Genomic DNA, 42177 nt, shown 5'->3' with positions numbered 1-42177 from the left:
CACCCGCGCGGAACCGAAGACGAACTTCGCGCCCGACTCACCGATCCGATCATGGACCGATTACCCGGCCAAGGCTGCGTGACGAGCCACTAGCTGCCCCCAGCCCGCCCCGTGCCACACTGCTTGTAGGCCCCGCCACGCATCCCCCGTCGTGGTGGGGCCTTTCACTCGTAGCCGACGCCGTCGCGGTCGAGGTGCGGGCCGTAGCCGGGCTCACCACGGTGGACGGGCGCAGCACCGGTGGCACGCGCGGCGGCGCAGTTCCGGTAATAGACGCTACCGCCCTCACCGCTACTGCTGCCGCTGCCGCTTCCTCCGCTGCTACCGCTGGCGGGCTTGGCAGTGACAGTCTCCGTCACAGTGGGCGCCGGCTCAGGCGTGGGAGTGGCGGCCGCCGTCGCGGTGACCGTCACGGTGGGCTGGGGGCTGGCTGCCGCGGGCTTCGCGTCGTCTTTGCGTTGGCTGCCGCTGCTGCCGATACCGGCGCCAAGGATGAAGGCGAGGCCGAGCGCGGGCCCCACGTACCGTTTCCGCGCCCACTTCGGTGCGGGCCGGGCCGGTGCAGTGTACAGGTTGGTCATGACGTTCCTCTGGGTGATCGTCGGAGCGCCGACCGTAGCGGGCGAGCAAAGAGAATGCGCGCCTCTGGAGGAGGAGTCACCGGTTCGTGGCAGTCAGCCGACTTCGCCCCGCTCCTTCATAGTTGAGGACGGGGCGGTCATACAGCGCGGCGGGTCTCTTAATGACCGTGAGTGGTCGCCGGAGGCATGCTGGTTCCGGGCTCCACCGAACTCGGGTGCAAAGCGGGATGTGAGGACGCGGTGCGCGGTGGCAGACAGGGGTGGCGACGGAGGCGGATGTCCCAGGCCTGCGTTCGGTTACTGCGGTGCGGCTGGCAGGCTTGGGGGACACCGAGATCGTCGATCAACTTGGAGAGCGCGAAGGGATGCAGCGGCTGACCGGCCCGCCGGCCGGGAAACAGCCAGGGCTCAAGAATGCCCAGAAGCCTGGGCCTTCCGCGCTTGCTGGAGAGTAGATGACCCTCCCGAGGGTTACTTCACGTCGACGTAGTCTGCCGCGGAGGCGACCGCCGGGGTGGTGGACGTGCCTGCGAAGGAGTAACGGAAGTAGCCGTCCGCCGTGGCCTTCGTCGTCGTCCTCAGGTTGCCCTTGCTGTCCGTCGTGACGGTCTTGAGGGTCTTGTAGGTGCTGGTGCCCTTCTTCTTGAACTGGAGCTTAACCGGCTGCTTGGCGTAACCCCCGTACTTGTAGGTCTCCCAGTTGGCGCGGGTCAGGGCGCCCGTGACGGTGATCGTCTTGTTCTTCTTCACCGGTTCCGGCGAGGCGTTGACCGTCAGCTTGGAGTTGCGCAGGACCTTCGCCTTGGCGGCGGAATCCTTGGTTATGTAGTCACCGTCGTTGGCCAGGGCGTGGGCTCTCACGGTCCAGGTCCCGGCCGTGGTGTTGTCCTGGGGGTGGATGCGCGGATTCATTTTCAGCGTGTAGGTGCAGGTGGTCGTGGTGAAGCTCTGGCGCACGCACTTGCCCGCGATGTTGTCGGGCATCACGAGACCGTAGTAGTCGCCGTTCGGGAGGGGCGTGTGCCACATGACCGGGAAGGAGTTTCCGACCTCGATGCCCGAGTCGTCCGTGGCGGTCACCGCGATGGTGAACGTCTTTACGTCCGTGGTCCCCAGGACGATGTCCTTCCCTCCGTTGACGACCACCTTCGTGATCTTGATGTCGCCCGAGAAGTCATCCGCCTGGGCGGCCGCCGGAATCGTGAGCGCGGACAGGGCGAGGGCCCCGGCGAAGCCTGCCACGGTGGTGCGGTGATGCATGAAGGCGTATCCCCCATGTTCCAGCGCCTCAGGAACGCCCCGAGGCGGAGCCGAGAGTTGATGGCCTTCGTCGACCAGGACCAGGGCAAGGCGGGTGCTCAGGTCGGGCATGTGGCGGAGCAGCAGATCCAGCTTTTCGCTGGTGACCACCAGGACGTCGGTGTAGTCCAGCAGTTGGGTTTCGTAGCGGACGTACTCGGTCCCTCCGAAGAGAGCGGAGACCCTCAGGCCGACGAGCTCCAGGCTCTCGGCCAGGTACCGTTCAACCCGGGCGGCCAGGGCCCGGGTCGGCACGACGTAGACGGCCAGGCGCGGTTCGTCCCACCAGGAGCGGGCCGCGCGCGGGCGGGGCGTCGGTCTTGTCGGCCCTGATGGCCGGACGGCGGCCCTCTGGGCGTGTGTCTGAGCTGTTTGGCGGTGCGTCTCTCGTCCTTTCGTGTGGTGGGCTTGGCGGGTGGGAAGCCGGCGGGATGGCACCGGTCGACGATCAACGAACTGGTCGATGGGATCGCAGGTGAGCCTGCGACCGCTGCATGAAGGTAGGTCACTGTGATCGACAGGCGGGACGTGCTGCGGGCAGGCGTGTTGGGCACCGTTGGTGGGGCGCTGGGGCTTCAGGTATCGGAGAGTGCGGCTGCGGTAGCTGAAGCCGCAGGGCAAGTTGGCCGTCGGGACTGGGAGCGGTTGGCTGATGCTCTGTCCCCTGGGGCCACCCTCTACCGGCCGGGTGGCTCTGTATACCCGTCGCTGGCCTTGCCGTTCAACCACAGGTACGCCGGAATTCGGCCTGCCGGCATCGTTGCCTGCGCGACTACCGGGGACGTGTGTGCAGCGATCCGCTGGGCTCGCGCGGCAGGGCTGCACGCCGTACCGCGCTCCGGGCTGGGACACAACTACGCCGGGTATTCGACCACCACGGGCCTGCTGCTGAATATGGCCCGTATGAGGAGCATCGTCTCCACCCCGATGCCGGGCGGTGCCCGCCGTCGGGTCTACGGGCCGATGAAGGTCGTACACGACGCCGGTACCGTCACCGTAGGGGCCGGGGTCACCAATGGCGACCTGCATCCGCTGTTGGAGGACCACGGCATGTTCGTGCCGACCGGCCGTTGCCCCAGCGTCGGGGTCGCGGGGCTGGTGCTGGGCGGCGGTATCGGCTTCAGCGACAAGATGTTCGGCCTGACCTGCGACCGGCTCGTTGCCACGACCGTCGTGCTCGCCGACGGACGCGCGGTCAAGGCCAGCAAGGACTCGCACCCCGACCTGTTCTGGGCCTGCCGCGGCGGAGCTGGCAACAACTTCGGTGTCAACACCTCGTTCACCTTCCGGTACGAGCAGTTCGAGGGCACCGTGGGGTTCTACCAGCTCCGCTGGAGCCTGGACTCCGTACTGCCAGTGATCGCCGCCGCGCAGCACATCGCCCAGGACACCGTGAACGACAAGCGCTTCCATCTGCGTCTGGGCATCGGGACCAACGGGATGACCAGGACACAGATCCATGCGAACGCCAACGTCAACGCCATCGGCCAGTACTACGGCACTGTCCAGGAACTGCGTGCCATCCTCGCCCCGCTACTCGAGATCGGCACGGCTGAGGAACGCACCCGCAACAGCACGTCCGTCCGTCAGGTCACCCCCGGTCAGGCGAGCGTACTGCTGAGCGCCACCACACCAGTCGAACGCTTCGCCACCAAATCGGCGATCCTGAACTCCCGCACACTCCTGACCGATCAACAGGTCAGCGCGGCAGCCAAGCGCCTGCTGGACTGGCCTGGCAGCGGCAACGAGGACGGAGCCGGGTTCGCAATGTTCGCCCTCGGCGGTGAGATCAACCAGGTACCACCGAACGCGACCGCGTTCGTACACCGAAACGACCTCTTCGTCTTCGCCGCCGAGACCTCGTGGGCAGACTCCGACCTCCCCGGCGTCGCCGAAGCCAATCTCCACTGGATCAAGCAGTTCTACGACGACATCTTCCCGGACAAGTCACCCGAACAGGCGTACCAAAACTTTCCCGACCCGACACTGAAGAACTGGCGGCAGGCCTACTACGGCACGAACTACCCCCGCCTGGTCCACGTGAAGCGGAAGTATGACCCAACCGGCTTCTTCCACTACCCGCAAGCGATCGGCACGCATTGAGCCGAATCGGCCAGGTTTCCTATCGGATGGGGTTTTGACTTCCTCCCCGGGCTGAAGCTCGGGGATTCCCCTATGAGGGGGTTCGGCCGGTCGCCCGGATTACAGGTTCCTGCTTCACGGACCGGCTGGTGCCAGGGTCTCCACAGGCTGAGACCGCATGTCCTGCGGCCTTGATGTTCTTCGCGGCGTTCACGTCGGCATGGTCGCGGTGTCCGCAGCCTCGGGCTTTGCACCGGAAGACCGCTTGGCTCTCGCGGTTTCCTTCGGTGACGAAGCCGCAGGCGGAGCAGCGCTGCGACGTGTACGCGGTACGTAGTTCATCCACGCCCCGCGCCGCCGATATTCCCGACGCTGCTCCAGGGCCGTGTTCCACACCGACCGGCAGATATCGCCGAACTCCTCACACATCTCCCCTTGTTCAGGCGAGAGATCGAGCAGGTAGCGTCGACCGGACAACATGAGTGCACCCCCCTTCAACTGGTGCGATCAACCTAGTGCACACCACTGACAACGCAGAGAACTCCGCCGCTGCGCGGCCCCGCGCCAAGGATGAGCTAACCCCGACCTGAAGAACGGGGCTAGCGCTGAAGAGATCCGGTCAGTCATCTTGGTCATGGGGACGCCTTGTGGGCGTGAAAGCATGTGGGCTGGTGCCCCGACGGACCTCGGTCACTCCTTCCGATGAATCCACGTCCGGGCGAGTTCCGCGACCCAAGTGGCCGCCGCGTCGGGAGCGGGCGGGGGTGCGCCGACGACCACGAGTTCTGTGACGCCCGCTGCAGCAAGGGCGGGCAGGTGCTCAGGTGTGCCGTCGCTGGACGCGACGGCAACCGCGAGTTCGTCGAAGGCGCGACCGTGGCGGGCGCACTCGTCGGCGAGGGTGGCGACGCGCGAGCTGACGTCGGCTGCCGGGATGTTGAAGCCGTACCAGCCGTCGGCGAGCGTGACCGCGCGGCGCAGGGCGGCGTCGCTGTTGCCGCCGACCACGACCGGGAGTCGGCCGCCGCGCAGCGGCTTCGGGTTGACCCGGATCGCGTCGAAGCGGGTGAACTCCCCCGCGAAGGAGGCTGGATCCTCGGTCCAGAGGGTGCGCATCGCGGCGAGGTACTCATCGCTGCGCCGCCCGCGCCTGGTGAAGGGGACTCCGAGCGCTGCGAACTCCTCGGCCGACCAGCCGACACCGACACCGAGGGTGAACCGTCCGGCTGAGAGCACGTCGAGTGTGGCGGCCTGTTTGGCGACCACGAGCGGGTTGTGCTCAGGCAGTAGGAGCACGCCGGTGGCGAGCTCGATCCGGCTGGTGACCGCTGCTGCGAAGCTCAGGGCGAGCAGCGGATCCAGCCAGTCCGCGTCTGCGGGCACGGGGATCCGGCCGTCGGTGGAGTAGGGGTACGGGGAGACGGGCGCGTCCACGAGCACCACGTGCTCGCCGCACCACAGCCTGGCGAAGCCGTGTATCTCCGCGGCTGTGGCCACCGCCCGGATGACTTCCGGACGGGCACCGTCACCGATGCCGAGCGCGTGCAACCCCACCCGCATCCGCCACCTCCTGGCGTCACCCTAGGGCGTAATGTGCTCGCCGACCGGCTACGCCCCACCGGAAGCACTCCCGTAAAACCGCGCCCGCGCCTCCTTGACCGCATCGAGAGCGGCACCCCACCCCGCACCATCGACGTTGAGCGGCGGACCCAACAGGGAGATCAGCTCTCCCTCCACCGAGAGCGGATGGGGGTGCTCGACCCAGGTAAGCGCGAGGTGCTCGTGCATCCACTCGGTGAGACGCTGCTCGTCCTCCGGCACGAGGACCACCCGGTCGGTCCACACCGTCCGGTAGTCCTCGGTGGGCATGAGTAGCCCCGCCAGCGTCCGGCGCAGCGTCGAACTACCGGAGCGCCTCAGGTGGTTCGAGCTGATACGGCTCCGCAGATGGGTGGCCTTGCCGAGATAGAGCAGCCGGCGCCCGGGATCCGCGGAGTTCTCGGGCCCGGCGAACGACGGCAGAACGTTCGGCGGCGCCCACCAGGCATACAGCCCCGAGGTCTTCGGTAGCGCAGCCGCCGCCTCGGACAACGTGCGCGGTGACGTGAACAAGGCTGCGATGGCCCGTTGCACGGCCGTCTCCTCCGACATGACCGCAGAATAGGGGCCCTGCTGAACACACACCTCAAAGTCCGCTGGATTCGTTCCGCCGAGACGATGCGCGCGCTCCTCGCGAAGTCCGAGCGGTGCTTACCGGAACGCGACTCACGCCTCCACCCGGGCTCAAATCAGTGTCCGCCCCTGCCCCGGCTACCCCGCCCCCGACCGCGAGTACATCCACTGTCATCGCGAGCAGGTATTCAAGCACGCCAGCACAGGCTGAGTGGGACGAGTTAAGCACCGCAAGCCCTTGGCCGGCCCTTGCAGGATCGGCCGGTGTGCCAGGAACCGTAGGCATCGGAGGCGGTGCCCTGTCCTGCCCCTCCGTCCCCACCACCAGAACGGAGACCTCCCGGCGTCGGCGGGAAGGACGTGCGTGAACAAGCTACTCCGGCACGGGAGTACGCCTTCCGGCGCCGGGATGCTCCGGGAGCAGAGCATTGGCGGAAGTAACCTCGCGCCATGCCGATGACCTGGTACAGCGAGCACACTGGGGTGACTTAGAAGAGCAGGACTGGGGAGTGGAGTTCACCGGGTTGGCGTTGAGGGTAAGCAGGCCGATCGGTAGTACCGGCGCCAGTTCCTCCGGGACGATCTTGGTGGGATCGAGAAGGTCGATGCCCTGGAACGTCTGGTCGGGGGTGTCGGGGAAGGTCTGGATGCTCAGTTCCAACTGGGGGAACGCGCCTGCCTCGATCGCGTCCGCCAGGTCCCGGCGGTGGAAGTCCGGGTCCAGACCGCTGCGACAGCCGCCGCGGACCACTTCGCCCCGTGATGTGGCCGCCGCCCGCCCTTGTCGTACGAACGTTCTTAAGGTCTGGTAAGTCGCTGCAGGGTGCCAATCGCGAGGAGTCCTGAGCCGATGAGTGCCGTATCGCGGCGAACCGAGCCGCAACGACGAGACCGCATCCTGGCCGTGACACTGGACACCATCGAGGAGCGGGGGCTGAGCGGCGCGACGTACCGCACCATCGCCGCGGCAGCCGACGTGCCTCTCGGGTCGATGACCTACCATTTCCCGAACCGGGACGATCTGATCTTCATCGCGTTCGAGCGCTTCGCGAACGATCTCTTCTCACCGCTCGACGAGTCCATGGGAGATCTCGAACCTGGCGAGGACCCTCTTGAGCGCCTCGTCCAGATGATCGTCGCGGACTCCCGCGACCGCAGGCGCGACATGGTACTGCTGGCCGAGCTGTATGTTCTGGCGATCCGCGACGAACGCTACGCCGAACTGATGCGGCAGTGGATGCGACGTGCCAAGGACGCCATCTCCCGCCACATCCACGGCGTCAGCGGTCACGTCATCGACGCCGTGCAGGAAGGCATCGGCCTGCAACGGTACTTCCTGCCACAGGAGTTCACCGAGGACGTCGTCCGCCGCACCCTCCACGACCTCATCCCCAAAGCACACAGGGCCCGCACACCTTGAACCAGACACCCGCGTTCCGGCGTTGTGGCTTGCCAATGGTCAGCCCGCAGGAGGAAACGATATGACCATCACCCGTAACGTGCCCGGCCTGCCCTTCACCCTCTCGCCGTCGTCCGGCGAGGCGTGGACCACCGACGAGGCGACCGCCACGCTGACAGCCGCAGCGGCCGCTCACAGCGACATCTTCATCGACCCGGGAGCGGACTCTCAGCTCAACGCCGAGTCCATGCTCAACGCCGCGACCTTGCTCGGCGTCCCCCCGGAGGGTGACTTCCAGTTCAGCGCACGCGTCACCGTCAACTTCGAGTCCACCTTCGACGCCGGCGTACTGCTCTTGTGGATCGATGACCGCAACTGGGGCAAGCTCTGCTTCGAATTCTCTCCCGACCGCGAGCCCATGATCGTATCCGTGGTCGCCCGCGGCGTCGCGGATGACGCCAACGCCTTCGCTGTCGACGGCCGGACGGTGTGGCTGCGCGTCTCCCGAATCGATCACGCCTTCGCCTACCACGCATCCCTCGACGGCAAGACCTGGCGGATGATCCGCTTCTTCACCCTCGACGACACATCCACGCCCGCCTCCATCGGCTTCGAGGCACAATCGCCGACCGGTGACGGCTGTGTAGTCACCTTCGACGACATCCACTTCACCCGCGAGCGTCTGCACGAACTGCGCGATGGCTCGTGACTCAGGGCCCGTTGGCGGGCCCAATTAGTCGTGATTCCGCCGCAAGGAGTCTCGTCACGGTGTTACCAGACAGGCGTGCCAGGTATTTGCTCGCGCCGAGCAGGCAAGCGTCCTACGCTCGGCACATGACCAGGCCCCTCGTCGCCGTCCTCAGCGGAGCAGGCATCTCCACCGAGCCTTGCAGGCCGGGCCCAACACGGTTTTCGGCGGCCGCGTGCGCGCGAGGGGCGGGGTGCCGAGCGTTGCGCCCGGCTCCCCGCCCCGTCGTCCGTTCGCATCAGGACGTCAGTGCACGTCCCTACCTCAGTGATCGTCCGTCCTTCCCGCCATCCGGCTCGCGTCCGGTGTCCACTTCTGGGCGGCCTTGCCGTTCAGGTCCCACACCACCTTCCCGGCGCGGACCGTCAGTTCGGTGGACAGCTTCCGGTTGCCGTCGAGGCGGTAGCCGAAGCTGTCCACGAACCCGAACTTGCCCTTCTCAAGGGTGAACACCGCGAGGTCGGCCGGCGCGCCCACCGAGAGGTTGCCCAGGTCGGGCCGGTCGATCGCCTGAGCGGGCGCCCAGGTCGAGGCGTTGACGACGTCCTTCAGCGACATGCCCAGCGTCAGGAACTTCGACATGATGTTGGACTGGTCCTTCATGCCGGCGTTCATGCTGGTGATGTGCAGGTCGGTGGAGATCGTGTCGGGGGTGAAGCCCTCCTTCATCCCCGGGACGGCGACGTCCCACGCGAAGCTGCCGCCGCCGTGGCCCACGTCGAACAGCACGCCACGGTCACGGCCCTTCTGCATGCCCGGGTTGAGCTTGCCGTCCTGGCCCAGCTCGCCGCGCAGCCCGGAGTAGGCGTGGGAGTAGATGTCGCCGGGGCGGAGCTTCTCGGTGAGCAGCGTCTTCAGCGGGCGCTCCGGGCGGTTGGCGCCGAAGTCGACCATCACCGGAATGCCGGCCTCGTCGCCCGCCTTGACGGAGTTCTCTACGGCCGTCCACTCCGGGCCCTCGTAGTGCGCGGTCTTGATGCCGACGATCGCGTCCGGGTACTCCTTGGCCTTCGCCGCGGCCGGCCCCGGGTCCATGTCGTTGAGGTTCTGCTCGTACTTGCCGCCCGCCATGCCCTCGCCGACGATGTTGAGGAAGGCGAGCACGCGGGTCTGGGAGCGGTCGATGACGTTCTTCTTGAACAGGTCGAAGCTGCGCGCGCCCGATGAGCCGGCGTCCACCGCGGTGGTGACGCCGGAGCGGAAGGTGAAGCCGTCGGGTGCCACGCCGGACCAGCCGTTCTTGTAGGCGTCTTCCGGGCCGGGGAAGAGGTGGGCGTGCAGGTCGATGAGGCCTGGGGTGACGTACTTCCCGGACGCGTCGACGGTCTTCTTCGCGGCCGAGGCGTCGATCCGGTCCGCAATCTTGGCGATCTTCCCGTTCTTGACGGCGACGTCGCGTACGGCGTCGAGGTGGTTCTTCGGGTCGATGACATGGCCGCGCTGGACCACCAGGTCGTATGCCTCGGCGGCGTCCGTGCCGGAGGCGGCGGGTGCGCTGCCCGGGGCGAAGGCGCCGATGGTGGCGCCCAGGGCCAGGGTGAGGGTCGCCGGCAGGATCCCCCGGCGGATTCGGTCTCTGGCGTGCATCCGGACTCCAATCTCAGATGACGGCGGCTCTCAGATGACGGCGATGCAGTCGATCTCGACGAGCGAGTTGCCGGGGATGCCCGCGGCGGCGGCGGCGATGGTGGTGGTGGTGGTGGTGGTGGTGGTGGTGGTGGTGGTGGTGGTGCGCACGCCGGGCTCGCGACCGAAGCGGCCGCGGAAGACCTCGTTCATGCCGTCGTAGTCGTCCAGCGAGTTGAGGTAGACGTTGACCTTCAGCACCTTGTCCATGGAGGAGCCGACGGACTCCAGGTAGCGCTGCACCTCGCTGAGGACATGGTCGGTGTGGGCGCGGATGTCGCCCTCGAAGTGCGCCCCGATGCCGGAGATGAAGACCATGCCTGCGTACGTGACGATCGGGCTGAACAGCGGGTTCTCCGGCGGTTTGCCGCCGCCCGGGTAGTGGACCTCCTTGTGGGGCCGGCGGCTGCGCCGGTTGTCGTCGGCCGCCGCGGTGCCGGCGCCCGCCACGGCCGGGACCGCGGCGATGGCGGCCACGGCTGGGGCCTTGCGGATGAAGTCCCGTCGGTTCGAGGACACGGCTCCTCCAGTGCTGGTGCGGGCGTGAGGCATTGTTCAGTGCATGACATGCAGGAATGCCGTCAGGACTTCCGGGTGGCGGTCCAGGACGCCCCGAGGTACTCGGCCATGCTGAGCTCGCCGCTGATGCGGTCGCCGTCGAGCGTGCCGGTGAAGGTGAAGTCGAGTGAATCGCCGTGCTCCTCGCCGTAGAAGCTGCGGACGGTCACCTCTGCGCCGCTGACGGTGCCGGTCGCCGGCCGGCTGACGAAATCGCCGCTGTGGGTGCCGGTGAGCTTCGCGCCGTCCTGACTCAGCTTCAGTTGGTGCGTGGTGGATTTGCCGGCCGCGTACGTGATCTCCAGCGCCCAGGTGCCGCTCGCGTCGACGGTGGGCGGCTTGGGCGGCTCGGGCGCCGGCGGCGGGTTCTTGAGCAGCTTGACGACCTCGTCGGCGATGGTCTTGGCGTCGCCGGGCTCCAGCATGTACGGGGTGATGGACACGCCGGACTGCGCCGGGTCGCTGCTGCTTGCGGCGTTGATGGCGATGCGCGGCTCGCCGTTCCACAGGGTGTCCACGATGGTCCGGCCCTTGACTCCGAGTTTCTCGGCGTTCCACAGGATGGTCAGCGTCGGGGTCCGGTTGGAGAGCCCCTCCGGCTGCAGGATCTTCGTGCTCACGCCATCCACCACCGAGACCCGGCGGGCGATGTTCTTCAGCCACGAGGTCCACGTCGCGTACTCGGCGTCGTGGTCGCGCTGCACCCACATCTCCACGGCGGCGAGCATCCCCATCGCCTCCTCCTTGCCCACCTTGAACCCGCGGGCCCAGCCGTGGTGTGGCGCGCTGTGCACCCAGGCGGCCCGCACCAGGTCCTCGCGGCCCAGTAGCATCCCGGCCGACTGCGGCCCGCGCAAGCACTTGCCGCCGCTGTACGCCACGAGGTCGGCGCCCCGCTCCAGATGGACGTTCGGGATGGTGAGGATCTCCGCAGCGGCGTCGACCAGCACCGGCACGTCCGCGGCGTGGGCGATCTCGGCGACCGTCTTGGTGTCGAGCTCACTCTGGTCGACGCGGGGCATGGCCATGGTGTAGACGAGTGCGGTCTGCGGGCCGAGGGCCGCCTTGAGCTCCTCGCGGGTCTCCACCTCGACGACCTTGAGCCCCGTGGCGCTGATGGCCGCCTCGTACACGTTCCGGGAGTGCTTCGGGATGATCGCCTCGGTCTTCTGAAAGCCGGTCAGGTCCGGTAGCAGTACGTGGAGGTCGGCGTTGCCGCCCGCCACGCAGGCGGCGCTCGCGTGCCCCAGCGCTGCGGAGCATCCGGAACTGACCATCCCGAACTCGGACATGGTCAGCTCCCCGAGCCGTTTGCCGATGGCGTCTGCGAGTTCGTCCAGCTGGACGTACTGCCGTGCCGCCTTGTCGATCGCGTCGCGTACCTCGGGCAGCATCAGCGAGCCGCTGAGGACGGTGAACGTGCCGCGTCCGTTGATCAGCGGGCGTACGCCGATCGCCTCATAGCCGGTCTTCGCACCCTTCCCGGCCGCGCGGGCGGCTGTGTCGCCGTTCGCCGCCGCCACCGCCTCGCCGCCCAGAAGCGGCCCGAGGGTCAGCGCGCCTCCGACGGCTGCACCGCGCCCGAGTATCGCCCGTCGTGATATTCGTTCAGTCCGCAATCCGCCCACCCCAGCCGATTCGTAGTTGTTGGTGCGTCACACGGTAGGGCGAGCAAGGGCGGGCGTTAAGCGCATGGTTCGTATGGCGGTATTCGGAATTCGGATGGCAGCAGGTCGTTCGAGACCCGGGGCATTGCGGGAAACGCGGGCACTTCCCGTGGGCGGTGATTGCGGCGACGTCGCGGCCCTAAAGGAGTGCCTTCCGGACAGCCGTATTCGCACCTCGAATGTCTCCTGGTACGCCGAACGGTTCAGGCGCCGGTGCCGGTGCCGGTGCTGTCGGAACGTCACCCGGCCGTTGCGGCTGCCTCTCCGCTGCGGGCAGCCTCGTGGTTCCCACCGGGATATCCGACACCTCGATCTCGTGGAGGAGCGTGCGAGCCGGCGGTGTCAGTGGGCTGGTCGTGCTCCAGTGCACCGCGACGCGGCGGCCGCAGGGGACGTCGAGGCGGCGGGCCACCACCCCGTCCGTGTCGGCGGTGGCGACCGCCAGAAAATTGATCACACCGATGCCGAGGCCGCTACGGACCAGGGAGATGAGGGTCTGCGGCTGGTTCGTGGCCTGGACGGCGTTCGGTTCCAGGCCGCGCTCGCGGAAGGCGCGGTAGGTCTCAAAGCCCATCGCCTCCGACGAGCCGAGCCGGCCGATGGTGATGACCGGGTACGCGGCGACCTCGGCCACCGGCAGCGGCTCCGGCAGGTCGGCCAGCGGGTGGTCCGGGCGGTGCACGACGATCAGCCCCTCCCGCCACAGCGGCCGGCACTCCACCGACGGGCCGGCCGGCGGCGCCATGGGCCGCAGGCAGATGTCCACCTCGCCCGCGGCCAGCGCCCCGTCGAGCTCCAGCGTGGAGCGCTCCACCAGAATCACCTTGATCGCGGGACGGGTCCTTGCCATCCGCTCCAGCAACTGCGGCACGAACGCCACACTGGCGCTGGGATAGCTGCCGAGCGTCACCACCCCGCGGGCCGCGCCGCGATAGCCGGCCATGGCGGCCTCCGCGCCGGCCAACTGCCGCAGGATCGCACGGGCGTGCTCGGCAAGCACCACACCCGCATCAGTAAGCGACACGGGCCGGCGGTCCCGGTCGAACAGCGGGACACCCGCCTCCCGTTCCAAGGCGGCCACGTGCATGCTCACGCGGGGCTGGGAGCGGTGGATGACCTCCGCCGCGGCGCTGAAGCTTCCGGTGTCGACGACGGCGAGGAACGATACGAGCCATTCGAGGCGCAGATCGGTACGGAGCATGCCTCCCCTCTACCGCCGGGGTCTGGCGGCGGACAATCCCGGTCCTGGTTTCGGATGGGGGCCGATCCGCATTCCGAATAGCCGCGGGGTCCAGGGCTGTCGGCATGCTCACCGCCCTTGCCGACACGGGCGGCCGGGCCCGTGGCCGCGCCCGTGCCCGTGTGCCTGCCCCTGCCCCCGCCCGTGATGGTGCCCGCGCCTGCGGCGGCGCCGGCTGACGGCGGCCGGATCGGCCCGGCCGGTGGTCGACGACCAGACCATCTGGGCTGAGCAGCCGGGCGACCAACCAGGCGTCCGGCACGCTGTCCAGATAGGTGGTGGCGTGCATGCCCCGGTCCTCAAGCCGCTCGTGGTCAGCCTTGAGTTCGGCGGCCTTCCCGGGGCCTCCGAGATATTGGTGACCAGCGCCCCCCCGTGATGCCGGGCTGCCGCCAGCGGGTCGCAGGGCATCCACTGGCGCAGCTTGGGCGTGTTGGGGCCCTCGCGGATCTCGTCGGGCTGGCGCGGCCGCGGCAAGGGGTCCCTCCCCGAGGCTGCGGCGGCTGCCGCGGAGGAGCCGGCCTTGAGGGAGGTACGGCGTGAACGGGCGGGTGGCTGTGCGTCGTTCGGGTCAGAACCTTTGCTTGGGCGCCTCGATGTGCTCGATCCAGTACTCGCGGGCCAGTGCGTCCACCCCCGCCGGCGCGACGCCCCGCAGGTGCACGACATGGCCGTCGGTGCCCGCGATGCGGCCGTGCATCTGCAGCCGCAGGATGTGGTAGCGCTCCGGTGCGAAGCCGAGCTCCACGTCGACCGGGAAGCGTCCGCGGGCGTCGCGGGTCGCGCCGACGCCGGGGCCGACCTTGCCCTCGGCCTGGACGCTCAGCCAGATCTGGTAGGCGAGCACGATGGTGATCACCACGGCTATCTTGCGGAGCGTCGGGCTCTTCGCGGCCCGGCGCAGCAGCGGCGTCCTAGGCGGCACCGGGCTCACCCCCCGCGTCCTCGTGCTCTGCCAGCAGGTCGTTGACCCGGTTCGCGGTGCGGCGGAACTCCGGGAGCTGCGCCGTCTCCTGCCAGCGGCGCGGCCTGGGCAGCGTCACGTCCACGATCTCCCGTACCCGGCTGGGCCGCCGGGACAGCACGACGATCCGGTCGGAGAGGAACACCGCCTCGTCGACGTCGTGGGTGACGAAGAAGACCGTCGGGCGGCGGGTTTCGAAGATGCCCGTCAGGTCCTCCTGCAGCTTGCGGCGGGTCTGCGCGTCGATGCTGGCGAACGGCTCGTCCATGAGCATCACGGCCGGCTCGTTGGCCAGCACCCGGGCCACGCCGAGCCGCTGCTGCATGCCGCCGGACAGCTCGTGCGGGTACCGGTGCGCGAAGCCGTCGAGACCGACGAGTTCGAGGAACTCCTGTGCCTTGGCGTTGCGTTCGGCGCGTGGAACGCCGCGCATGCGCAGCCCGAAGGCCACGTTGCCCAGCACCGTCTTCCACGGGAACAGCGCGTGGCTCTGGAACACCACCCCGCGGTCCGGTCCCGGCCCGTTGACGGGGCGGCCGTCGACGACGACCGTGCCGCCGGACTGCCGTACGAAGCCGGCGACGATGTTGAGCACGGTGGTCTTGCCGCAGCCGCTGGGGCCCAGGACGGAGACGAACTCGCCCTCCTTCACCGTGAAGGAGACCTCGTCGATGGCCGTGACCTCCTCACCGCTGTAGGTGTCGGTGTAGGCCTTGTGCAGTCGGTTGATCTCCAGCGCGGTCATCCGTCCGCCTCCATGGTGCGCACCATCCCCCAGCGTTCGACGGTCGCCCGTTCGAACGGGGCCAGAATCAGGGCGTCGAGCGCGTACCAGAGCGTGCCGAGGACCACCATGCCCAGGAACACCTGGCTGATGTCGCCGACCCGGCGGGCGTCGAACATCATGAAGCCGACGCCGCTCGTGCCGACGATGATCTCGGCGGCCACCAGCGCCCGCCAGCCGTAGCCGAGCCCGGTGCGGATGCCGCCGGCCACCGACGGCAGCGCCCCGGGCACGATCACCTCCAGGAACACCCGCCAGCGGCCGGCGCCCAGGCTGCGCGCTGCCCGGAGGAGTTCGCGCGGCGCGCGGCACCTGCTCGACCCCGGCGACGACGCGGAGCATCAGCGGGAAGACGATCGTGTAGACGATGACGAACGTCACCGTGGTGAGGCTGAAGCCGAACCAGACGATGACGATCGGCAGCCATGCGATGTCCGCGATGGCCTGGAAGAACAGCAGGATCGGCCAGAAGATGCGGCGTGCCACGCGGATCATCGCCACGGCGAAGCCCAGCGGGAGTCCGATGAGCAGGCCGAAGCCGACGCCGTAGCACAGCCGGGTGAGCGAGTCCGAGAGGTAGCCGGGCAGGATGCCCTTCTCCAGCAGCTCGCCCAGCTTGTCCACCACGGTGGGCGGGCCGACGAAGAAGGACTGGGGGAACACCTCGAGTGCGGCCAGCAGCCACCACAGGGCGACGACCGGTACGAAGGGTCCCAGCGTGCGGAAGGTGCCGCTGCGCAGGCATCGGCGCCACACCCGCCACGCCAGGCCCCGGCCGGCTCCCGGCCGGGGCCGGGAGGATCCGTGCGCCGTGCGCTTCTCCCTTGTTGGGGAGGCGGTCGAAGTCATGAGCCATGCGCTCCCGTCATCCCCCAGCGCTCGATCGTGCGCCGCTCCAGCGGCGCCAGCAGCAGCCGGTCCATCAGCAGCCACAGCACGCCGATGATCACCATCGAGGCGATGATCACGTCGGTCTGGAAGTACTTCTGTGCCTGGAACAGGGCGTAGCCGAGGCCTGCGTTGCTCGCGATGATCTCGGCTGCCACCAGGCCGCGCCAGCCGTAGCCCAGGCCGATGCGCAGGCCGGTGACGATGCTGGGCAGGGCGCCCGGAAGGAGGACCTCCCAGAACATGCGCAGCCGGCCCGTGCCCATGCTGCGGGCGGCCCGCAGCAGTTGCGGGGGGATCTGCCGGACGCCGAGCATCGCGTTGTAGGTCAGGGCGAAGAACATCGCGTTCCACACGATGAAGATCACGGCCCGGTCGCCGTAGCCGAACCACAGCGTCGCGATCGGGATTCAGGCGATGCCGGCGAGCGCCACCGAGAACCGCAGCAGCGGCGAGAAGAACGCGGACAGTGCGCGGCTGGCGCCCAGCGCGATGCCGAACGGCAGCGCGGTGACCAGTGCCAGTGCCATCCCGATCCCCATCCGCCGTAGGCTGGCGCCCAGATGACGGAAGAGGTCCCCGCTCGACCACAGGTCGTGCAGCGCTCCGAGTACGTCGCCGACCTGTGGGAAGACCCGCATCGGCACCCCCGACGCCGACACTGCGACGGCCCACACCGCCACGAGCCCCACCAGCGGGGCGAAGAACCACAGCGCGCCCGCGGCGGTGGCGCGGGGACCGCGCCGACGCGAAAGCCGCCTCACGGTCGGTGCCGTCACGACGGGCACGCCTTTTCGGCCGCCGTACGGTCGAAGGTGTAGCCGTCCTTGATCTTCGCGGTCGCCGGCATCTCGGGGAGGTCCCGGAAGAGCTTCGCGTCGTCGGCCATCACCTTGAGGATCGGGCCGGGCCGGAAGTGCTCGTTGACGTCGAAGCCGGCCTTGACGCCCCCCTGGGCGGCCAGCAGCCGGGCGAGGGTGTCGAGGGCGAGGTAGTTGCAGGCGGAGAAGCGCGGGTCGAGTTGCTTGACGTTGTGTTTCATCGCCTCGAGGGCCACGGCCTTCTTGATGCCGGGCAGCCACCGGGTCGCGGCGTCGGCGGCCTTGTCCGGGTTCTCGCGCATCCACTGGTCCGTGGTCGCCCGCGCGGTGAGGAAGCGCTGGACGACGTCGGGGTGCTCTTCGGCGTACTTGGCGGTGGTGACGATGTAGCCGACGAACGGGATGTACTCACCGCCGCGCAGCACCTCCTTCGCGCCGTCCACCTGCTGCGTGATGGTGATCGGGAACGGGTCCCAGACGATGGCGACGTCGATGCCGCCGGTCTTGAGCGCCACCGCCATGTCCGGCGGCTCGGTGTTCACGATCTTGACGTCGCTCGTCTTCAGCCCGGCCTTCTCCAGCAGCCCGAGCAGGTACAGGTGGTTGATGGAGCCCTCGGAGACGCCGATGCGCTTGCCCCGCAGCGTCTTGAGGTCCTTGCCGTCGATGCCGGAGTTGCCGCTCGCCACCACGGCCACGGTGTCGTCGATGCTGCGCCGGCTGGCGGAGCCGGTGTAGTTGCCCACCAGCGCCAGGTCGATGCCCTTCTGGGTGGCGGCGATGGCCGGGGTGCCGACCTGGACGAAGTCCACCTGGCCGGCCTGCAGCGCGTTGAGCGCGTCCACGCCGGTCGGGTACGGGTCGGCGAGCTTCACGTTGAGGTTCTGGTCCTCGAAATAGCCGGCCTCGACCCCGGCCGGCAGGCCGATCTGGTCGATGGCCGAGACGTATCCCGCGGAAACCTTGGTCGGCGCTTTCGCACCGTCGCCTGCGACGTCGTCGTCGACGGTGGATCCGCCGGAACACCCCGCGAGTATCAGCGCGATGCCCGAGCAAGCCGCCACCGCGAGGTGGCGTTTCGAGCGCAACATGACTCATCTCCCGATCGGTCTGGACGGTCGGACGGGTGGGTGGCCGCCGGCGAGCACGGCCTCGACGGTGCGACGGTGAGGGATGGGGGTGACCGCGCCGGGGCCGGTCGTGGTGAGCGCCGCCGCCACCGCCGCGTAGCGGGCGGCCTCGGGCGCCGGTGTGCCGTCCAGCAGCCGGGCCGCGAAGGCGCCGTCGAAGGTGTCGCCGGCCCCGGTGGGATCGACCTGCCGCACCGGGTGCGGGTCGATGCGGGTGACCGTGCCCTGGTGGGCCAGCAGTGCGCCCCGCGCGCCCATTTTCAGCACCACCGTGGTCGGGCCCCGCCGCACGAAGGCGTCGAGCACCGCATGGGGCTCGTCCTCCCCGGTGAGGGCTCGGCCCTCCTCGAGGTTCGGCAGCGCGATGTCGCACAGTTCGACGCCGCGCATGATCACGGCGCGGGCGCGCTCGGCCGGCCAGAGGGCGGGCCGGAGGTTCGGGTCGTAGCTGACCAGCGTCCCGGCCCGGCGGGCCAGCTCCATGGCGTGGAAGCCCGCGTCGCAGGCCGACGGGCTGATCGCCTGGGTGATGCCGGTGAGGTGGACGAGGCGGGCCTGGCTGACGGCGTCGGCCGGGATGTCCCGCGGGGCGAGCCGGCTGGCGCAGGAGTGGGCGCGGTAGTAAGTGAACCTGCTCTCCGACTGCGTACGGGAGATGAAGTAGATGCCGGTCTGCCCGCCGGCCTCCCGCACGACGTGGTCGGTGCCGATCCCCTCCCGCTCCCACAGCCGCAGGAACGCCGCGCCGAAGTCGTCGTCGCCGATCCGGGTGACGTAGCCGGTACGGGCGCCCGACCGGGCCGCGGCCACGGCGAAGTTGGAGGTGTCGCCGCCGTAGCCGACGGTGAAGGCGTCGTCGCCCTGGACCGGCCGGGCGCCGTCGATCCGGGCGTTGAACTCGAGGAGCGGCTCACCCACCGCGAGGATGTCCACGGCTCATATCCGGCCGTGCTTCTGGAGGCCGCCACGCAGCGAACCCGACTCGAGTATCAGCGCGGTCTGCTCCCGCTCCCGCTGCTCGATCTCCAGCGCCGCCTCGAGCACAGCGGCGACGCTCTGTGCGGGCACGCACACCACCCCGTCGGCGTCGGCGACGATGAGATCGCCGGGGCGTACGGCCACGCCGCCCATCTCCACCGGCTCGTTGAGGGACACCGTGCGATAGCGGCCCACCGTGGTCGCGGGCACGCTGCCGCGGGCGTAGATGGGGAAGTCCGGGTAGTCGCGGCGGATCTCCTCGACGTCGCGGACGCCGCCGTCGAGCACCGCGCCGGCGATCCGGTTGGCTACGGCCCCGGCCGACATCAGCCCGCCCCACACGGCGACGTCGGCGCCGCCGGCGGCGATGCAGACGATGCTGCCCGGCTCCGACTCGTCGATGGCCCGCAACGCGTGGGCCGGCGGGGCCGGATCGGGCGACGGCACCTCGAGCACCGTCGTCGCCGGGCCGACGAGCCGGCCCGCGCCGGGGAGCATCTGCCGGATGCTGCCGGACAGGTAGCCGCGGCAGCCGCTCATTTCCACGGCGTCGGCCACCGAGGCGGTGGCCGACGGAACGGAATGCGGTGATGGTATCGGCGGAAAGCGTCGTGGTCATGGCGTGTGGGCTCCGTTCTCTGCAAAGCGTTCTCTGCAAGGCGCCACATTCGGAGGCGAATTTCCGTCAAGGCGCGGCCGGCCTGGTGACGCGGCTAGAGAAACCGTAGGAGCGGATTGTCGGAGCGGTTAAGGCTGGAGCTCGAATGCGGGTATTGGGGATGGAGTTCCGGCTGAAGCGGGCCCTGCGGGGGCTCCGGGACCTGGTCGACGTCCTCTTCCTTGACGTGCCTGCCTGGGCTGGCGGGAAGATCGTGGGTTTCGCCCTGACCGCCACCCGCAAGGCGCTCATCCCGGCGCCCCATCCAACGACAGTTGGTCCGGTGTTACCGAGGCCCTGAAGACCATCAGCCACTTCACCACGCCCGGCGGCCCCGACGAGGAGCTGGACGTGACCGGAATCGTGCGGAGCATCGTGCCGCGCGACAGCGAGGTCCGCCAGATCCATCAGGACCGAAGCGACCGGCTCAAGGAGGGCTTCGGCGACCTGGTCTTGCCGACCGCGGTGAACAACTACGCCGTGCGCGAGGTGTGCCGGACCACCTGGCACCCGGCCCCCGGCACCGGGGACTTCGTGCCTGCTGGAGGACAGCTCCGTGCCGGCCTTCGAGACCCTCCTCCGCTTCACCGCCAGCCTTCACCACCCCACCCCCCAGCGGCGTCGGCGCTTCCGCCGCGTCGCCAGCGAAGCCCTCATCCCCGACCCCGCGCGTTTCGTCCCCGCCTGCGCATCAAGGCCGGCGCCCGGCCTGCGACAAGAGCGGTGACGCCGGCACTCGACGACGGCCCGTCGGCCTTGTCCACCTCGCTGGCGCCAGCAGCGCGCGGCCGACGCGACGCCCCTACGGCCGGGCATGAACCTCGAGGCCGCCGAACAGCCGCGTGGCAGGTTTCCGGCCCCAGCGGACGTGGTGAGGGCCGAGCGCACGGTCGGTCAGCTGATGCCGCAGCGCCGCCCCGTGCGGGACTACGGGCCCCTGGCAGAGTCATTCCGCCTGTTCCACGGGGCCACGGGTCCCTTCCGGCCAGTAAGCGTTACGGCATGTCCACGCCACGCTTCGTACCGTAGTATCCGTTCGACGATTTGACGGGGTGCGCCGGTGGACGGGCTGTTGTCCGAGCCAACGGCCGGGGTACGGGGGATGGGGCGATCGCACCGTAGCCGTCGTCGGGGGTGTACCTGCGCGCTCGCTGCCGGACCACAGCGGGAAGGGACCCCGCTCGGCGGTCTGGGCCGCTCGTCCCCGTGAAGGGGGATGACAGGGTGCTGGTGACGGAGTTCCGGACGCTGGATCTGCCGGCGGCCGAGAGGTTCGCGTCCTGGTACGACATGACAGCCAGCGCACTGATACCCAGCGTGGTCCGCAGTGACCATGAGGAGGACTTCCGGGCGAGCGCGCGGATGCTGGACCTGGGGGGCGTTCAAGTGTCGGCGCTGGCCTACCCGTCGCTGGAGACACGTCGGACGGCGAGGATGATCCGGCGCTCCGATCCCGAATCCATACAGCTGATGCTGACCCTGCGCGGAGGCCATCGGATCCTCCAAGGAAGCCGGGACACCACCAGCGGCTCCCGTGAGGTGCTGCTCTTCGACACCTCGCGCCCCTGGCACGGCTGGGCAAGCGCGGGCCCTGACGCGGTGAAGGGGGTGTTGGTGCAATTCCCCCGGGCACTGCTGCCGCTTCCGGCGAACAAAGTCGAACGGCTCACCGGGATGCGCCTGTGCGGGCGCGAAGGGGTGGGCGCCCTGCTGACCGCCTACCTCACGCAGCTCAGCGCGGGCGCCGCCTCCTACACCACGGCGGACGGCCCCCGACTGGCCACCCTCACCGTCGACGTTCTCACTGCCTTCCTGGCGCACCACCTGGACACAGGCGCGCTGGTACCGCCCCACACCTACCGGGGGGCCCTGCTGCTGAAGGTGCGGGCCTTCATCCAGCAGAACCTGGCCGACCCTGAGCTGTCCCCGGCCACGATCGCGGCGGCCCACAACATCTCCCTGCGCTCCCTGCACCGGCTCTTCGGCCAGGACGGCGCCACCGTCGCCGGATGGATCCGCCTCCGACGGCTGGAGCGCTGCCGCCGCGACCTGACCGACCCCCTCCTGCGCTCCCGCCCGGTCCGCGCCATCGCCGCCCGCTGGGGATTCACCGACCCCGCACACTTCAGCCGAACCTTCCGCGCCGCCTACGGAACCAGTCCCCAGGAATACCGCCGGCAGTACCAGTAGTGCCTTCGCGCCCCTGGCACGCCTGGCGCCAGGTGGGCACCATGAGCGGCCACCGGATCCTCCACCTCCGCTTCGACCTCCCGGCCGGCCACAACGCCGACCTGTCCGCCCCTGGCACGCGTTGTGAACAAACCGGCGCCGAGGAGCAATGCTCAAGAAATCGTGGATCGGTCCTCGGGGCAGGACCGAATCCATCGTGAGCCAAGGCTCTGATCGCACCAGTGGTCCTTACTCCGGGACGGCACACGACCGCGCCACAAGCCCGGCCATGGGACCGACCGCAGGTCCGGGCGCCGGTTCACTGCTGCTCCTGCCAGGTACGGACCTGGTGGCGCAACTCGGCCCGTGCAGCCGGCCTGCATCCCGGTCCGCCCCAGTAGCGATGCCACAGCAGCCGGACGGACAGCCACTGCAGCCTGCAGCGCAGCACGGTGGTCCGGGCCGGGTGGGGCGCGGCCAAGGCCTCGTAGGTGCGGTGCCAGTCGGCTTGGAGCTGCATCAGGTCTGGGGGAAGGCCGCATGCCCCATGCCCACTATTAGGTCACATGTTCAATTTTTACGGCAAACCTGGATGGACAGCTTCACCCCCCTGGTGACCGGCTGCCTGCGCCATCGAGTTGAGCGTGTGCCACCAATACTTGAGGTGCCCGCCGTAAGCAGACCCTTACAGCAGCAGCCCGGCCCGGCTCGCATCAATGGTCCCGCTGTGACGAGCGCGCCACCGGGTGCCATAGCACGGATGCGATGCGTGCCGGCCACCGACAGGCAGGAAAGACACATCTGCTCCCCTTCGGGGACAAAATGCCCCGGCGGTTACAGCCTGGTCTGCGGGTGATGGTGACCCGCAACGAGGTTCGCCTGTATGAGGTTGGCCCGGCATGCGCAATGACCTGGTTAAGCGGGACAAGTCCGTATCCGGTGCCGATCCGGCGGCCGCCTGCTGCCTAGAGAGCGACCGACGCGGGACCACGCGTGAGCGGACCGTCCCTGGTGCCAGTCATTGCAGCGGGCCCAAGAGGGCTGCCGTCAGCCGGCGAATCGATCTGCCCGCCGCGCCAGAAAGCCACACCCCGTAGAGAGCGAAGCACGCAGGCCACTCCAGGCGCGGGGACGGCGCGACCGTGAAAAGGAAGCACGCACAGAACGGAGCAAGATCATGCATACCTTCACCGCAGCAGCCGATCGAGCGTGGGAGCATGCCCCGGCGGATGACTTCCTGCTGGCGCCGCCCCATCCAGCAGACCCCATCACCTGCCGCGTCCATCCGCGCGACCTGCGCCGCCTGGACCTGTACGCGGCGCTGACCGTGGCTGGGACCGCCCCCTTCCCAGGAGACCGGGAGGCGATCGAAGCGCTCAGCGCATTGCCCGACAGCGTGCACGAAGCCCTGCACCGCTGGCTCAGCTCCGGCAGATGACGCGCTGAACACCGGCACGGCGTGTCTGTCGGCAGCGGCGTTGCGCCAGGATGCGCTGGACAGCGAGCAGGCGCTGCAGGTGGATGAGTGTGGCCACCAGCCGGTCGACGAAGACCGACTGGCGCCGGGCACCGGCTCCTGCGGCTCGCTTTCTCGTCCCGCCTCGCGCTGAGTGGCGACGCCCTTCAACCGCCGCCTGCCACGACTGAGCCAACTCCTCCACCAGCGAGGCCAGATGACACCTGGAGATCCCCGTGAACAGCCGATACGCAAGGACCGCCCTATTGACCATGATCGCCACAGCCGGATCATGCCACCCACCAGCGGCACACCCTCACCCACTATCACGCACCAACTCGTAAGAAGTCGTTGCATTTGGCGTGTGAATGGGTTCGGGGTCCTGGCAAACGGAGCGTGGGCCGTGCCGTCAGTCGGTCACGCAGGAGCGGAATCGGCGGAGTAGTTGAAGGGCGGCGGGACTGTCCGGGTCGAAGGTGTCTCCCTGGTGTTCGACGGCGAGGTCGGGGCCCCAGATGCGGGCAGCGTGGCAGCGGAAGCAGAAGGCGATTTCAAAGAGCAGGCCGGTGGAGCTGTGGGCCCGGATGCCCCAACCAGGCAGGAAGCAGCGGTGGAGTTCACTACTTGGCAGATCCGCGATCAATGCCAGCACCTGGTGGGCTTGGTCTCCCTCCCAAAGAGCGACATCGTCACCGGCCAGATCCTGCGAAGTGAGGTGCCGTGCGGGATCGGTGATCCGGACCACCTCGATGAGCTCGGCCTTCGAATGAGTAGGAGGCAGCAGCATGCTCCCAGGGTGACTGACCGCGACGATGTTGAACAGCAACGACCAGGCGGCAGGCCCCGGAGGTCATAGCGGCGGGGAGGCGCGGCGCTTCATGCGGCAAGGCGGCGGTAGCAGATGAGCGCGGCGGCGACGCACGCGAAGGCGAGGAGGTGTTCGAGCTTACGTTCGTAGCGGCGGTGAAGTCTGCGGTATCCACCAAGCCAGCTCACGGTCCGCTCAACGGTCCAGCGGTGTCGGCCGAGCCTGGTGGACGACTCGATCCCCCGGCGGGCGATGCGGGGCGCGATGTTCCGGGAGCGAAGCCAGCGTGCTTTTCCTCAACCGTCCCCACCGCCCCGCCCGTCACACTGTTTCCGCAGATCACAGCGCTCGGGAGCGAATCAAAAAAGAATGCGGGAAACGGGGGCCCGCGAGGAGCGGGCACCTTAGCGCATGCCGGCCGGTGGTGCCCCAGGGACACCGGATCGGCGTGCAGCCGCAGTCTCGGCCACGGAGGCTGACCCCGACGGACCGTCACGACGCGGGCGGGTACGCGTTCCGCATCAGCTGACCATGACACCCGGACGAAGTCACCGTGCGGGGCGGTCCCGGGCCGCCCGGTTGGCGCCCGGTTTCCGCCCCGACGGCGTCAGCACCAAGGAACCACATATGCGTAACCATCAGAACCTATAGTCGTTATATCTTTTATGCGTACTTTCGCTTCGGGCAGACCGGCTGCCGTAGGCGCCGTCATGTCACTCCTCCTTCTCCTCGTCACGGTCCTGACCGGACCCCCAGCCACCGCCGGCAGCCAAGCGCCGCCCGCGGCGGACCCCGCCGCGATCCGTGACTGGAACACGATCGCCACCGACACCATCGGCACCAACCTCGGCGCCACCCACCCCTCGGGCCAGGTGGCCATCTGGCACGGGTTCGTCTCGGCTGCCGTCTACAACGCCGTGGTGGGCATCCGGGGCGACTACGCCCCCTACAAGTGGCAGGCGCGCGGCCCCTCCACCGCGTCACCCGAGGCGGCCGCCGTGGCTGCGGCCCACCGCGTGCTGGTCACCTACTTCCCCGCCTCCCACGCCCCGCTCGACGCCGCCTACGCCCAATCCCTCGCCAAAATCCCCGAGGGCAGCCCCAAGACGCAGGGCGTGGCCTTCGGGGAGCGGGCCGCCGAGCACCTCATCAACCTGCGCGAAGGCGACGGCCGGAACGCACCGGTGCAGTTCACCGCCCTGCCCGCGCCGGGCGTCTGGCGGCCCACCCCACCCGGCCACCAGCCCTTCATCGACCCCTGGCTCGGCACACTGCGCCCGATGCTGCTCACCTCCCCGGCCCAGTTCCGTCCCGCGGCCCCGCCCGCGTTGCCCTCGGCCCGCTATGCCCGGGACGTGAACGAGGTAAGGACCATGGGAGCGAAGACCGGGTCGCCCCGCACCGCGTTCCAGACCGAGACCGCCCTGTTCTTCGGGGGCAATCTGACGGTGCAGATCCAGGCGGCGGTCGGAGACTACACGGCTCGGCACCACCTGGGCATCGCTGAGACGGCACGGCTGTTCGCCGCGGCGAACACTTCGGCCACCGACGCCGTCGTCGCCTCCTGGAACGCCAAACTCCACTACGGACGCTGGCGGCCGATCACTGCCATCCAGTTGGCCGACACCGACGGCAACCCCGCGACCACGGCCGACCCGCAGTGGCAGCCACTGCTCCCCACTCCACCGCACCCCGACTACATCAGCGGCCATGCCGCGGTCGCCGGCGCCGTGACCCAGACGCTGAGCGGACTCCTCGGCACCACACGCCTCGACCTCACCCTCTTCTCCGAGGCCACCGGCACCACACGTCACTACCAATACGCCGACCGGCTCAACGAGGACATGATCAACGCCCGCGTCTGGGCCGGAATCCACTCCCGCTCCGCGGACGTGGCCGGGTGCCAGACCGGCAGCCGCATCGGCGTCTGGGCGGTCACCCACTACTTCCGGCCGCTGCGTTCATCGCACGCCCAGACCTCACCGACCACACGGCCCACGTGCCCACTGACCGGCACGCGCTGACGCCCTGACACCCTCACGGCCAGGACCGTCGGCGAGTACGCGCCGAGGCGTGCACCCGCCGACGGTCCCGCTCCTCCTGCCATGCACCCCCGGGTCGTGCACGGCACCCGGAACACCCGCCACGCCGTGAAGCCCGTCGCGATGAACGACCCCGCGCCATCGGCTGAAAAGCGACAGAAAATGCGGCATCGAAGCCGGAGCGTGGGGGAATTCTCGAGGTGCGCTGCGACCTGCCGCAGCGCACTGAGGAAGGCCTCCCTACGCAGGAAGCCATCGGCCACGGCCGGCTCAACCATCGCGGCCAGACCCGGGGCCTCCCGGCTCCTGCCGAGTGGCTGGATGGTGCGGACAGCTCGGTAGACGGTGAGGACCGCATCGACAGCCTGCCAGGAGTCCATCCCTACGCCGGCCGCAAACAGTTCCGCCGCATCCGGCAGCCCGGCCGGGTCAGCTGGTGGACCTCATGGCCGCGCTGCCGCAGTCCGTGGGCAAGGCCCGGGCGGCGCGCGGCGAGACGGCGTCCAAGGTGCCGGCCAAGCCCGCGAAGAAGGCGCCCTCGCGGAGAGCCTCCTCGAGGACCGCCGAGCGCGCGGGCGGTCGGCAAGGTACGTCAGCGCGCTGCCCTGCCGTGGTCGGGCTCATGGCCGGGGCTACGGTCAGGGCATGTCGCCGGAGTGGTAGAAACGGCACGCGATGCCGGGACCGGGCGTGCGCGGTTCGCCGGGGCGCGGGTCGTACAGGGCGCGGCCGCCCGGGAACTGCCCGAGCTCGGTGGACAGGGCCACACCGTCGTCGACTTCCTCCGGCCGCCGGCCCGTGATGTCCAGCAACAGGCCGTCCAGCGGACCGCCCACGAGCGTGGCGTACGTCCGGTGCGGAAGCGGACCGGGGTTGGGGTCGTCGTGATCGTGGCCGTAGACCCGGCCGCGCAGCAACTGCTCATCGCCATTCATCCGACCAGCCTTCCAGCCACCACCGACAACACGGGTTTACCCAAGACAACCTTGGGCTTGCCCGCGCCGCCGGCGGAAGGCTTGCCCGGGGCAGGCGCGAAAGCGGGAGAGCCAGCCGCCGGCCTGCTGTTCGGCTCGTCGATGCCTCGACTTTGCGGCGAATCGCGACCATCAGTCGTTATCGACTCATCACGCAGCGCGCAAGTCGGGGTATTCAGGTACGAATCGCACCTCGGCGCCGACTCGCCGTGTCGGATCACGTAAGGCGTTGACCTGCATGATCACGATATGCCGCAAAGCCGAATGGCCTGGGAGGCAGCAGCGGTCCAGGATTGGCGGCAACTGGAGGTCCCCGTCGGCGTCACCGGGGATCCAGGCGCAGAGCAAGAAGGGGTTACCGTCACAGTGATCAACACGGACGAGCTGGCCAAGCGGAACGCCGGGTTCGCCGACGGCGGATCATTCGCCAACCTCAGGCTCATGCCCAGTGGCAGTCTGACGGTCATCGGATGCGTCGATCCTCGTGTCGACCCGTCCGACGTTCTCGGACTCAAGCTCGGCGAGGCAGCGGTGATCCGCAACGTCGGAGGGCGGGTCACGCCCGCGACATTCCGGACGCTGGGGATGCTCTCGAAGGTCGTGCAGGCCCGCACGGGTGGCCCTGGCCCGGGCGACAACCACTATGCGGTCCTGCACCACACCGACTGCGGGATCACGGACCTGGCCGCGTTCCCCGAGCTGCTGGCCGATTACTTCGAAGTTCCGGCCGGAGACCTGGACGCCAAAGCCGTCACCGACCCGATCGCCGCCGTCCGCGTCGACGTCGAAATCCTCAAGCAGAAGCTTCGGGCCAGAGTCTTCGTCTCAGGGCTCGTGTACGACGTGGCCACCGGGCTCATCGACGTCGTCGTCCCGCCCGCGCGAGTGGAAGCATGACACCGCGCGGCGCCTGCGGCCGGTCCGGCCGGCGCGACCCCCGCGGGCCTGCGGCTTGTACCGGGATCTGCTTCCCTGACCGGTCGTAACGGCGGGGGGCGCTTTCCAGCATGTGCGACGATCACGGGCACTCGGCGGCCGGGCTGGCGTGGTCAGCGCCTCGCGTCGCGGAGGGACCGGCTGTTGACCCGGTGACGCTGCCCGAGGTCGACGAGGTCAGGGTCACGACGATGGTCGACAACACCTACGACGCTCTGCTGGCCTCTGCCGAAGGCGTCACCCGGGCGTCGATGGGCGCCGGGCGGACCGCCGCGCGGCAGTTCGCCGGCGGCGAGGCCCTCGCGGGGCTGCGTGCCGAGCACGGCTTCTCCGCCCTGGTCACCATCCAAAGCGGGAACGCGAGCAGCACGCTGCTGTTCGATACCGGCGCGTCGCCGGACGGGCTGGCGGTGAACGCCGAGCGTCTTGGCATCGATGTCGGCGGCCTGCAGGGCGTCGTGCTCAGCCACGGACACTTCGACCACGCGGGCGGCTTCGACGGCCTGGCCCGGCTGCGCGGGCGCTCCGGCCTGCCGCTGACCGTCCACGCGGTCTGGACCCGCCGCCGCGCCGCCTGAAACTGCCCGCCGGCCAGGGTCTGAAGATGCCCACACTGTCGCGGGGTGCCCTGGAACGCGAAGAGTTCGAGGTAATCGAGCGGCGGCAGCCGTCGCTGCTGGTCGGCGGCATCATGAGGCCAGCCGACACGCGTGCCGGATCTTCCAGTTCGTCCCCTGCTGCCGCCCTTTTTTGCGGGCGCCGCCATGCTCGATGGCAGGCGAGCTCGGAGGAGCTCGATCTGGCGGAAGTTGGATGACGAATCCGGGTGGCGGATGTACTACCACCACGCCACGCCTGTGCCAGATGCACGAGGCAGTGAGCCTGTTCCAAGCTGGCGGTGCCGACCGCGAGCTGAACAGTCCTGCGTAACAACGAAGCTCCTGGTAGACGGGCTCTCGCCAAGATCACCCGTGTCTGCCAGGAGCAACGTCAACGACTCCACCGTCTTCGATGCGGTCATGGACGCCTTGAGAGTGCCCCGGGCCGGCGCGGACGACCCCGTCGCAGGCCCGGCGCGGGGCGGGACAGGTCCCGCCCGGCGGTACGGGACGTCGAGTCCCAGGACTCCGCATGAGTCACGTCAGGCACCGGCGGTGGCTCCGCTCTCTGGGAGCAGCTCGGGCATCCCCTCCACCAGCACCACGACCCCGACCACTTCGCCGGCCTCGGAACGGCCGACCCAGACGGGATAGGTGCCGTCCCCCGTCGTCGCGAAGGCCGCCAGCTCGCCGCCGGAGGCCTGGTCCCGGGTGCGCAACAGGTACATGGAGTCGCTGATGTCCTCGTACACGTCCGGGTCCAGGTCCGCGTCTCCCTGGATCAACCCTTTCTCGAAGAGCGCCAGGAGCGGCTCCCAGGCCCCGGCATCGGCGAAGCAGCCGGTGGCACCGTCGGTGTCGAAGCCGAAGATCTCGTTCTCCCGGAGCAGGCGGGGGTCGTCGACCGGGCGGCGGGCCATCTCCCAGGTCGCGGCGGGGCTCTCGTTGATGAGCACGCGGACGGCCATGGTGTCCGTACGCGTGACCTCGCTCCCCTTCCACTCGCAGTGGTAGGTGTGGCGGGCCCGCGCCTCCTCCAATACGTACTCCCCCGGCGGGACGGGGACAGTGATGTGCGGCCCGTCGCCGTCGTCGCTGTCAGGGCCGGAGACGGCCAGCAGCCCGCTGGGCACGCGCAGGGCTCCGGTCCGACGCGGCTCCACGACCGTCATCTCGGGGTGGTATCCGTCGGTCACGCGTACCCCAGGCCGGAACAGCTCACCGATCGGCCCGGGCTGCGCGGGGCGGGGCGGACGCCAGCAGGTGGCGGACGCGAGCCCGCTACCGTCGTCGGCTGCCGCGGCCGCCTCGGTGATCTCGAAGACTGGCGGCTCCGTGAGCCCGTGGACCTGGGCCGAGAGCAGCGGCCACTCCCCGAAGACAGGCCGGTCCATCCAGCGCTCGTCGTCGCGGACCCCGGGCACGGTGACGTAGAGGCCCCCGTCCTTGCCCTGGGGCTCCTCCGTCCGCCGGCCCCTCCCGTCCGGGAAGAGCTCCACGGTGATGCGCGGACACGCCTCGTCGAATTCCGCCATCTCCGGGCCGATGTAGTTCCTGGTGCACCGGCGCAGCAACCGCACCGGGTCGTCCAGCAGCCGCATGTCCAGGTCGTAGGTACGGCGACCCTGAGCGTCGTAGACCCACAGCCCGACATAGTGGTCCCGCCAGGAGACGAGTCGGACCTCCAGCGGAGCCTCCCGGCTCGCCTCCCGGTACACCACCACGTACGGAAGCCCGGCGGCGTCCCGCTCACGGGCCTCCCCCACGGATATTGGCCGCCAGGCCACGCGGGCCTCCAGGTCCCACGCCTGTGCGTACTCCACCTCGACCACCATTGCCGCTCCCCAGTTCCCGTTCGCGTACGTGCTGGGCTGCAACGTAACCGCCGCCTGTGACATCGGCCCTACCGGGCCGGGCCCAGCCCCAGACCGTCTTCCCCAAGGCAGACCGTACGGCCGCCGCCGGCTTGCCCACGCCTACGGCCCGCGAGGCATCCGGCCAGCACCGGCATGCCGAACCGGCACCCGGGCAGACAGCCGCGCCTGCGCCGGCCCGGCCGCGCAGAACCACCCCACCGAGGCCCGCCGGACACCCCGCCGCCGAGCCCGAGCCAAGAGGAAGGCGAGCGTCCGGCCGACCCCACGCCCGCACCGCACCGCCCGGGGCGGCCTCGCGGGCCATCCATCGCGCTCAGAGGCCGGCCTGGAGTTGGACGCAGCGATGGAATAACGCATGCAGCACCGTGCCTTTGGTTGAAGGCCGATTCGGTCGGCGGCGCGATCCGGGGCGCGGCCTGGCGCCGCGCCCTTGGGCTGCCGAGTGTGCCGGAGGTGGGCCGCGAACTGTGAGAGACAACGAGAGAGGGCGGGAGCCGGTGAGCCCTTTCTCAGACGACGTACCCGCTGATCTACGAGCTCGCGGTCTACATACGTCGGGAGATCCAGCGTGCGGAGGGCGTGCGGTTCACCGAGGACGAGATCTCGTTCGTGGCCATGCACATCGGCGCGCGTTGGAAGTGCAAGCTGCACGTGCAGCACGACTGCGCACGGTCGTCGTGTGTCCCGCGTACCACGAGATGGCGACCCAGGCTGCGGGAGCGGCTCGAGCGAGAATTCGACCAGCACCTCGACATCACCGGCCTGGTCACTCGCCTGCACGGCGTGGACGACATCGACGCTGATCTGGTGATCTCCACAGTGCCCCTGTCCGGTCAGGACGCCCCCGTCGTGGTGGTGAACGTCTTCCCGACCTGGAAGGACATCGAGTCCGTTCGGGCCGATCACCCGCACCACCCGCAACCGCGATCGGGCCTCGGCCCCGCACCGACTACTCGACTTTCACCGCCCTGAACTCTTCGTCCGCAACCTGGATGCGGATGGAGAAGAAGAGGCGATCCGCAGGCTGGGCTCGCTGCTCCTGGAAGCCGACGCCATTGATGAGACGTATTTGGAAAGAGTGCTGGAGCGAGAGGCACTGCCGTCGACCGCTTTCCCGGACGGTTTCGCCGTGCCACACGCGACCGGCCTTCCTTCCGGTTGGCGTTCGAGGAGCTGACCGACGTGCTGGGCGAGCGGACCGGCGTAGAACGCCTGGTGCGCGCCGCGAAGGACTATCCGTCGCTGGTAGCGGAGCTGGAAGCGATGTTGCCAACCGACTGATCCGGCCCTCGGGGCCCAGCCCCGGATCACTCCCCCTGGCGTGATCGTCCGGGATGCCTTGTCCAGCTCCGCTGACAGGGGAGCCGTTCCGTGCACCATGCTCGTCGACGTAGGTGCCGCGCCCGCCGGTGAGCTCGCATGCCGCTTCGACGCCCTCTTCGCCGCGGGCGGCGCCCAGCTCACGGCCGAGATCGGTGCGGGCCGCGAGCTGCATCACATGCGTTCCACCTCGCCGCCCGTTCGCTGCGGTCGGCTGTACATTCGAAAGTACACCGGCTGATGGCTGTCCATGCCTGCTGCACTGCTGCACCGAGCCCAAAGCCCCGGATGACCAGGGCGGCTTCGCGAGCAGCGGTTCCAGGCGCCCGGCAGGTGGGCCTCCGCCGGATGGCGGGGGCGGCTCGGATATCTGCCGGTCACCCGGCGATCAGCCCACTCTCAAACCTGGAAGGCATGACACAGTACTCAGACGTCGCAACTCCTGCGGTAGACGCCCCGGCCCCCGTGCGCGACAGCGGGAAGGCACCGGCGGGCCGGCTGATCGGGCTGGACCTGGCCCGCGGACTCGCGGTATTCGGCATGTACGCGGCTCATGTGGGACCCGACCCTGACCAGGGGGGCGTGACCGGCTTCCTGATGGAGCTGGCCCACGGCAGGTCCTCCGCGCTCTTCGCCTTCCTGGCGGGCTTCGCCGTTGTTCTCATCACCGGGCGCAGGGCGCCGAAGACAGGGCGGGCCGGGCGCCAGGCAGTGGCCAAGGTGGTGATCCGGGCCGTGATCCTTCTGGCCGTGGGCACCGCCCTGACCATGAGTGGCACCCCGGTCGATGTGATCCTTGCCTTCTACGGCCTGTACTTCCTGCTCGTACTGCCGCTGTACCGGCTCGGCGCCGGCCCCCTGGCGGCGATCGCCGCGGGAACGGCCCTCGTCCTGCCCCAGGTGCTCTACGTGGTGCAGCAGGCGATCGGCAACAGTGACGTCCGCCCGCCCGGTGAGCCCGACGGCGTCGTCTCGCTGTTCTTCACCGGCACCTACCCGGCTCTGACCTGGATCCCGTTCGTGATCGCCGGCATGGCCGTGGCCCGCCTGGACCTGGCTGCCACCGCTGTCCGGATACGCCTGGCCCTCACGGGTGCAGCCCTCATGATCACCGGCTACGGAGGCTCCTGGCTTGCGCTGCACCTCCTTCCCGGTGCCGCCAACGCCATCGGCGCGTCGACGTCGGCCGGGGATGGGGCGAGCGTGTGGTGGTCCGACACCGCGGGTTATCCGCCCGGGGACACCCCCGCCTGGCTGATGGCTGCCTCCCCGCACAGTGAGACCACCCTGTCGATCCTGGGCAACACCGGCGTGGCGATCATGGCCGTGACCGCATGTCTGGCCGCGACGGACGCCCTCCCGCGGCTCCAGTCCCTGGCGCGGCCGGTTATCGCAGTCGGTTCCATGTCGATGACCGCCTACGTCTTCCACCTCTTCGGCATCCGGTTCCTGGGCATCGAGGAACTGCCCGGATCGCCCCTGCACGTCCTGCTCGGCTTCATCGCGGCCGCCATGGTGTTCGCGACCGTCTGGTCGCGCTTCCAGCAGCGCGGACCGCTCGAATGGCTGATGACCAAGGCGACGGGCCTGGCCCGGCACATCCCCTGAGCGCAGAACCGGCCGAACCGACGCCTCTGCCCCCGGCGGTCGACGCCCCCTGGCTACGACCGCCGTCGTGCTGCGGAACAAAATGCGGCGAGCCTGCGCCAGGACAGGGCCGTCGACCATCTTGCCGTCGAAGAGGAAGGCTCCGGCAGCGCTGCGTGCTCGCTCGAGGACAGCTGTGGCCCACTTGGTGTCTTTCGCTGACGGTCGGAAGGCGGCGCGTACTACTGACCGCCAGGGGCGCCGCTGGGGTTCGGGTCGCGGACTTCGACCCGGTCTTCGCCGAGCTGACCAAGATCTCAGACGATGATCCCGGCGTCCTGTACCGGCCGGACGACTATCGGATCGCGTGGTTCCCGATCAACAGGTCACCGCTCAGCCGGCAAGCCTGGGAGAAGGGCAAGGCGGCTACGAGGAAGACACCCGACTGCTCGATCCGCCGAGTGTCCCGATCGACATCCCGTTCACGCACGCCGATACCTCTGCCGGGGACCTCGACGCCGGTATACCTACCTGCGCGGGCCCGGAACCCGCGGACGGGTGGCCCGTCGTGCTGTTCATCTGGGCCGGACGCCTACCGAACCGACCACCCGCCGCACCCCCACCCATTCGGCTAGGAGAGCAATGGTGTCATCCGTGCAGAGCACACGTTTCGAAGGCAAGGTCGCGATCGTCACCGGCGGCAGTCGTGGGATCGGCGCGGCCGTCGCACGACGGCTGGCCAGCGAAGGCGCAGCAGTGACGATCGGCTACCGAGGCAACAAGGAGGCGGCTGACGCCCTCGTCACCGAACTGGGCGCGCGTGGCGGTCGAGCGATCGCCGTGCAGGCAGACGCCGCTGATCCGGAGCAGACCCGGGTGCTGACCGAGCAGACTGTCGCAGAGTTCGGCCGGCTGGACGTGCTCGCGTCCTGTGCCGGTGTCGAGCACTTCGACGCCCTGGAGAAGATCACGCCTGGCGACTTCGACCGGATCTTCGCAGTCAACACGCGCGGACAACTGTTCGCAGTCCAGCACGCCGTGCCTCACATGCGCCAGGGCGGCCGTATCGTACTCACCTCCTCGGTGAGTGCCTCCAAGGCGTTCTTCCATCACACGCTGTACGCGGCCAGCAAGGCTGCGGTCGAATCGATGGTCCTGAACCTGTCCGCCGAGCTCGGGCAGAAGGGCATCACGATCAATGCCGTCGCCCCCGGCGGCACTGCCACGGACATGGCCGCGGAGTACGGCGCGGACTACCAGCACCCGGAACTGGTCGGCCGACAGGACCTGTCCGAGTGGCTCGACACCGCAGTGGCGCTCCGCCGACTCGCGGACCCCACGGAGATCGCCGCAGGCTACGCCTTCCTCGCCTCGGACGATGCGGCCTACATGACGGGCCGCACACTGCAGCTCGACGGCGGGATGTTCTGACGGGCAGACCTGCTTCCCGGGGGCGGTGGACACGCCGCCCCCTGCCTCTTCCTTACCGCTTCGTGGCGAACACGATGGACGGGCTGGCCGCCGACCGCGCCCGAGGCCGGGTCGGCGGGCGTCGGCCGAGGCTCACCGAGGACCAGGCCGCGCTCGCCCAGCAGCTGTACGACGCGCGCGTGGCGACTCGGCAGGGCGCAGTTTGCGACTGGGCGCCCCAATCACACGGCTGGCGGTTCCGGGTCGACGCCGTCACGACGCGTAACCGGAACCCCAAGGCTTGACATCCTCCCCTCCCTGAAGGGAGGGGATTCCTGGCTCAGGCTGCCTCCGGGAGCAGCGCCCCCGGAGGTCTTGCGCCCTCAACACCAGCCGGGGTGAGACCAGCCCGGACCAGCATCACGCGGGCGGAGTTCTTGTCCCTGGGGGACGCGGCTCCGCATGCGGTGCAGGTGTAGGTACGTTCCGAAAGAGGAAGTGCGTGCTTGGTTCTCGCTCCGCACGATGCGCAATCCATAGTGGTGTGCGCGGGGTGTACGAGGCGGACGTCCCGCCCGTGCTTGCGGCCCATCTCGATCAGGGCCATCTTGGTGGCGCCGATGGTGGCGTCGGCCGCCTTGCGGGCCATGGTGGTCTTGGCGAGGAACTTCGGCCGGAAGTCCTCGACGGCGATGGCGTCGTGGTCGCGGACGACGCGTTTGGCCCACTTGCGGGCGGTGTCCTGCCGCTGCCGTGCAACCTTCTTGGAGACCTGCGCGGCCTGCCGTTGCGCCTTCCTGTAGCCCTTGGACGCGGCCTGCCCCTTGGCGGGCCGGCGGCGGGCCATCATCCGCTGATACCGGGCCAGACGCTGCGCGGCCCGCCTGCCGTGTTCGGCGTGCGGGAGGTCGTGCGCGTCCGATGTGGTGGTGGCGGTCTCCTTGACGCCCCAGTCGATACCGACAACGGCGCCGGTTTCGGGGATCGGTTGCACCTCGGTGGCCACGACGAACGACGCGTACCAGTGGCCGAGGCTGTCCCGGTACACCCGCACCGACGACGGAGCGGACGGCAGTTCACGCGACCACACCACGGTCACGGCGATGCCGCCCACAAGGTGCAGGCGGCCGTCCTTCAGCCGGAACCCTCGGGTGGTGTAGTTCAGCGTCGGCTCGGCATCACGCTTCCGCTTGTGCCGGGGCATGCCTGCGCGCTGCCTCACCGGCAGACGGTGCTCAATGTCCTTCAGCGCTTTGGAGCGGGACTTGGCGAAATCCCGGATCATCTGCTGCTGCGGGACGCTCGCGCCGTCCCGCAGCCACGGCAGCTTGCTGCGGGCTTCGGTCAGCATCTTGTCAAGTTGCGCCGGACCGCACGTCAGCTTGCCCTCGGGGTGCACCCGATTGTGTGCGTGCACCTGCCGGGACTTGGCGACGCATTCGTTCCACACCCATCGGCACCGGTCCCACTCGGCAAGGAGCGCGGTGCGGGCGGTTGACGACACGCGAAGCCGGTAGGTGTACCGGGCGTGCCCGGCATCCTTGGCTATCTGCGGCATCGTCATGGCATCATTTTAGCATGACTGATGAGAAGAGAATCTCCCTCCGACTCCCAACCGACCTGCACGCACGGCTGGTTGAACAGGCCCGTTCAGACCGGCGGTCCCTCAACTCTGAGATCGTCCACCTGCTTGAGGTCGCCCTCACCAATGCGGGTAGAGATGACGAATCGCCCTGACGACGATTCCTCTTTCCGTGCCCTGCTCCGCAGGGGTTCGATTCCTCCCCGGCCTGAAGGCCGGGGCATCCTCGAAGGAGATCAGGTGAACGAGCGCGAAGACCAAGTCCTCCGCCAGCGGGTCACACTCAGCCACCAGGGCAGCCCTGAGCGCCACCGGGTCCGGCTGAAGGCCAGCCCCTCGAGCCCAGGCCGCAGCTCGCTCCCCTACTTCGACCGAATCACCGATCCACTCACCGGGCAGACCGTAGTCCCGCGCCATCTCCGGCGACAAAGCACATTGCCATGACAGGCCATCGGGACTCGGTGCCTGAACTGTCGCGAAGTCGCTGTCGACCACATGAGAGACCAGGACAGAAGCACGCGTCTCGCGGATGATCGAAGGGTCGGGATCCGCGATAGGGCACGCTTGTACTGCCACTCGCCATCGCGTGCCCACCAGCACGGCACACAGTCCGAGGCCCGTATTGCCGCCAACTCCGTCAGCGGCAGGCCGGCTCGCGCCACGATGAAAGACCCCGAGAACCCCATGACCGGGAACCATAGCCGCGATCACTGACACCGTTGATTACCCGGCCAAGGCTGCGTGACGAGCCACTAGGTGTCTCATCACAGGCCACACGGGTAAACAGCTCAACTCCATTTTCTCTCAGCTCGGTTGAGATATTGCATGTCACAGCAATGACTCTCTCTCAACTACACGGATAGCCGAGACACTCGAGAACGCTCCTGGCCCGCAGCCGGTGCCGGACCGGCTGTGCCTGCAGGGCTGCACGTGATGCACAACGACATCGCCTGACAACTACTGCCCCTGGAGCTGCGGTTCGGCTCGGGCCAGACCTGCTGGCGGCTGGAGCGGTGGCCGCCGCGGCCGTGCGAGCCACCGTCGGAGCCCCGGTCACGGAAACGCCGTGACCGGGGCCCCAGGATCAGCTGCCGCGGAAGGTGCCGACCGCCGCTAGTTCCGGTACCGGAACACGATCCGGCCGCGCGTCAGGTCGTACGGCGGGAGCTCCACCAGCACCCGGTCTTCCAGCATGATCTTGATGTAGTTCTTGCGGATCTTCCCGCTGATGTGCGCGAGTACCTGGTGGCCGTTCTCGAGCTCCACGGTGAACATCGCGCTGCGCAGGCACTCGACGACCTTGCCCTCGACTTCGATGACGTTCTTGTTCTTCGTCATCGCACCAGCTCCAGGTTGCTGCTCATCGGCCGGGCGCCGATGCCCTCGAACAGCGCCGAGGCTGCTTGGTTGGACTCTTGGACCTCGGCCCAGGCCGCGGCGAACCCGGAACGGTGCAGCGTCCCCAGCGCGTGGGCCAGCAGCGCCCGCGCGATGCCGCGGCGCTGCTCGCCGGCCCGGACCGCGACCAGCCCGATGCGCGGCCGGTTCACCGTCACCACCCGGATCAGACCCAGGTAGCGGTCCGGCGCCGCGGCCACCGCGTACTTCGACGGGTCGACGATGGTGTCGCCTTCGGGGAGGGGAATTACCTCCGCGGGCATCGACTGCCACCCGACGGTCGCCTCGACTTCGTCACGGATCGCGCGGTCCACCGCCCGCAACAGACTCTCGTCCGCCTGACCGGCGGGCACGATCGTCACGCCCGAAGGCGGCAGGACTGCTTCGAGCCCTGTGACCTGCAGGTCGGTCGGCACGACGTACTCCCACTCACGGCGCCGAATCGTGAAACCGGCCCGCCGCCAGCCGGCCGTCAGCTCGACGTCGGCTTCGTCGACCACCGTGTACAGCGGCGCCGGCAGTTCCGCCAGCATCGCCTCGGCGAGCCGGTCGAAGGCGGCGTCGTGCCAGGCGTCGATGCTGACGAACAAGCGTCCGTCGGGCCGGTGCTCCGCATGCCCGCGGCCGACCACCAGGTCGTCATCCAGTGCATGCCATTGCCTGTCCGCGACGCGCATGATCATCACCGCGTTCTCGCTCAGGCCAGATGTGAAAGGCTTCGTGTTCATCGGAGTCTCCTTCCAGGAGTGCCTCGATCTCAGGCGCTCCTGGCGACACCGAACGTCAGCCGCCGGACCGTGACGGGTTGAGGGAGCACCCACGGGTAACTGTGTTCACGGGGCTCACCTCCATACGACGACTTCACGGTCCACCAGGACCGTAGCAGTGGGGCGCCGCCTCACTCAAACCCTTTCCGGTCGAGTCCGCCCAGGCCCGCTGGCGCACGGTCACCGCACCCCACCTCGTCGCCCTCGTCCGTGCTGGAGCCCGCTCGCCCCTCCCCGCGCGCTGAGCGGGTGGCCCAGGCGGCTCGCCGTCGTTGGACACGACATCGCGTGTATCAACATCCGATCCCCCGCGGATACGCGAGCGAGCCCGGACCGATTGCGATCGGTCCGGGCTCGCGGGCTGTTCGGGGCGTGGCCGCGATCTCGCCGAGTCGCTGGTCGCCGGGGAGCCTTGCGAGTTGCTGACCGTAGACGTGCTGGAAGGCGGTGACGCGTCACTGGTCGACGGGTCGTCAGAAGTCGTACGGCTTCTTGGTGCTCCAGTTCAGCACGTCGGCCTCGTTCCAGCTGAACTGCGGCTTCTGGCCCTTGGTGTCGACGGAGTAGAAGGGGCCGTTGTGACCGTCGGCGCCGCGCAGCGCGATGGCGAACGAGTGCGCCGTGTGGTTCTTCGAGCCGTAGTCGAAGAGGTTCACCGCGCTGTATGCCTTGCCTCCGGGCCGGAGCGTGATGTGCTTGTCGCCGCCCGGGTTGTCCTTCTTCGAGTGCGGCAGTGCGGCGCCGTCGACGTCCTCGCCGAGCTTCACGGCCGGGTACGAGGTGACCCAGCATGGCTTGGTGCCCGCGTTCGACGCGGTGACCAGCAGGTGGTCGCCCTGCTGACCGGCGAACCGGTGCACCGCGGTGACCAGCATCTCGTCTCCGCGGCACTGCTGGGCGCCGGCCGTTGTGCCCTTGCTCGCGACCTCGTCCGTCCCGCCCGAGGCGGTCGCCGAGCCCGCCCTCTCCTTGGTGTCACCACCGCTGTTGGCCTGCTCCGCGTTGCCCTTGCCGTCCCCGTTGGACGCGGAGCGACTCTGCGCGGTACCAGCGGCGTGGTCGCCGCCCGCCGCCTTCGAGCCGCCGTCGGCGCCGCCGCAGGCGGTCAGGCCCAGCGCCAGCGCGGCGGTGACGGCGGCCAGGGTGGCGGTACGGCGGGCGCGGTGCGTGGTCATGATGAAAGCTCCCCCATGGTCTGTCAGGACGCGGCACCTCTCCGCAGGGCGACCGGCCGCATCGACTGTTTCGCTGCACCCCATGAGATGACGCCGGGGCGGGCGTAGTTCACTCGGGTCTGTCCGCATTCGGTAACAAGGCAACTGGGCGCAGGCACACCGGTGTTCACGTCGTGCCCGTCAGCGGTGCAGCGCCTCCGGCTGCTGCGGCACAGGGGAGGCACCTGAGGATCCGGCTCGTGAACCGGACAAACTCTGAGCTGCGGTGTTGCAGGCACTGTCACGTTGGCTGGCGACGTGGGTTGATCTTGGAGTTGTCGGGCAGGCGAGGAGATCGTCTGTGGAGAGTGTGCAGCCGTCGTACGAGGGTCACCGGTACCCGGTGGAGATCATCTCGCACTGTGTGTGGCTGTACTTCCGCTTCCCGCTCAGCTTCCGCGAGGTCGAGGAGTTGACGCTGGAGCGCAGCGTGGTCGTCTCCCACGAGACCATCCGGCAGTGGTGCCTGAAGTTCGGGCGGGCTTACGACTATGGGGGCAATTGAGCTCGGGGCGTCCTGGACTAGGGGTTCACCCGGTGGGTGATCAGCAGGCCGTCGTGCGGACGGCCACGAGTCCGACGAGGCTCACTCCGCCAACGAGGACGGATTCTGACCTCTTCGGTGTCTACAGTCATGGCACCGGCCGGGATGCGGTATCCGCGGCGACAAGGAGGGGGCCATCCATGTTGCGAGGACTCACCACCGTCAGTTTCTGGACTGCCGATCTGGAGGCGGCGAAGACCTGGTACACCGATCTGCTGGGTATAGGTCCGTACTTCGAGAGACCGGGGTATGCGGAGTTTCGCCTCGGCGACTACCAGCACGAGCTGGGGTTGATCGACAGCCGCTACGCGCCCGCCGGCTCTGCGACCGGGCCCGGCGGTGCTGTCGTGTACTGGCATGTCGACGATGTGAGCGCGACTCTCGAAAGACTGCTGTCCATGCGCGCGAAGGAGTATCAGCCGCCCACGGACCGCGGCGCGGGGTTCGTCACCGCTGCCGTGACTGATCCCTTCGGCAACGTCCTGGGCTTCATGCACAACCCGCACTACCTGGATGTGCTGGGCACCCGCAGGTAAGAACAGGGTGCGGCGAGGGTATTTCCGATCGGGCCGTGACATGAGATGAGCCGTACGGGTTGGGTGAGTTGTGAAACTGACCTGGGCCCGTACGGCCTGCTCCCCTCCTGCACCGTCCGGGGTCTCCCGTGCACATTTCGGCGAGTTGCTCGAAGAACTCGCCCCGAAGTGGGCGGCGGCCCGGGAGTCCTCGCTGCGCGAGCGTCGTGGAGGCGATCGCCGCCGGGCGGCGGGTGCGGGACGCAAGCAACGGCTCGTCTTCACTGATCGGCTCCTGGTCACCCTGGTGTACTTGCGGCTGGGTCTGCCTCATGCGTCCCTGGTGCAGCTGTTTGGGGTCGAGCGCTCCACCGTCTCAACCACGATTCGGGAGGTCCGGCCCCTGCTCGCAGCTCGGGGCCTCGCCGTCCCTGACCGGCCCGGCGTGCGTAGGCGAACCCTGGAGGATGTGTTCGCCTACGCCGAGGCCGAGGGGGTCGAGCTCCGCATCGACGGTGCAGAAGTTCAGATCAGAAGGCCCCGTGCAGGACGGCTGGGACGCAAAGCGTTCCTCTCCGGGAAGAAGAAGCAGAACACGATCAAGACGACCACGTTCAGCGACCGCCAGGGCCGGACTTTGCTTTCCGGCGTGGTGCGGCCCGGGCGGATGCACGACCAGACCTCTGTACGCACAGAGCGCATCGCCGGGCAGTTTCGCCTCCGCCCGGCAGTCAGGGCCGAGGTGGACAACGGTTACCGCGGGCTGGCCAACGGGCTTGCACTCAAGAGATTCGGTCAACGGGTTCAGGCTGGAGATTCGGCTCCCCTGTCGACTGCGGCGGCGTTCAGCGCCACCAGGTTCTGGGTCCAGCAGTCTGACTGCTTGGTGGCGACATCGGCGCCGCAAGTCGCGCAGACGAGATTGGGGCCGTCCTGACCGTCGAGTCCGCAGCAGCCGTTGCGGCGCCCGTGGTCCGGGTGCGGAGCCGTTCCCGGCACGTCGTCGGGATGCAGGATGAAGAAACTGGCGTCGTGGCTGATCGCATAGGTGCCCCGGGCCATCCGCGGAGGGGCGATCCGACGACCGGACTTCTTATCGGTGTCCCGCGAGGGCCGTGCTTTCTTGAGATTTCCAGTGAGTGGCTGCCGGCAGTTCGCGCAGGTGAAGAGTGTCACCGGGACATTCTGCCAGCCCAGACATCGCCAGCCTTGGGAATCTCTCCGAGCTATGGGAGCCGGCCGGCGTCGACGTGGTCGGCGAGGTAGACCGTGACGCCTTCGGGGTCCATGCCTAGTAGTGTGTCGCTGCTTAGCTGTGGGTTTTTTGGTCGGGATGCTGGTGTGTGGCAGATTCCCCTTCCGTTCTGCCGGACAGGGCTGGTGC

Annotated in this window: 44 protein-coding genes and 8 pseudogenes; 22 read left to right on the top strand and 30 right to left on the bottom strand. The window is 68.9% G+C overall.

The window, feature by feature from the left end; translation table 11 throughout:
- Window positions 1-164: 164 nt before the first annotated feature.
- The 3 genes and pseudogenes from ACIQFZ_RS37375 to ACIQFZ_RS37365 form a co-directional block, all read right to left on the bottom strand.
- Window positions 165-581, bottom strand: a complete 417-nt coding sequence (locus tag ACIQFZ_RS37375; RefSeq protein ID WP_365434273.1) for an excalibur calcium-binding domain-containing protein — start codon at window positions 579-581, stop codon at window positions 165-167.
- A gap of 471 nt (window positions 582-1052) precedes the next feature.
- Window positions 1053-1841, bottom strand: coding sequence for a calcium-binding protein (locus ACIQFZ_RS37370; RefSeq protein WP_383064183.1), 789 nt, complete (start codon window positions 1839-1841; stop codon window positions 1053-1055).
- 108 nt (window positions 1842-1949) lie between these two features.
- Window positions 1950-2135: pseudogene (locus ACIQFZ_RS37365) on the bottom strand (hypothetical protein); the annotation flags it as partial.
- A 255-nt stretch (window positions 2136-2390) separates the two neighbouring features.
- On the opposite strand from ACIQFZ_RS37365, the gene ACIQFZ_RS37360 reads away from it, so the two are divergent.
- A complete protein-coding gene (locus ACIQFZ_RS37360) occupies window positions 2391-3983 on the top strand; it encodes an FAD-dependent oxidoreductase (protein ID WP_383064188.1) in 1593 nt (530 codons plus the stop codon).
- A gap of 70 nt (window positions 3984-4053) precedes the next feature.
- Here the strand turns inward: ACIQFZ_RS37360 and ACIQFZ_RS37355 are convergent, their stop codons facing one another.
- From ACIQFZ_RS37355 to ACIQFZ_RS37335, 5 genes and pseudogenes are all read right to left on the bottom strand, one after another.
- Window positions 4054-4308, bottom strand: coding sequence for a zinc ribbon domain-containing protein (locus ACIQFZ_RS37355; RefSeq protein ID WP_402693332.1), 255 nt, complete (start codon window positions 4306-4308; stop codon window positions 4054-4056).
- 14 nt (window positions 4309-4322) lie between these two features.
- Window positions 4323-4442, bottom strand: a pseudogene (locus ACIQFZ_RS37350) (helix-turn-helix domain-containing protein); the annotation flags it as partial.
- Between the two features lie 210 nt (window positions 4443-4652).
- Complete coding sequence (locus tag ACIQFZ_RS37345) at window positions 4653-5522, bottom strand: LLM class F420-dependent oxidoreductase (RefSeq protein ID WP_365428961.1); 870 nt, start codon at window positions 5520-5522, stop codon at window positions 4653-4655.
- A 48-nt stretch (window positions 5523-5570) separates the two neighbouring features.
- A complete protein-coding gene (locus tag ACIQFZ_RS37340; RefSeq protein WP_365428958.1) occupies window positions 5571-6113 on the bottom strand; it encodes a GIY-YIG nuclease family protein in 543 nt (180 codons plus the stop codon).
- Between the two features lie 535 nt (window positions 6114-6648).
- Window positions 6649-6864, bottom strand: a pseudogene (locus tag ACIQFZ_RS37335) (catalase); the annotation flags it as partial.
- Window positions 6865-6984: 120 nt separating this feature from the next.
- Between ACIQFZ_RS37335 and ACIQFZ_RS37330 the strand changes: the two are divergent.
- Together ACIQFZ_RS37330 and ACIQFZ_RS37325 are read left to right on the top strand one after the other, a co-directional pair.
- On the top strand, window positions 6985-7554 hold the full coding sequence (locus tag ACIQFZ_RS37330) for a TetR family transcriptional regulator (protein ID WP_365776214.1): 570 nt from the start codon (window positions 6985-6987) through the stop codon (window positions 7552-7554).
- Between the two features lie 61 nt (window positions 7555-7615).
- Window positions 7616-8242 carry a DUF1349 domain-containing protein gene (locus ACIQFZ_RS37325; RefSeq protein WP_365428952.1) on the top strand — a complete coding sequence of 209 codons (627 nt, stop codon included), beginning with the start codon at window positions 7616-7618 and terminating at the stop codon, window positions 8240-8242.
- Window positions 8243-8545: 303 nt separating this feature from the next.
- On the opposite strand, the gene ACIQFZ_RS37320 is transcribed toward ACIQFZ_RS37325, so the two are convergent.
- The 7 genes from ACIQFZ_RS37320 to ACIQFZ_RS37290 all read right to left on the bottom strand — a co-directional run bounded on the left by ACIQFZ_RS37320 (window position 8546) and on the right by ACIQFZ_RS37290 (window position 15371).
- Complete coding sequence (locus ACIQFZ_RS37320; protein WP_402693329.1) at window positions 8546-9868, bottom strand: amidohydrolase/deacetylase family metallohydrolase; 1323 nt, start codon at window positions 9866-9868, stop codon at window positions 8546-8548.
- A 30-nt stretch (window positions 9869-9898) separates the two neighbouring features.
- A complete protein-coding gene (locus tag ACIQFZ_RS37315; RefSeq protein ID WP_402693328.1) occupies window positions 9899-10426 on the bottom strand; it encodes a RidA family protein in 528 nt (175 codons plus the stop codon).
- Window positions 10427-10488: 62 nt separating this feature from the next.
- A complete protein-coding gene (locus tag ACIQFZ_RS37310) occupies window positions 10489-12084 on the bottom strand; it encodes an aminotransferase class V-fold PLP-dependent enzyme (protein ID WP_402693327.1) in 1596 nt (531 codons plus the stop codon).
- 187 nt (window positions 12085-12271) lie between these two features.
- Window positions 12272-13333, bottom strand: coding sequence for a LysR family transcriptional regulator (locus ACIQFZ_RS37305; RefSeq protein ID WP_365428940.1), 1062 nt, complete (start codon window positions 13331-13333; stop codon window positions 12272-12274).
- Between the two features lie 610 nt (window positions 13334-13943).
- A complete protein-coding gene (locus ACIQFZ_RS37300; RefSeq protein ID WP_365428937.1) occupies window positions 13944-14297 on the bottom strand; it encodes a hypothetical protein in 354 nt (117 codons plus the stop codon).
- The gene (locus ACIQFZ_RS37295) at window positions 14287-15081 is read right to left on the bottom strand and encodes an ABC transporter ATP-binding protein (RefSeq protein WP_383060337.1); all 795 of its coding nucleotides are present in this window, start codon (window positions 15079-15081) and stop codon (window positions 14287-14289) included. The genes ACIQFZ_RS37300 and ACIQFZ_RS37295 overlap by 11 nt, the downstream gene beginning before the upstream one ends.
- On the bottom strand, window positions 15078-15371 hold the full coding sequence (locus ACIQFZ_RS37290) for an ABC transporter permease (RefSeq protein ID WP_402693326.1): 294 nt from the start codon (window positions 15369-15371) through the stop codon (window positions 15078-15080). The genes ACIQFZ_RS37295 and ACIQFZ_RS37290 overlap by 4 nt, the downstream gene beginning before the upstream one ends.
- Window positions 15372-15487: 116 nt before the next feature.
- Here ACIQFZ_RS37290 and ACIQFZ_RS37285 point away from each other — a divergent pair, with 116 nt between their 5' ends.
- A complete protein-coding gene (locus tag ACIQFZ_RS37285) occupies window positions 15488-15670 on the top strand; it encodes a hypothetical protein (protein ID WP_402693325.1) in 183 nt (60 codons plus the stop codon).
- Between the two features lie 295 nt (window positions 15671-15965).
- Here the strand turns inward: ACIQFZ_RS37285 and ACIQFZ_RS37280 are convergent, their stop codons facing one another.
- The 5 genes from ACIQFZ_RS37280 to ACIQFZ_RS37260 are packed head-to-tail and all read right to left on the bottom strand — an operon-like array spanning window position 15966 to window position 19477.
- The gene (locus ACIQFZ_RS37280) at window positions 15966-16376 is read right to left on the bottom strand and encodes an ABC transporter permease (protein ID WP_402693324.1); all 411 of its coding nucleotides are present in this window, start codon (window positions 16374-16376) and stop codon (window positions 15966-15968) included.
- Between the two features lie 42 nt (window positions 16377-16418).
- A complete protein-coding gene (locus ACIQFZ_RS37275; protein WP_383060341.1) occupies window positions 16419-16787 on the bottom strand; it encodes a hypothetical protein in 369 nt (122 codons plus the stop codon).
- Complete coding sequence (locus ACIQFZ_RS37270; RefSeq protein ID WP_402693323.1) at window positions 16784-17920, bottom strand: ABC transporter substrate-binding protein; 1137 nt, start codon at window positions 17918-17920, stop codon at window positions 16784-16786. The genes ACIQFZ_RS37275 and ACIQFZ_RS37270 overlap by 4 nt, the downstream gene beginning before the upstream one ends.
- Before the next feature lie 3 nt (window positions 17921-17923).
- Window positions 17924-18892: a sugar kinase gene (locus ACIQFZ_RS37265; RefSeq protein ID WP_383060344.1), complete on the bottom strand. Its 969-nt coding sequence runs from the start codon at window positions 18890-18892 to the stop codon at window positions 17924-17926.
- A gap of 3 nt (window positions 18893-18895) precedes the next feature.
- A complete protein-coding gene (locus ACIQFZ_RS37260; RefSeq protein WP_402693322.1) occupies window positions 18896-19477 on the bottom strand; it encodes an RraA family protein in 582 nt (193 codons plus the stop codon).
- Window positions 19478-20801: 1324 nt separating this feature from the next.
- On the opposite strand from ACIQFZ_RS37260, the gene ACIQFZ_RS37255 reads away from it, so the two are divergent.
- Window positions 20802-21785 (top strand): helix-turn-helix domain-containing protein, encoded by a 984-nt coding sequence (locus ACIQFZ_RS37255; protein WP_376654419.1) that lies wholly within the window; start codon window positions 20802-20804, stop codon window positions 21783-21785.
- Between the two features lie 298 nt (window positions 21786-22083).
- Here the strand turns inward: ACIQFZ_RS37255 and ACIQFZ_RS37250 are convergent, their stop codons facing one another.
- Window positions 22084-22284: a hypothetical protein gene (locus ACIQFZ_RS37250; RefSeq protein WP_365429462.1), complete on the bottom strand. Its 201-nt coding sequence runs from the start codon at window positions 22282-22284 to the stop codon at window positions 22084-22086.
- A gap of 657 nt (window positions 22285-22941) precedes the next feature.
- Here ACIQFZ_RS37250 and ACIQFZ_RS37245 point away from each other — a divergent pair.
- A complete protein-coding gene (locus ACIQFZ_RS37245; RefSeq protein ID WP_402693321.1) occupies window positions 22942-23202 on the top strand; it encodes a hypothetical protein in 261 nt (86 codons plus the stop codon).
- 4 nt (window positions 23203-23206) lie between these two features.
- Here the strand turns inward: ACIQFZ_RS37245 and ACIQFZ_RS37240 are convergent.
- From ACIQFZ_RS37240 to ACIQFZ_RS37230, 3 genes and pseudogenes are all read right to left on the bottom strand, one after another.
- A pseudogene (locus ACIQFZ_RS37240) lies at window positions 23207-23494 on the bottom strand (IS5/IS1182 family transposase); the annotation flags it as partial.
- A gap of 135 nt (window positions 23495-23629) precedes the next feature.
- Window positions 23630-24046 carry a hypothetical protein gene (locus ACIQFZ_RS37235; protein ID WP_365776220.1) on the bottom strand — a complete coding sequence of 139 codons (417 nt, stop codon included), beginning with the start codon at window positions 24044-24046 and terminating at the stop codon, window positions 23630-23632.
- Window positions 24047-24096: 50 nt separating this feature from the next.
- Window positions 24097-24306: pseudogene (locus ACIQFZ_RS37230) on the bottom strand (transposase); the annotation flags it as partial.
- A 432-nt stretch (window positions 24307-24738) separates the two neighbouring features.
- Here ACIQFZ_RS37230 and ACIQFZ_RS37225 point away from each other — a divergent pair.
- On the top strand, window positions 24739-26052 hold the full coding sequence (locus tag ACIQFZ_RS37225; RefSeq protein ID WP_383061701.1) for a vanadium-dependent haloperoxidase: 1314 nt from the start codon (window positions 24739-24741) through the stop codon (window positions 26050-26052).
- Window positions 26053-26708: 656 nt separating this feature from the next.
- Here the strand turns inward: ACIQFZ_RS37225 and ACIQFZ_RS37220 are convergent.
- Window positions 26709-27005, bottom strand: coding sequence for a hypothetical protein (locus ACIQFZ_RS37220; RefSeq protein WP_402693320.1), 297 nt, complete (start codon window positions 27003-27005; stop codon window positions 26709-26711).
- Window positions 27006-27410: 405 nt separating this feature from the next.
- On the opposite strand from ACIQFZ_RS37220, the gene ACIQFZ_RS37215 reads away from it, so the two are divergent.
- The 4 genes and pseudogenes from ACIQFZ_RS37215 to ACIQFZ_RS37200 form a co-directional block, all read left to right on the top strand.
- A complete protein-coding gene (locus tag ACIQFZ_RS37215) occupies window positions 27411-27941 on the top strand; it encodes a carbonic anhydrase (RefSeq protein ID WP_402693319.1) in 531 nt (176 codons plus the stop codon).
- Window positions 27942-28132: 191 nt separating this feature from the next.
- On the top strand, window positions 28133-28558 hold the full coding sequence (locus tag ACIQFZ_RS37210) for an MBL fold metallo-hydrolase (RefSeq protein ID WP_402693318.1): 426 nt from the start codon (window positions 28133-28135) through the stop codon (window positions 28556-28558).
- Between the two features lie 192 nt (window positions 28559-28750).
- A pseudogene (locus tag ACIQFZ_RS37205) lies at window positions 28751-28843 on the top strand (DUF4440 domain-containing protein); the annotation flags it as partial.
- A 63-nt stretch (window positions 28844-28906) separates the two neighbouring features.
- Window positions 28907-29058 (top strand): annotated as a pseudogene (locus tag ACIQFZ_RS37200) (IS5/IS1182 family transposase); the annotation flags it as partial.
- A 63-nt stretch (window positions 29059-29121) separates the two neighbouring features.
- Here the strand turns inward: ACIQFZ_RS37200 and ACIQFZ_RS37195 are convergent.
- On the bottom strand, window positions 29122-30414 hold the full coding sequence (locus ACIQFZ_RS37195; RefSeq protein WP_402693317.1) for a DUF4241 domain-containing protein: 1293 nt from the start codon (window positions 30412-30414) through the stop codon (window positions 29122-29124).
- Window positions 30415-30981: 567 nt separating this feature from the next.
- Here ACIQFZ_RS37195 and ACIQFZ_RS37190 point away from each other — a divergent pair.
- The 7 genes from ACIQFZ_RS37190 to ACIQFZ_RS37160 all read left to right on the top strand — a co-directional run bounded on the left by ACIQFZ_RS37190 (window position 30982) and on the right by ACIQFZ_RS37160 (window position 35078).
- Window positions 30982-31428 carry a hypothetical protein gene (locus ACIQFZ_RS37190; RefSeq protein WP_402693331.1) on the top strand — a complete coding sequence of 149 codons (447 nt, stop codon included), beginning with the start codon at window positions 30982-30984 and terminating at the stop codon, window positions 31426-31428.
- A complete protein-coding gene (locus ACIQFZ_RS37185; RefSeq protein WP_402693330.1) occupies window positions 31358-31633 on the top strand; it encodes a PTS sugar transporter subunit IIA in 276 nt (91 codons plus the stop codon). The genes ACIQFZ_RS37190 and ACIQFZ_RS37185 overlap by 71 nt, the downstream gene beginning before the upstream one ends.
- A complete protein-coding gene (locus tag ACIQFZ_RS37180) occupies window positions 31615-31737 on the top strand; it encodes a hypothetical protein (RefSeq protein ID WP_365430809.1) in 123 nt (40 codons plus the stop codon). The genes ACIQFZ_RS37185 and ACIQFZ_RS37180 overlap by 19 nt, the downstream gene beginning before the upstream one ends.
- A gap of 97 nt (window positions 31738-31834) precedes the next feature.
- On the top strand, window positions 31835-32017 hold the full coding sequence (locus ACIQFZ_RS37175) for a hypothetical protein (protein WP_402693316.1): 183 nt from the start codon (window positions 31835-31837) through the stop codon (window positions 32015-32017).
- A 173-nt stretch (window positions 32018-32190) separates the two neighbouring features.
- Window positions 32191-33384, top strand: a complete 1194-nt coding sequence (locus tag ACIQFZ_RS37170; protein WP_376653269.1) for a DUF418 domain-containing protein — start codon at window positions 32191-32193, stop codon at window positions 33382-33384.
- 537 nt (window positions 33385-33921) lie between these two features.
- On the top strand, window positions 33922-34794 hold the full coding sequence (locus tag ACIQFZ_RS37165; protein ID WP_402693315.1) for an SDR family NAD(P)-dependent oxidoreductase: 873 nt from the start codon (window positions 33922-33924) through the stop codon (window positions 34792-34794).
- Window positions 34795-34856: 62 nt separating this feature from the next.
- Window positions 34857-35078: a hypothetical protein gene (locus ACIQFZ_RS37160; RefSeq protein ID WP_402693314.1), complete on the top strand. Its 222-nt coding sequence runs from the start codon at window positions 34857-34859 to the stop codon at window positions 35076-35078.
- Window positions 35079-35113: 35 nt separating this feature from the next.
- Here the strand turns inward: ACIQFZ_RS37160 and ACIQFZ_RS37155 are convergent, their stop codons facing one another.
- Window positions 35114-36337 carry an RNA-guided endonuclease InsQ/TnpB family protein gene (locus ACIQFZ_RS37155; protein WP_402693313.1) on the bottom strand — a complete coding sequence of 408 codons (1224 nt, stop codon included), beginning with the start codon at window positions 36335-36337 and terminating at the stop codon, window positions 35114-35116.
- Window positions 36338-36351: 14 nt separating this feature from the next.
- On the opposite strand from ACIQFZ_RS37155, the gene ACIQFZ_RS37150 reads away from it, so the two are divergent.
- On the top strand, window positions 36352-36510 hold the full coding sequence (locus tag ACIQFZ_RS37150) for an Arc family DNA-binding protein (RefSeq protein WP_402693312.1): 159 nt from the start codon (window positions 36352-36354) through the stop codon (window positions 36508-36510).
- A 958-nt stretch (window positions 36511-37468) separates the two neighbouring features.
- On the opposite strand, the gene infA is transcribed toward ACIQFZ_RS37150, so the two are convergent.
- The 3 genes from infA to ACIQFZ_RS37135 form a co-directional block, all read right to left on the bottom strand.
- Window positions 37469-37693, bottom strand: coding sequence for a translation initiation factor IF-1 (gene infA / locus ACIQFZ_RS37145; RefSeq protein ID WP_010981942.1), 225 nt, complete (start codon window positions 37691-37693; stop codon window positions 37469-37471).
- Complete coding sequence (locus ACIQFZ_RS37140; RefSeq protein ID WP_402693311.1) at window positions 37690-38481, bottom strand: GNAT family N-acetyltransferase; 792 nt, start codon at window positions 38479-38481, stop codon at window positions 37690-37692. Before ACIQFZ_RS37140 ends, infA begins: the two co-directional genes overlap by 4 nt.
- Window positions 38482-38993: 512 nt before the next feature.
- Entirely contained in the window at window positions 38994-39695 is a 702-nt protein-coding gene (locus tag ACIQFZ_RS37135) for a DUF4232 domain-containing protein (protein ID WP_365436253.1), read from the bottom strand.
- 349 nt (window positions 39696-40044) lie between these two features.
- On the opposite strand from ACIQFZ_RS37135, the pseudogene ACIQFZ_RS37130 reads away from it, so the two are divergent.
- The 3 genes and pseudogenes from ACIQFZ_RS37130 to ACIQFZ_RS37120 form a co-directional block, all read left to right on the top strand.
- Window positions 40045-40212, top strand: a pseudogene (locus ACIQFZ_RS37130) (IS6 family transposase); the annotation flags it as partial.
- A 206-nt stretch (window positions 40213-40418) separates the two neighbouring features.
- Window positions 40419-40814, top strand: coding sequence for a VOC family protein (locus tag ACIQFZ_RS37125; RefSeq protein ID WP_402693310.1), 396 nt, complete (start codon window positions 40419-40421; stop codon window positions 40812-40814).
- Window positions 40815-40959: 145 nt separating this feature from the next.
- Entirely contained in the window at window positions 40960-41730 is a 771-nt protein-coding gene (locus tag ACIQFZ_RS37120; RefSeq protein ID WP_402693309.1) for a transposase family protein, read from the top strand.
- Window positions 41731-42177: the final 447 nt, after the last annotated feature.

The organism is Streptomyces sp. NPDC093064 (assembly GCF_044754605.1).
Classification (GTDB): Bacteria; Actinomycetota; Actinomycetes; order Streptomycetales; family Streptomycetaceae; genus Streptomyces.
Note: the sequence above shows the minus strand (reverse complement) of the source record. Positions and strands in the feature narration are given on the sequence as shown.

What these genes read in the sequence shown, in the direction of transcription:
- ACIQFZ_RS37155 (WP_402693313.1), bottom strand. Translation starts at nt 36,337, where the DNA reads ATGACGATGCCGCAGATAGCCAAGGATGCCGGGCACGCCCGGTACACC.
- ACIQFZ_RS37305 (WP_365428940.1), bottom strand. Translation starts at nt 13,333, where the DNA reads ATGCTCCGTACCGATCTGCGCCTCGAATGGCTCGTATCGTTCCTCGCC.
- ACIQFZ_RS37245 (WP_402693321.1), top strand. Translation starts at nt 22,942, where the DNA reads ATGCATACCTTCACCGCAGCAGCCGATCGAGCGTGGGAGCATGCCCCG.
- ACIQFZ_RS37170 (WP_376653269.1), top strand. Translation starts at nt 32,191, where the DNA reads ATGACACAGTACTCAGACGTCGCAACTCCTGCGGTAGACGCCCCGGCC.
- ACIQFZ_RS37270 (WP_402693323.1), bottom strand. Translation starts at nt 17,920, where the DNA reads ATGTTGCGCTCGAAACGCCACCTCGCGGTGGCGGCTTGCTCGGGCATC.
- ACIQFZ_RS37340 (WP_365428958.1), bottom strand. Translation starts at nt 6,113, where the DNA reads ATGTCGGAGGAGACGGCCGTGCAACGGGCCATCGCAGCCTTGTTCACG.
- ACIQFZ_RS37135 (WP_365436253.1), bottom strand. Translation starts at nt 39,695, where the DNA reads ATGACCACGCACCGCGCCCGCCGTACCGCCACCCTGGCCGCCGTCACC.
- ACIQFZ_RS37370 (WP_383064183.1), bottom strand. Translation starts at nt 1,841, where the DNA reads ATGCATCACCGCACCACCGTGGCAGGCTTCGCCGGGGCCCTCGCCCTG.
- ACIQFZ_RS37250 (WP_365429462.1), bottom strand. Translation starts at nt 22,284, where the DNA reads ATGCAGCTCCAAGCCGACTGGCACCGCACCTACGAGGCCTTGGCCGCG.
- ACIQFZ_RS37325 (WP_365428952.1), top strand. Translation starts at nt 7,616, where the DNA reads ATGACCATCACCCGTAACGTGCCCGGCCTGCCCTTCACCCTCTCGCCG.
- ACIQFZ_RS37195 (WP_402693317.1), bottom strand. Translation starts at nt 30,414, where the DNA reads ATGGTGGTCGAGGTGGAGTACGCACAGGCGTGGGACCTGGAGGCCCGC.
- ACIQFZ_RS37150 (WP_402693312.1), top strand. Translation starts at nt 36,352, where the DNA reads ATGACTGATGAGAAGAGAATCTCCCTCCGACTCCCAACCGACCTGCAC.
- ACIQFZ_RS37330 (WP_365776214.1), top strand. Translation starts at nt 6,985, where the DNA reads ATGAGTGCCGTATCGCGGCGAACCGAGCCGCAACGACGAGACCGCATC.
- ACIQFZ_RS37320 (WP_402693329.1), bottom strand. Translation starts at nt 9,868, where the DNA reads ATGCACGCCAGAGACCGAATCCGCCGGGGGATCCTGCCGGCGACCCTC.
- ACIQFZ_RS37375 (WP_365434273.1), bottom strand. Translation starts at nt 581, where the DNA reads ATGACCAACCTGTACACTGCACCGGCCCGGCCCGCACCGAAGTGGGCG.
- ACIQFZ_RS37175 (WP_402693316.1), top strand. Translation starts at nt 31,835, where the DNA reads ATGCTCGTCGACGTAGGTGCCGCGCCCGCCGGTGAGCTCGCATGCCGC.
- infA (WP_010981942.1), bottom strand. Translation starts at nt 37,693, where the DNA reads ATGACGAAGAACAAGAACGTCATCGAAGTCGAGGGCAAGGTCGTCGAG.
- ACIQFZ_RS37220 (WP_402693320.1), bottom strand. Translation starts at nt 27,005, where the DNA reads ATGAATGGCGATGAGCAGTTGCTGCGCGGCCGGGTCTACGGCCACGAT.
- ACIQFZ_RS37125 (WP_402693310.1), top strand. Translation starts at nt 40,419, where the DNA reads ATGTTGCGAGGACTCACCACCGTCAGTTTCTGGACTGCCGATCTGGAG.
- ACIQFZ_RS37295 (WP_383060337.1), bottom strand. Translation starts at nt 15,081, where the DNA reads ATGACCGCGCTGGAGATCAACCGACTGCACAAGGCCTACACCGACACC.
- ACIQFZ_RS37260 (WP_402693322.1), bottom strand. Translation starts at nt 19,477, where the DNA reads ATGAGCGGCTGCCGCGGCTACCTGTCCGGCAGCATCCGGCAGATGCTC.
- ACIQFZ_RS37345 (WP_365428961.1), bottom strand. Translation starts at nt 5,522, where the DNA reads ATGCGGGTGGGGTTGCACGCGCTCGGCATCGGTGACGGTGCCCGTCCG.
- ACIQFZ_RS37225 (WP_383061701.1), top strand. Translation starts at nt 24,739, where the DNA reads ATGTCACTCCTCCTTCTCCTCGTCACGGTCCTGACCGGACCCCCAGCC.
- ACIQFZ_RS37140 (WP_402693311.1), bottom strand. Translation starts at nt 38,481, where the DNA reads ATGAACACGAAGCCTTTCACATCTGGCCTGAGCGAGAACGCGGTGATG.
- ACIQFZ_RS37285 (WP_402693325.1), top strand. Translation starts at nt 15,488, where the DNA reads ATGACGAACGTCACCGTGGTGAGGCTGAAGCCGAACCAGACGATGACG.